General features: G+C 64.4%; 56 protein-coding genes (1 of these 56 cut by a window edge). 30 read left to right on the top strand and 26 right to left on the bottom strand.

Features of this window, described 5'->3' with window-relative positions; genetic code table 11:
- Positions 1-1,318 carry the 3' portion of an ABC transporter ATP-binding protein gene (locus tag HV753_RS09895; RefSeq protein ID WP_175174277.1) on the top strand. The gene continues 326 nt to the left of window position 1, outside the view, so only the last 1,318 of its 1,644 coding nucleotides appear in the window; its start codon lies off the left edge, out of view; the stop codon is at positions 1,316-1,318.
- Entirely contained in the window at positions 1,315-2,289 is a 975-nt protein-coding gene (locus HV753_RS09890) for a 2-hydroxyacid dehydrogenase (protein WP_175174276.1), read from the top strand. Before HV753_RS09895 ends, HV753_RS09890 begins: the two co-directional genes overlap by 4 nt.
- Before the next feature lie 140 nt (positions 2,290-2,429).
- On the opposite strand, the gene clpB is transcribed toward HV753_RS09890, so the two are convergent.
- Complete coding sequence (gene clpB, locus HV753_RS09885; protein ID WP_175174275.1) at positions 2,430-5,036, bottom strand: ATP-dependent chaperone ClpB; 2,607 nt, start codon at positions 5,034-5,036, stop codon at positions 2,430-2,432.
- A gap of 138 nt (positions 5,037-5,174) precedes the next feature.
- Here clpB and HV753_RS09880 point away from each other — a divergent pair, with 138 nt between their 5' ends.
- The 8 genes from HV753_RS09880 (at position 5,175) to HV753_RS09845 (ending at position 11,215) form a co-directional block, all read left to right on the top strand.
- Entirely contained in the window at positions 5,175-5,612 is a 438-nt protein-coding gene (locus tag HV753_RS09880; protein ID WP_175174274.1) for a gamma-glutamylcyclotransferase family protein, read from the top strand.
- Between the two features lie 96 nt (positions 5,613-5,708).
- Positions 5,709-6,437, top strand: coding sequence for a helix-turn-helix domain-containing protein (locus HV753_RS09875; protein WP_175174273.1), 729 nt, complete (start codon positions 5,709-5,711; stop codon positions 6,435-6,437).
- Between the two features lie 14 nt (positions 6,438-6,451).
- Entirely contained in the window at positions 6,452-7,654 is a 1,203-nt protein-coding gene (locus HV753_RS09870; RefSeq protein WP_175174272.1) for a hypothetical protein, read from the top strand.
- Positions 7,655-7,871: 217 nt separating this feature from the next.
- Positions 7,872-9,173 (top strand): MFS transporter, encoded by a 1,302-nt coding sequence (locus HV753_RS09865; RefSeq protein ID WP_175174271.1) that lies wholly within the window; start codon positions 7,872-7,874, stop codon positions 9,171-9,173.
- Between the two features lie 64 nt (positions 9,174-9,237).
- Positions 9,238-9,696: an ArsR/SmtB family transcription factor gene (locus HV753_RS09860; protein WP_175174270.1), complete on the top strand. Its 459-nt coding sequence runs from the start codon at positions 9,238-9,240 to the stop codon at positions 9,694-9,696.
- On the top strand, positions 9,696-10,046 hold the full coding sequence (locus HV753_RS09855) for an SRPBCC family protein (RefSeq protein ID WP_246288215.1): 351 nt from the start codon (positions 9,696-9,698) through the stop codon (positions 10,044-10,046). The genes HV753_RS09860 and HV753_RS09855 overlap by 1 nt, the downstream gene beginning before the upstream one ends.
- Before the next feature lie 55 nt (positions 10,047-10,101).
- On the top strand, positions 10,102-10,800 hold the full coding sequence (locus tag HV753_RS09850) for a DUF899 domain-containing protein (RefSeq protein WP_175174268.1): 699 nt from the start codon (positions 10,102-10,104) through the stop codon (positions 10,798-10,800).
- Between the two features lie 13 nt (positions 10,801-10,813).
- Complete coding sequence (locus HV753_RS09845; protein WP_175174267.1) at positions 10,814-11,215, top strand: hypothetical protein; 402 nt, start codon at positions 10,814-10,816, stop codon at positions 11,213-11,215.
- Here the strand turns inward: HV753_RS09845 and HV753_RS09840 are convergent.
- From HV753_RS09840 to HV753_RS09830, 3 genes are all read right to left on the bottom strand, one after another.
- Positions 11,196-11,531, bottom strand: coding sequence for a 2Fe-2S iron-sulfur cluster-binding protein (locus tag HV753_RS09840; RefSeq protein WP_175174266.1), 336 nt, complete (start codon positions 11,529-11,531; stop codon positions 11,196-11,198). The two genes, HV753_RS09845 and HV753_RS09840, sit on opposite strands and share 20 nt — an antisense overlap.
- Position 11,532: 1 nt before the next feature.
- The gene (locus HV753_RS09835) at positions 11,533-12,120 is read right to left on the bottom strand and encodes an NUDIX domain-containing protein (protein WP_175174265.1); all 588 of its coding nucleotides are present in this window, start codon (positions 12,118-12,120) and stop codon (positions 11,533-11,535) included.
- Positions 12,121-12,224: 104 nt separating this feature from the next.
- Positions 12,225-13,244, bottom strand: a complete 1,020-nt coding sequence (locus HV753_RS09830; protein ID WP_175174264.1) for a zinc-dependent alcohol dehydrogenase family protein — start codon at positions 13,242-13,244, stop codon at positions 12,225-12,227.
- 154 nt (positions 13,245-13,398) lie between these two features.
- Here HV753_RS09830 and HV753_RS09825 point away from each other — a divergent pair, with 154 nt between their 5' ends.
- Positions 13,399-14,319, top strand: coding sequence for a LysR family transcriptional regulator (locus tag HV753_RS09825; RefSeq protein WP_175174263.1), 921 nt, complete (start codon positions 13,399-13,401; stop codon positions 14,317-14,319).
- Positions 14,320-14,339: 20 nt separating this feature from the next.
- On the opposite strand, the gene HV753_RS09820 is transcribed toward HV753_RS09825, so the two are convergent.
- The 11 genes from HV753_RS09820 to HV753_RS09770 all read right to left on the bottom strand — a co-directional run bounded on the left by HV753_RS09820 (position 14,340) and on the right by HV753_RS09770 (position 23,780).
- Positions 14,340-15,593 (bottom strand): Hsp70 family protein, encoded by a 1,254-nt coding sequence (locus HV753_RS09820; RefSeq protein WP_175174262.1) that lies wholly within the window; start codon positions 15,591-15,593, stop codon positions 14,340-14,342.
- Between the two features lie 124 nt (positions 15,594-15,717).
- Positions 15,718-16,902: a RhtX/FptX family siderophore transporter gene (locus HV753_RS09815; RefSeq protein ID WP_175174648.1), complete on the bottom strand. Its 1,185-nt coding sequence runs from the start codon at positions 16,900-16,902 to the stop codon at positions 15,718-15,720.
- A 29-nt stretch (positions 16,903-16,931) separates the two neighbouring features.
- Positions 16,932-17,360: a cupin domain-containing protein gene (locus HV753_RS09810; protein ID WP_175174261.1), complete on the bottom strand. Its 429-nt coding sequence runs from the start codon at positions 17,358-17,360 to the stop codon at positions 16,932-16,934.
- 61 nt (positions 17,361-17,421) lie between these two features.
- Entirely contained in the window at positions 17,422-19,488 is a 2,067-nt protein-coding gene (locus tag HV753_RS09805; RefSeq protein ID WP_175174260.1) for a TonB-dependent siderophore receptor, read from the bottom strand.
- 193 nt (positions 19,489-19,681) lie between these two features.
- Positions 19,682-20,566: a helix-turn-helix transcriptional regulator gene (locus HV753_RS09800; RefSeq protein WP_246288213.1), complete on the bottom strand. Its 885-nt coding sequence runs from the start codon at positions 20,564-20,566 to the stop codon at positions 19,682-19,684.
- Positions 20,567-20,668: 102 nt separating this feature from the next.
- On the bottom strand, positions 20,669-20,998 hold the full coding sequence (locus HV753_RS09795) for a hypothetical protein (RefSeq protein WP_175174259.1): 330 nt from the start codon (positions 20,996-20,998) through the stop codon (positions 20,669-20,671).
- Positions 20,999-21,155: 157 nt separating this feature from the next.
- Entirely contained in the window at positions 21,156-21,380 is a 225-nt protein-coding gene (locus HV753_RS09790; protein WP_175174258.1) for a DUF3820 family protein, read from the bottom strand.
- 22 nt (positions 21,381-21,402) lie between these two features.
- Positions 21,403-21,954 (bottom strand): cysteine hydrolase family protein, encoded by a 552-nt coding sequence (locus HV753_RS09785; protein ID WP_175174257.1) that lies wholly within the window; start codon positions 21,952-21,954, stop codon positions 21,403-21,405.
- Between the two features lie 63 nt (positions 21,955-22,017).
- The gene (locus tag HV753_RS09780; protein WP_175174256.1) at positions 22,018-22,596 is read right to left on the bottom strand and encodes a GNAT family N-acetyltransferase; all 579 of its coding nucleotides are present in this window, start codon (positions 22,594-22,596) and stop codon (positions 22,018-22,020) included.
- Positions 22,597-22,638: 42 nt separating this feature from the next.
- Entirely contained in the window at positions 22,639-23,301 is a 663-nt protein-coding gene (locus tag HV753_RS09775) for a glutathione S-transferase family protein (RefSeq protein WP_175174255.1), read from the bottom strand.
- Entirely contained in the window at positions 23,298-23,780 is a 483-nt protein-coding gene (locus tag HV753_RS09770; RefSeq protein WP_175174254.1) for an OsmC family protein, read from the bottom strand. The genes HV753_RS09775 and HV753_RS09770 overlap by 4 nt, the downstream gene beginning before the upstream one ends.
- Positions 23,781-23,950: 170 nt before the next feature.
- Between HV753_RS09770 and HV753_RS09765 the strand changes: the two genes are divergently transcribed.
- Positions 23,951-24,376 carry a copper resistance protein NlpE gene (locus HV753_RS09765; RefSeq protein WP_175174253.1) on the top strand — a complete coding sequence of 142 codons (426 nt, stop codon included), beginning with the start codon at positions 23,951-23,953 and terminating at the stop codon, positions 24,374-24,376.
- Positions 24,377-24,468: 92 nt separating this feature from the next.
- The gene (locus tag HV753_RS09760; RefSeq protein ID WP_175174252.1) at positions 24,469-25,206 is read left to right on the top strand and encodes an ABC transporter substrate-binding protein; all 738 of its coding nucleotides are present in this window, start codon (positions 24,469-24,471) and stop codon (positions 25,204-25,206) included.
- Between the two features lie 411 nt (positions 25,207-25,617).
- Here HV753_RS09760 and HV753_RS09755 read toward each other — a convergent pair whose 3' ends face one another.
- Complete coding sequence (locus tag HV753_RS09755; protein ID WP_175174251.1) at positions 25,618-25,950, bottom strand: FmdB family zinc ribbon protein; 333 nt, start codon at positions 25,948-25,950, stop codon at positions 25,618-25,620.
- 9 nt (positions 25,951-25,959) lie between these two features.
- Positions 25,960-27,189, bottom strand: coding sequence for a formamidase (fmdA, locus tag HV753_RS09750; protein WP_175174250.1), 1,230 nt, complete (start codon positions 27,187-27,189; stop codon positions 25,960-25,962).
- A gap of 806 nt (positions 27,190-27,995) precedes the next feature.
- Here fmdA and HV753_RS09745 point away from each other — a divergent pair.
- Entirely contained in the window at positions 27,996-29,213 is a 1,218-nt protein-coding gene (locus HV753_RS09745; protein ID WP_175174249.1) for a hypothetical protein, read from the top strand.
- 67 nt (positions 29,214-29,280) lie between these two features.
- Positions 29,281-29,649 (top strand): hypothetical protein, encoded by a 369-nt coding sequence (locus HV753_RS09740; RefSeq protein ID WP_175174248.1) that lies wholly within the window; start codon positions 29,281-29,283, stop codon positions 29,647-29,649.
- 16 nt (positions 29,650-29,665) lie between these two features.
- Here the strand turns inward: HV753_RS09740 and HV753_RS09735 are convergent, their stop codons facing one another.
- Positions 29,666-31,153: an aminotransferase class V-fold PLP-dependent enzyme gene (locus HV753_RS09735; protein ID WP_175174247.1), complete on the bottom strand. Its 1,488-nt coding sequence runs from the start codon at positions 31,151-31,153 to the stop codon at positions 29,666-29,668.
- A gap of 108 nt (positions 31,154-31,261) precedes the next feature.
- Here HV753_RS09735 and HV753_RS09730 point away from each other — a divergent pair, with 108 nt between their 5' ends.
- Together HV753_RS09730 and HV753_RS09725 are read left to right on the top strand one after the other, a co-directional pair.
- The gene (locus tag HV753_RS09730) at positions 31,262-31,735 is read left to right on the top strand and encodes an Lrp/AsnC family transcriptional regulator (RefSeq protein WP_246288212.1); all 474 of its coding nucleotides are present in this window, start codon (positions 31,262-31,264) and stop codon (positions 31,733-31,735) included.
- Between the two features lie 170 nt (positions 31,736-31,905).
- On the top strand, positions 31,906-33,570 hold the full coding sequence (locus HV753_RS09725; protein ID WP_175174245.1) for an ABC-F family ATP-binding cassette domain-containing protein: 1,665 nt from the start codon (positions 31,906-31,908) through the stop codon (positions 33,568-33,570).
- Between the two features lie 53 nt (positions 33,571-33,623).
- Here the strand turns inward: HV753_RS09725 and HV753_RS09720 are convergent, their stop codons facing one another.
- Positions 33,624-34,262, bottom strand: coding sequence for a methyltransferase domain-containing protein (locus HV753_RS09720; RefSeq protein WP_175174244.1), 639 nt, complete (start codon positions 34,260-34,262; stop codon positions 33,624-33,626).
- Positions 34,263-34,481: 219 nt separating this feature from the next.
- Here HV753_RS09720 and HV753_RS09715 point away from each other — a divergent pair, with 219 nt between their 5' ends.
- The 7 genes from HV753_RS09715 to HV753_RS09685 all read left to right on the top strand — a co-directional run bounded on the left by HV753_RS09715 (position 34,482) and on the right by HV753_RS09685 (position 42,708).
- On the top strand, positions 34,482-34,994 hold the full coding sequence (locus tag HV753_RS09715; RefSeq protein WP_175174243.1) for a winged helix DNA-binding protein: 513 nt from the start codon (positions 34,482-34,484) through the stop codon (positions 34,992-34,994).
- A gap of 9 nt (positions 34,995-35,003) precedes the next feature.
- Complete coding sequence (locus HV753_RS09710; protein WP_246288211.1) at positions 35,004-36,857, top strand: ABC transporter ATP-binding protein; 1,854 nt, start codon at positions 35,004-35,006, stop codon at positions 36,855-36,857.
- A gap of 53 nt (positions 36,858-36,910) precedes the next feature.
- On the top strand, positions 36,911-38,443 hold the full coding sequence (locus HV753_RS09705) for an ABC transporter substrate-binding protein (protein ID WP_175174242.1): 1,533 nt from the start codon (positions 36,911-36,913) through the stop codon (positions 38,441-38,443).
- Between the two features lie 154 nt (positions 38,444-38,597).
- Complete coding sequence (locus tag HV753_RS09700) at positions 38,598-39,521, top strand: ABC transporter permease (protein WP_105556445.1); 924 nt, start codon at positions 38,598-38,600, stop codon at positions 39,519-39,521.
- A gap of 5 nt (positions 39,522-39,526) precedes the next feature.
- Positions 39,527-40,396: an ABC transporter permease gene (locus HV753_RS09695; RefSeq protein WP_175174241.1), complete on the top strand. Its 870-nt coding sequence runs from the start codon at positions 39,527-39,529 to the stop codon at positions 40,394-40,396.
- Between the two features lie 71 nt (positions 40,397-40,467).
- Positions 40,468-42,207, top strand: coding sequence for a M14 family metallopeptidase (locus tag HV753_RS09690; protein WP_175174240.1), 1,740 nt, complete (start codon positions 40,468-40,470; stop codon positions 42,205-42,207).
- A gap of 63 nt (positions 42,208-42,270) precedes the next feature.
- The gene (locus tag HV753_RS09685) at positions 42,271-42,708 is read left to right on the top strand and encodes an acetyltransferase (protein ID WP_175174239.1); all 438 of its coding nucleotides are present in this window, start codon (positions 42,271-42,273) and stop codon (positions 42,706-42,708) included.
- A 30-nt stretch (positions 42,709-42,738) separates the two neighbouring features.
- Here the strand turns inward: HV753_RS09685 and HV753_RS09680 are convergent, their stop codons facing one another.
- The 7 genes from HV753_RS09680 to HV753_RS09650 all read right to left on the bottom strand — a co-directional run bounded on the left by HV753_RS09680 (position 42,739) and on the right by HV753_RS09650 (position 48,301).
- Positions 42,739-42,936, bottom strand: a complete 198-nt coding sequence (locus HV753_RS09680; protein WP_175174238.1) for an oxidoreductase-like domain-containing protein — start codon at positions 42,934-42,936, stop codon at positions 42,739-42,741.
- A 23-nt stretch (positions 42,937-42,959) separates the two neighbouring features.
- Positions 42,960-43,523: a GNAT family N-acetyltransferase gene (locus tag HV753_RS09675; RefSeq protein ID WP_175174237.1), complete on the bottom strand. Its 564-nt coding sequence runs from the start codon at positions 43,521-43,523 to the stop codon at positions 42,960-42,962.
- A 58-nt stretch (positions 43,524-43,581) separates the two neighbouring features.
- A complete protein-coding gene (locus HV753_RS09670) occupies positions 43,582-44,190 on the bottom strand; it encodes a class I SAM-dependent methyltransferase (RefSeq protein WP_175174236.1) in 609 nt (202 codons plus the stop codon).
- Positions 44,187-45,716 (bottom strand): lytic murein transglycosylase, encoded by a 1,530-nt coding sequence (locus HV753_RS09665; protein WP_175174235.1) that lies wholly within the window; start codon positions 45,714-45,716, stop codon positions 44,187-44,189. Before HV753_RS09665 ends, HV753_RS09670 begins: the two co-directional genes overlap by 4 nt.
- A gap of 74 nt (positions 45,717-45,790) precedes the next feature.
- The gene (locus tag HV753_RS09660; RefSeq protein ID WP_175174234.1) at positions 45,791-47,155 is read right to left on the bottom strand and encodes an MATE family efflux transporter; all 1,365 of its coding nucleotides are present in this window, start codon (positions 47,153-47,155) and stop codon (positions 45,791-45,793) included.
- A complete protein-coding gene (locus HV753_RS09655; protein ID WP_175174233.1) occupies positions 47,152-47,526 on the bottom strand; it encodes an SEL1-like repeat protein in 375 nt (124 codons plus the stop codon). Before HV753_RS09655 ends, HV753_RS09660 begins: the two co-directional genes overlap by 4 nt.
- A 67-nt stretch (positions 47,527-47,593) precedes the next feature.
- Positions 47,594-48,301: a hypothetical protein gene (locus HV753_RS09650; RefSeq protein ID WP_175174232.1), complete on the bottom strand. Its 708-nt coding sequence runs from the start codon at positions 48,299-48,301 to the stop codon at positions 47,594-47,596.
- A 157-nt stretch (positions 48,302-48,458) separates the two neighbouring features.
- Here HV753_RS09650 and HV753_RS09645 point away from each other — a divergent pair, with 157 nt between their 5' ends.
- From HV753_RS09645 to HV753_RS09620, 6 genes are all read left to right on the top strand, one after another.
- On the top strand, positions 48,459-49,394 hold the full coding sequence (locus HV753_RS09645; protein ID WP_175174231.1) for a LysR family transcriptional regulator: 936 nt from the start codon (positions 48,459-48,461) through the stop codon (positions 49,392-49,394).
- 46 nt (positions 49,395-49,440) lie between these two features.
- Positions 49,441-50,391, top strand: a complete 951-nt coding sequence (locus HV753_RS09640) for an adenosine deaminase (protein ID WP_175174230.1) — start codon at positions 49,441-49,443, stop codon at positions 50,389-50,391.
- Positions 50,392-50,564: 173 nt separating this feature from the next.
- Positions 50,565-51,836 carry a carboxylesterase/lipase family protein gene (locus tag HV753_RS09635; protein WP_175174229.1) on the top strand — a complete coding sequence of 424 codons (1,272 nt, stop codon included), beginning with the start codon at positions 50,565-50,567 and terminating at the stop codon, positions 51,834-51,836.
- 42 nt (positions 51,837-51,878) lie between these two features.
- Positions 51,879-52,829: a Bug family tripartite tricarboxylate transporter substrate binding protein gene (locus tag HV753_RS09630; RefSeq protein WP_175174228.1), complete on the top strand. Its 951-nt coding sequence runs from the start codon at positions 51,879-51,881 to the stop codon at positions 52,827-52,829.
- Between the two features lie 120 nt (positions 52,830-52,949).
- A complete protein-coding gene (locus HV753_RS09625) occupies positions 52,950-54,443 on the top strand; it encodes a DHA2 family efflux MFS transporter permease subunit (protein ID WP_175174227.1) in 1,494 nt (497 codons plus the stop codon).
- Between the two features lie 157 nt (positions 54,444-54,600).
- Positions 54,601-55,989, top strand: coding sequence for an amidohydrolase (locus HV753_RS09620; protein WP_175174226.1), 1,389 nt, complete (start codon positions 54,601-54,603; stop codon positions 55,987-55,989).
- Positions 55,990-56,017 lie beyond the last annotated feature (28 nt).

Raw genomic sequence — 56,017 nt, 5'->3', positions numbered from 1 at the left:
GGTCATGCGCATCGGCGACCAGCTGGAGGAAGCGCTGGACGCACACGTCAAGCTGTCGTCCGCCGACAAGCGCACGCGCATCCTTGCTGCCTTGGACGACGTGCGCCTGCCAGACCCCGCGGGCATCGCCGCCAGCTATCCGGGCCGCCTGTCGGGCGGGCAACGTCAACGTATCATGATTGCCTGCGCGCTGATGCTGGAACCCGCGCTACTGATCGCCGACGAACCGACGACGGCGCTCGACGTGACCACCCAGGCGCAGATCCTGGACCTGATTCGCGACCTGCAAGCCAAGCGTGGCACCGCCGTGCTGTTCATCACGCACGATTTTGGCGTGGTGTCGCAGATCGCTGACCGCGTGGCCGTCATGCAGTTGGGGGAAATCGTAGAGGCCGGCACGGCCGAACAGGTGTTGAGCCATCCCCGCCACGACTACACACGCAAGCTCATCGCCGCCATCCCGCATGGGGAGCCCACCGCCAGCATCGCCGCCGCGCAAGATCCGGTGTTGCTGGACGTGCGCAACCTGAGCAAAACCTACGTGTCCGGCGGCGGACTGTTCCGGCGCGGCCGGGAAACGCCAGCCATGCGCGACATCAGCTTCAGCCTGCGCCGTGGCGAAGTCCTGGGCTTGGTTGGCGAATCCGGTTCCGGCAAATCCACGCTGGGCCGTTGCATTGCGGGCTTGCTGGCGCAGGACGGCGGCCAGATCCTCTTTAACGGCAAGGCGCGCGGCCCCCAAGGCGCTGCGCGGCCCGAGCCCGGCCGCATCCAGATGGTGTTCCAGGATCCGCAGGCATCGCTGAACCCACGGCATACCGTTGGGCGTTCGATCATGGCCGGCCCGCTTGCACAAGGCATGGCGCCCGCCCAGGCAAGAGCGCGTGCCGCCGAATTGCTGCAACGGGTCGGGCTCAGCCCCGACGCCGTCACACGCTACCCGCACGAATTCTCAGGCGGCCAGCGCCAACGCATCGGCATCGCCCGCGCCCTGGCGTCCGACCCCGAGCTCATCGTGGCTGACGAACCCGTTTCCGCCCTGGACGTTTCCGTGCAGGCCCAAGTGCTGGCGCTGTTTGCCAGCGTGCGGGAACAATTCAAACTCAGCATGCTGTTCGTCACCCACGACCTGCGCGTCGCGGCGCAGATGTGCGACCGCATTGCGGTCATGCAACAAGGCCGCATCATCGAATGCGGCCCCGCCGCGCAGATCATCCAGCAGCCCGAACAAGCCTATACGCGCGAACTGGTGCAGGCCGTGCCCGATTTCACCCGCATCGTCTCCGGACGCCACGGGCGCGAGGTAGCCGCCGCATGAACGCCCCGCTCTCACTTGCCGCCACCGGCCGTCCGCCCTGCATCGCCCTGCTTAGCCGCGTCCTGGACATGCGCTACCTCGTTCCCGCCTTCCAGGCGCTGCGCCCCGATATCGCCTGGCGCACCGTGGAGACCCTGGACAAGCCGGAGGACATCGATGCGGCCGTCTGTTGGCTGCCGCCCCCCGGCCTGCTTCGCACGCTGCCCAACCTGCGCCTGATCCAATCGATCGGCGCGGGCGTGGACCACATCTACGCCGACCCCGCCATCCCGCCCGACGTGCCGGTCTGCCGCATCGCCGAAACCGGCATGGCGGACGGCATGACCACCTACGTCACCTGGGCGGTCATCAACCACCACCGCCATTTTCCGGACTATGTTCGCAACCACGCCCAAGGCCTGTGGCGCGAAAGCCCCATCGTGCCGCCATCCGCGCACCGCGTCGCCATCGCGGGCCTGGGCCGGCTAGGCATGAAGGCGGCTGGGGCATTGGCCGCCCTGGGCTACCCCGTATCCGGCTGGAGCCGCACGCCCAAGTCAGACCTGCCTGCCGGGATCACGGGTTACCACGGCGCCGAGGACTTGCCTGCCTTCCTGGCCGGCGCCAATACCCTGGTGTGTCTGCTGCCGTTGACCCACGACACACGCGGATTCCTCAACGCCGCCACCTTTGCCCAGTTGCCCCGGGGCGCCCACGTCATCAACGCGGGCCGTGGCGAACACCTGGACGCCCAGGCGCTGCTGGAGGCACTGAACACGGGGCATCTTTCCTACGCCACGCTGGATGCCACCCCCGAGGAACCGCTACCGGCCGATCACCCGCTGTGGCGTCACCCGCGCGTGCTGGTCACACCGCATATCGCCACCCGCACCCCGGCCGCCGCCATCGCCGCGCAAACCCTGGAGAACCTGCTCCTTATACAGTCCGGCAAACGCCCGGACACCTGTGCCGACGCGACATTGGGGTATTGATTCCCGTACGCCGAACAAGCCTGATGCCTTCCGAGCGACTTGCCCTGCTGGCGGGCGACGGGCCAAGTCCGCGCGAATGCGCGATTATCGACGCACAAAAAAAAGCCCGGCTTGCGCCGGGCTTTTTCTTCCTTGCTGGATTACTGCAAGGTTCGGGTGAAGACGAATTCACCGTCCTGCCAATCCACCGGCACCACATCGCGTGGCCCGAACTTGCCTTCCAGGATCAGGCGTGCCACCGGGTTCTCGATCTGTTGCTGGATCGCGCGCTTCAAGGGGCGCGCGCCAAACACCGGATCGAAACCAGAGCGCGCCAGTTCCGCCAACGCGGCCTCGGTGACTTCCAGCCGCATTTCCTGCTTTTCCAGCCGAGCGCCAAGACGGCGCAACTGGATGCGGGCAATGGACTCGATGTGCTGCGCCTCCAGACCGTGGAACACGACCACTTCGTCGATGCGGTTCAGGAATTCAGGCCGCAGGGTCTGCTTGAGCTCGCCCCACACCACTTCCTTGATCACGTCGTACGGTTGGCCCGCCAGGCTCTGGATGTGATGCGAGCCCAGGTTGGACGTCATCACGATCACCGTGTTGCGGAAGTCCACCGTGCGGCCTTGACCGTCGGTCAGACGGCCATCATCCAGCACTTGCAGCAGCACGTTGAATACATCCGGGTGCGCCTTTTCCACTTCGTCCAGCAGGATCACGCTATACGGCTTGCGGCGCACGGCCTCGGTCAGATAGCCGCCCTCTTCGTAGCCCACGTATCCCGGCGGAGCGCCAATCAGCCGCGCCACCGAATGCTTCTCCATGAATTCGCTCATGTCGATGCGGATCAGGTGCTCTTCGGAGTCGAACATGAACTCGGCCAGCGCGCGCGTCAGCTCGGTCTTGCCCACGCCGGTCGGGCCCAGGAACAGGAACGATCCGTAAGGCCGTGCCGGATCCGCCAGACCTGCGCGTGAACGCCGGATGGCGTCGGACACGAGGCGCACGGCCTCGTCCTGACCCACGACGCGCTTGTGCAGGAATTCCTCCATGTGGAGCAGCTTCTCGCGTTCGCCCTGCATCATCTTCGACACGGGGATGCCCGTGGCGCGCGACACGACTTCAGCGATTTCCTCGGCACCAACCCGGGTGCGCAACAAGCGCGGCCGGCTTTCAGTGCCTTCGGCGTCTTCAGCCGCCTGGGCCGCGCCTACCTCGGCTGCCTTCAGGCGCGATTCCAGATCCGGCAGCTTGCCGTATTGCAGTTCGGCCAACTTGTCGAACTGGCCCTTGCGCTGCAATTCGGCCATTTCGGCGCGCACGCTGTCGATCTCTTCCTTGATCGCCTGCGTGCCTTGCACCGCTGCTTTCTCGGCCTTCCAGATTTCCTCGAAATCGTTGTATTCGCGTTGCAGCTTTTCCAGTTCGTCTTCAATGACGCCCAGGCGGCGCTTGGACGCATCGTCGGTTTCCTTCTTGACGGCCTCGCGCTCGATCTTCAATTGAATGATGCGGCGATCCAGCTTGTCCATCACCTCCGGCTTGGAGTCGATTTCCATGCGGATGCGCGCACCGGCCTCGTCGATCAGGTCAATGGCCTTGTCGGGCAGGAAGCGGTCGGTGATGTAGCGGTGCGACAGCTCGGCCGCGGCCACGATGGCCGGATCGGTGATCTCGACGCCGTGGTGGATCTCATAGCGTTCCTGCAACCCGCGCAGGATCGCGATGGTGGATTCCACATCGGGTTCGTCCACCAGCACCTTCTGGAAGCGCCGTTCCAGCGCCGCGTCTTTTTCGATGTACTTGCGGTATTCGTCCAGCGTGGTTGCGCCGATGCAATGCAGCTCGCCGCGCGCCAGCGCCGGCTTGAGCATGTTGCCCGCGTCCATCGCGCCTTCGGCCTTGCCCGCGCCAACCATGGTGTGCAGCTCGTCGATGAAGACGATATTGCTGCCATCGTCCTGGCCCAGCTCTTTCAGCACGGCCTTCAGGCGTTCCTCGAATTCACCGCGGAACTTGGCGCCTGCCAAGAGCGCGGCCAGGTCCAGCGACAGCACGCGCTTGCCGCGCAGGCTCTCAGGCACTTCGTCGTTGACGATGCGCTGCGCCAGGCCTTCAACGATGGCGGTCTTGCCCACGCCGGGTTCGCCGATCAGAACCGGGTTGTTCTTGGTGCGGCGCTGCAAGATCTGGATGGTGCGGCGGATTTCATCGTCGCGGCCGATCACCGGGTCCAGCTTGCCCTGACGAGCGCGCTCGGTCAGGTCCATGGTGTACTTGGACAAGGCTTCGCGGTTGGACTCACCTTCCGCGCCGGACACGTTTTCGCCGCCGCGCACGGCGTCGATCGCGGCCTCGAGTGCCTTCTTCTGCAAGCCCGCTTCACGCAGGATGCGGCCGGCGTCGCCCTTGTCGTCGGCCAGCGCCAGTAGGAACAGTTCGCTGGCAATATAGGTGTCGCCACGACGGGCGGCTTCCTTGTCGGTGCGCGTCAGCACGGCGTTCAGGTCGCGGCCGACTTGCACGTTGTCGTCGCCTTGCACCTGCGGCAGCGACTTCATCGCGCTATCCAACGCGGATTGCACGCGGTTGACCGCCACACCGGCGCGCGCCAGCAAGCTGCCCGCGCCGCTATCCGGATCAGACAGCAACGCCGACAACACGTGGACGGGTTCGATGTAGGGGTGGTCGTTACGGGCGGCCAGACTTTGGGCGTCGGCCAGGGCTTGCTGGAACTTGGTTGTCAGTTTGTCGAATCGCATAATGGTCGTTTGGCTAGTTAGGGGAGCCTGACCGATACGTGCCGGCTGGCTCGATATCCTGAATATGCGGCCGGATGCGAAAATTTCAACACCTGCCAGCCGCCTGATTTGCTTCGACGTGCAGCAACAATCTGACCTATGAGCATATACGTTTTTGTCTACGGCACCCTACGCGCCGGCGAAATCAATGATCTGGCGCAAGCCTCCGCCAGACGGGGGCTGCCTGCGGCCCGTTTGGTGGGCGCGGCCTCCGTGCCCGGCGTGTTGGTGGACTTCGGCGACTGGCCTGGCCTGATTCCCGTGGCGGACGGCCGCCGCGTGCGCGGCGACGTCTACCAGGTGCAACCGGCCTTGATCGCGTTGATGGACGAGATCGAGGAATACGTGCCCGGACAGCCTTGCTGCTTTGTCCGCCGCGAGATCGCCGCACGCCTGGAAGCGCCAGCGGACGGCCTCACGGAAATCCTCTGCCAGTACTACCCCATCGACCCCGCATTGCGGGGCGCCGCCACCGATATCGCGGGCGAGGATTGGATCGCGCATCGACGGGCGCGATCGACTGGCGGCTTCCCGTAAAACGCCCGTAGTAACAACAGACTACAATAGGCATTGTCATCACGCTTTACACCCGTTTCGCCCCTGGCGCGCAACGGGCACTATAGAGGTCATCGTATGCAAAAACGGGTTCCCGTTGCCCCTGATGCCGCCCACTGTTCCACGTGTATGTTGGGCCACGTGTGTGTGCCTGTGGGCATGGCTGCCGCCGAAGTGGAAAAGCTGGACGAGCTGGTGAAAGAGCGTGTGCGCCTGGAAAAGGGCAAAACGCTGTACTCGCTGGATCACCCGCTTGACGCCGTATATGGCGTGCGCTTTGGCAGCATCAAGACTCAGCTGGAAGACGCCACCGGCCAAATCCAGATCACCGGCTTTCACCTGCCCGGCGAAATCGTCGGCATGGACGGCATGCTGGACGGCAAGCACGTGTCGGCCGCCGTCGCGCTGGAGGATTCCGAAGTCTGCGTCATCCGCCTGAGCGAAGTCGACCGCGTGGCCGCGCACCTGCCGTCGCTGCAACAGCAGTTCCGGCGTCTGATGAGCCGTGAAATCACGCGCTCGCACCAGATGCTGGCGTCGCTGGGCTCGATGCGTTCCGAACAGCGCCTGGCGGCCTTCCTGTTGAATCTGTCGCAGCGTTATGCCTCGCTCGGCTATTCGTCGACCGAGTTCGTGCTGCGCATGAGCCGCGAGGAAATCGGCAGCTATCTGGGCCTGACGCTGGAAACGGTCAGCCGACTGTTCTCGCGCTTCGCCCGCGAAGGCCTGATCAAGATCAATCAGCGAGAAGTCCGCATCCTGGACCTGCCCGCGCTGAAGCAGCTGCTGGGTCACGAGAGCTGCTAACAAGCCACCGCGCCATGCGCCGCGCGCCCGCCTCTTCCGCGCCCCAACTACCGCACGTTCACACGTGCCGGCGTTTCGGGCGCCGACTGAGCGCCGCGCTGACGCTGGCCGCCGTGCTCGCGCCCTGGGCCATTCACGCCCAGACCCCGCTGCCCGATCCCTACGACTACGACGAAACCGCGCCGGCGCCCAAGCGCGTGGCGCCGCTGCGCTGGCAGACCGTGGAACTGGGCAAGGCGGGGCACCGGTACAAGATGCCGGTCTACTCCAACCGCAATCTGGCCAAGGACGACCTGCGCGACATCAAGCAGGTCCTTATCGTCATCCATGGCGTCAAGCGCGACGCCGACCGCTACTACGACACGGCCGCGGACCTGCTGACGCAGAATCCGGAACGCGCGCGGGACACCCTGATCCTGGCGCCTCGCTTTCCCGGGTCCATTGATTCCGGCTTTGCCGGGATGGCCGCGTGGCGAAAATCCAGTTGGGAGGACGGCGAAGACAGCATCCAGGCCGCGGGACGCCCCGCGCCCGTCTCGTCTTTTCAGGTGCTGGACGACCTGCTGCGCAGCCTGGACGACCGCAAGCGCCTGCCTGCCCTGACGAACATGGTGCTGGCCGGCCACTCGGCGGGCGGCCAACTGGTTCAACGCTACGCCGTACTGAACAACACCGACGGCCCGCTGCGCCGCGACGGGCTGGCCTTGCGCTACGTGATTGCCAACCCCTCGTCCTACCTGTACCTGACCAACGAACGCCCACGCGCCAACGGCAAGGGCTACGCGCCCTATGAGCGCGGAATCTGCCCCACCTACAACCAGTACAAGTACGGCACCGACAAGCTGCCGTCGTATGCGCGGGAAACCGACGACACCCGCCTGTTCATCCGCTATGCCGCCCGGGACGTGACCTACCTGCTGGGCGGGGCGGACAACAACCCCGAACACCGCCTGCTGGACAAGACCTGCGGCGCCGAGGCCCAAGGCTCGACACGGCTGGCCCGCGGGACCGCGTACGTGCAGTATGAATATCAACTGGCCGCGCGCGGACCCAAACCCGTGACCCTGCACCACAACAGCTTCGAGGTAGGTGGCGTCGGGCACGACAACAAAGGCATGTTCGGGTCCGTCTGCGGCGCCCAGGCCCTGCTGGGCCCCGATGCCCAGGTGGGCGATCGTGCAGCCGCCTGCGACATCATCAAGCCAAGCCGCAAGTAAGCCCGTCAACCCGGGCCCGCGCGCCCGTGATGCGGCGCGAATCCTGACAAAACCCTGAAATAAAAACAGTGTGCCAGCACGTGCATTTCGGCGTGGGCAGGCGCAACATACGGCGATGCGTGTTCCATTTCGCGGCTGGCCTTGCGATCTTGACGGGCGAGGATAAGGCGCGGTCGCGTGTCCGGCGACTCCCGACAAGCTCACTCCGAGAACAGCCATGACGCAATCGTATCTCGCCATGCCCGACGCAAAACGCCGCATCAAGGCCATCTTCGTCGGCTCCATGGGCAATCTGGTCGAGTGGTACGACTTCTACGCCTATACCGCCTTTGCCCTGTATTTCGCCCCCGCCTTCTTCCCGTCCCACGACCCCGTTGTCCAGCAATTGAATGCCGCCACGCTATTCGCGGCCGGCTTCATCGTGCGCCCGTTGGGCGGCTGGCTGTTCGGCCATCTTGCCGACCGGCACGGGCGGCGCTTATCGCTGATGGTGTCGGTGGGGATGATGTGCGTGGGATCGCTGATCATTGCCTTGACGCCCACCTACGCGACCATCGGACTGGCGGCGCCCGCGCTGCTGGCGCTGGCCCGCGTGATCGAAGGCCTGAGCCTGGGCGGCGAATACGGCGCCAGCGCCACCTACCTGACCGAGATCTCCGATCCGGAGCATCGCGGCTTCTATTCCAGCTTCCAGTACGTCACGCTGATCGGCGGCCAGCTCTGCGCGATCCTGGTGTTGCTGCTGCTGCAAAACGTGTTCCTGACCCATGAGCAACTGGTCGAATGGGGCTGGCGCATCCCCTTCGTGATCGGCGCGATGCTGGCCATCGTGACCGCGCTGATGCGGCGCGACATGCCCGAGACCGACTCGTACAAGGAAGCGCAGAAGACCAAGCCGAAGACCAGTTCGATACGCGGCCTGATGAAGTATCCGCGCGAAGTGGCGATCGTGGTCGGGCTGACGGCCGGCGGCACCGCGGCCTTCTACACCTTCACCACCTACATGCAGACGTTCGTGCGCCAGACCTCGGGGTTCTCGGACATCACCACCACCTACATCATCGCCGCCTCGCTGATCTTCGCGCTGATCCTGCAACCGCTGTATGGCGCGCTGTCGGACAAGATCGGACGCAAGCCGCTGCTGATTTTCTTTGGCGTGGCAGGCGCGGCGCTGACGGTACCCATCCTGATGACGCTGTCGCATACCCGGTCGCCGTTCATTGCCTTCCTGCTGATCTGCGGCGCCTGGGTCTTCACCGCCGGCTACACCTCGATCAATGCGGTGGTGAAGGCTGAACTGTTCCCCACCAATATCCGCGCAACGGGCGTTGCCGTGCCCTACGCCGTCACCGTGTCGATCTTCGGCGGCACCGCCCCGGCCATCGCGCTGTTCTTCAAGCAGCAGGGGCATGAAGAATGGTTCTACTACTACCTGGCCGGCGTGATCTTCCTGTCCCTGCTGGTGTACGCGACCATGCGCGACACCAAACACCAATCGGCCATGCACCGGCACGATTGACCTAGGGAAATTCCTGACACTGCCGGATTGACGCCGGCAGTTTTTTAGGTAGATACTTAACCTTATGGTTAACTTAAACGACAGTGCCAACGCCAACGCGCTGGACCGCATCTTCTCCGCCCTGGCCGACGGCACCCGCAGACGAGTGCTGGCCGACCTGGAACAGGGCACGGCGTCGGTCAGCGAACTGGCCCGGCCCCACGCCATGTCGCTACCCGCCTTCCTGAAGCATCTGCGGGTGCTGGAAGACGCCGGGCTGATCGCCCGCGCCAAGGACGGCCGCGTGGTCAGTTGCACCTTGTCGCCCGAACCCATGCAAGCGGCATCGAACTGGTTGGCACGCTACGAGAAGTTCTGGAACGGCCAACTGGATTCGCTGGCCCGCTACCTGTATCACGATCAGGAGATCCACCCATGTCAACCCGACGCTCCCCCGACCACCCCATCGAACTCCGGCTCTGCCGCCACTTTGCCGCCCCCGTCGAGCGGGTCTGGCAAGCCTGGACGGACCCGCAAGCGCTGATGCGCTGGTTCGGCCCGGCCGGCACGCGGCAAGTGCTGGTGGCGGACACCGACGTGCGGGTGGGCGGCGCCTACCTCGTAGGCTTTGTCACCGAAGACGGGCAGTCGCACTACGCCAGCGGCGAGTACCGCGAAGTAGAGCCCCAGCGCAGGCTGGTCTTCACCTGGGCCTGGCGCGACACCCCCGAAGAAGCGTCCCTGATCACCCTGGACTTCTCCCCCGCGCAGGGCGGCACTGAACTGGCCTTCCTGCAAACCCCGTTCGTCGACCAGGCAACCCGCGACAGCCACGAAAACGGCTGGGCGGGCGCGATGGACCGACTGGCGGACCATCTGGCAAGGCGGGACTGAACCCGCCCTTGCCCGCGCGAGCCTCTCCGGCCCGTGTCCCGCAAAGGAGTACACAATGCAGACCCCTCATCCTGTCGTATCCCGCCCGCAATGGGACGCCGCCCGTGAAGCGCTTCTTGCCCGGGAAAAAGCGATGACCCGAGCCCAGGACGCCCTGGCCCAAGACCGGCTTGGCCTGCCCTGGGTGCAGGTGGACAAGCCCTACCAATTCCAGGACGCAAGCGGTGCCCACGGCCTGGCAGATCTGTTCGGCGGCAAGCGTCAACTCATCCTCTATCACTTCATGTATGGCCCGGACTGGGAGGAAGGCTGCATGGGCTGCTCCTTCCTGGCGGACCACCTGGACAGTGCCTTAATGCACTTGCGCCACCATGACGTGTCGGTGGTGGCGGTGTCGCGTGCGCCGCTGGCCAAGCTGGAGGCATTCAAGCAGCGCATGGGCTGGCGCTTCGACTGGTTCTCGTCGGAGGGCTGCGACTTCAATTTCGACTTTCACGCATCGGTGCCGCTGGCCGATGGAAGCATCGAAGAACGCTCGGGCGCCAGCGCCTTCTTCCACGATCCCGATGGAGAAATCTTCCATACCTATTCGACCTTTGAACGCGGGGTGGAACGCTTGGTGGGCGCCTACAACTATCTGGATCTCGCCCCCTTGGGCCGCAACGAAACGGGGCCGCATTTCAACCTGGGCGACTGGGTACGTCACCATGACCGGTACGACGACACCCCAAAGAGTTGCCACGCTTGCGGATAGCCGGCTACGCGCCATGACGGCGCTGTGGCTGCTCTGTCTGATCGCCATGGCGTTGGGCCTTTGGCTCGACACGCGCCATATGCCTGCGGCGTTGCTGGCCAGCGAATGCGGTGCGCCAGGCGGCCTGCTGGACATGGCAGGGCGCCATGGCACCCTGATGCCTGCCAGCAGCGCGGCCATGGCGCTGGCCGCGCTGGCACCGTGGTCCGCGGGACGCACGCCCGCACCGCCGCTGGCTGAACGCCTGATTTGCGCGCTGTCGATGGGGCTGGGAATGATTCTTGGAGCGCGGTGGGGCGTGCCGCTAGCGCTTGCGCTGGGCATGGCGCCCTTTCCCGGCATGGCGCTGGGCATGGCCGTCGGCATGGCCGCAGGCTTGCTGCCGGTCTACGTGTTCAGCGCCGGGCGCCCGTAAGCGGCCGTGCCACGGCAGGCGGCGCGGCTTCGATCAACGCCGCTTGTGGCGCCTGGATTTCCAGCGCCGATTCGGCTTGGGCCACGCACGGCAGGATCCAGCCCTCTTCCTTCTCGTCGCGCGACAGACCGGGCCATTCGATGCGGTAGGTCACCGCCCCTTCCAGCATCAGGCACATGCAGGCCCGGCAGGTGCCGTTGCGGCAGGAGCTAGGCAGCTTGATGCCTGCGGCCTGCGCCGCCAGCAAGACGGAAGTGCCCGCCTCGGCATCGAAACGCAGACCAGCGGGTTGGACCAGGACCGGGAAGGCAGGCATGTCAGCCAGCGTTGTCCTGCCAATCCAGCTGCCAGGCGCCAGACAGCACGTTCTGCATCCACAGCACGCAGGTCAGCGTCTTGGCGTCCGTGACCTCGCCCTTGCTGCATGCCGCCAGCAATTCAGCCGGACCCGCGCTGATCACATCCAGGAACTCGTCCTGGTCCAACTGGCGCGGGCCAGCTCGCAAGCCGCGAGCGAAGAAGATGTGAATGATCTCGGTGGAATAGGCGATGGCCAGATGCAAGGCGCCGGCATGCGCCCATTGGTCAGCGGTATAGCCGGTTTCTTCCAGCAATTCACGCTTGCCGCACACCAGCGGGTCTTCGCCGGGATCCAGCTTGCCGGCGGGAAACTCCGTCATGACACGGCCGATGGGATAGCGGAACTGACGTTCAAGCAGAACCCGGCCGTCATCCAGCAACGGAATCACCACCACCGCGCCGGGATGCACGACGTATTCGCGCGTGGCCGTGTTGCCGTTGGGCAGGCTGACGGTATCCCGGCGTATTTTCAGAAAGGCGCCTTCATACGGCGCTTCGCTGGTCACCAGCGTTTCAACAAGATGGGTATCGGTTGGGCGGGTCATGAGGCGTCTTGGTCTGTTCGATCAGGCAGGCGCCGGGGCGCCGTCGGCAAGCCATGCAGCTTACCACCGCCGCCCCCGGCCATTGCCCTGCCCGCCCCCTCGACTTACTTGCCGACCCGGATGACGATCTTGCCGAAATGGCCGCCCGAGGCCAGATGCTCAAACGCGGCGCGAGCCTCATCGAATCCATAGACTTGGTCGATGACCGGCTTGATGCCCGCCACCTCCACGAATCGCGCCACGTCCTCCAGCATCTTGCGGCTGCCCACGAAAATGCCTTCAAGGCGCTTGCCGCCCGCGATCAGCGCCAAGGGTGCCACGGGCACGGAGGCGAACCCGCTGACGCCGCCGATCACGGCGACTGCCCCGCCCATGCGCGCCGCTGTCACGGAGCGCGCTAGCGTGCCTTCGCCGCCCACTTCCACCACGACATGCGCGCCCTCACCGCCGGTCAGGCGCAGCACTTCGTCCTGCCATTCCGGCGTCTCGCGGTAGTTGATCAAACCATCGGCGCCCATGGCCTGGGCGCGCGCCAGTTTTTCGGTGCTGGACGATGTGATGACCGCGCGCAGGCCTGCCGCCTTGGCCAATTGCAAACCCCAGATCGACACGCCGCCCGTGCCCAGGAACAGCGCCGTTTGGCCCGCCTTGGCGCGGCCGGCGACAAATAGCGCGTTCCAGGCGGTGACTGCCGCGCAAGGCAGGGTCGACGCTTGTTCGTCGCTCAATGAGGGCGGCGTGGCGGCCAGCGCGGATTCGGCGAAAACCCGTTCCGTGGCCAGCACGCCATCCGTTGCCGCGCCCGGCGCCACGTGCGTGGTCGCGGGCGTGGCCTCTCCGTCGATCCAATCCGGAAAGAATGAGCCCATCACGCGGTCGCCCACGGCAAACCGCGTGACCTCGGCGCCCACGGCGATGACGTCGCCGGCCGCGTCGGATGCCGGAATGACAGGGTCGCTGGAACCCTGGAGGTAGTCGCCCCGCGCCACCATCAGGTCACGGAAGTTAAGCGATACCGCATTGATGCGCACGCGCACCTCCCGCGGTCCCAGCGCCTGCGGTTCGCGCGTGACGCGGGCAAGGGAGGCAAGGTCGCCACCGCTGATGATCGTATAGGCCTGCATGATTTTCTCCTGTTCGGTTCAAGACGGGCCGCGTCCGTTCCATGACAACGCGGCCGAGTACCGATAAGATATGCGGAATTCATATCGCCAATGGCAACATTAATTCGTTTCAATGTCGCCCAAAGGGAACCAATAAGACGCCGGAGACATAGCCATGGCCACACCCATTACCCATGACAGGCTGGGCGGAATCGAAGTCTTCGTCCAGGCCGTGGAAGCCGGCAGCTTTGCGTTGGCGGCCGACCGCCTGAACCTGACGCGATCCGCCGTCGGCAAATCCGTCGCGCGCCTGGAGGCGCGGCTGGGCGTCCGCCTGTTCCATCGCACGACCCGGCAACAAAGCCTGACGGACGACGGCCAGGCCTACTACGACCGGTGCGTCCGCGCGCTGGCGGAGCTGCAACTGGCCGAAGCCGAATTGGACAGCGGCCGCTGCGAACCGCAGGGGCGCCTGCGGGTCAGCGCGCCGCTGGTGTTCGGAAGACATTGCGTGGCGCCCGTGCTGCGTGAATTGGCCATGCGCCATCCGCAGTTGCAAGTGGACATTTCGTTCAACGACCGCGTGGTTGATCTGATCGAAGAAGGCTACGACCTGGGCATCCGCGTTGGCACGCTGCCCGACAGCGCCAGCCTGGCCGCCCGGCGGCTAGGCATGCAGACCATGGGCATCGGGGCCTCTCCCGCCTATATCCGGGCGCATGGGCGTCCGTCCACCATCGACGAATTGAAGCAACATGCCGGGATCGTCTATGCGCACGCCGGGGTGGAATGGGGATGGGCGGTCAAGGATGCGGACGGGCAAGTCATGTCGTTGCGCGTCCAGCCGCGCCTGCGGCTGGATGACTTGCAGGCCATTGCCGACGCCGCGATTGCAGGCGCGGGCATCGCCTGGCTTCCCTGCTGGATGCTGACGCACTACGTGCGCTCTGGCGAATTGGAGGTCCTGATGCATGGCGACCGGCTGGCCGCTCAAGAAGTCCATGCCATCTGGCCTCAAGCGCGCTACCTGCCATCCAAGACGCGCACCGCCATCGATGCGCTGGCGGCGCGGGTGCCTGCAATGCTCGGGGCTTAGAACCCCGGGGCTCTAGCGGGTCAGTCGAACTTGCGACGCGCGTCCAGCGCCAGGCCAGCGCCGATGCTGCCGAACAGATCGCCTTCGACGCTGCGCGCACCCGGCACCAGCGCCGACACGGTTTCACGCAGGCGCGGCACGCGGCTGGAACCGCCGGTGAAGAACACCGTATCCACATCGGTTGTCGCCACGCCGGCATCGCGCAACAGCGCGCCCACCGTGGTTTCGACCTTTTCGATCAAGCGGCCAACGCAGGCGTCGAACGACGGGCGCGTCACATCCACGCCCATGTCCGGGGCAATGCGCGACAGATCGATACGGGCCGACGCCGATTCCGACAGCGCGATCTTGGCCTCTTCCACCTGCACCGCCACCCAATGTCCCGCACGCTGCTTGACCAGATTGAGCAGCAGATCGATCTTCTCGCGGTCGCCGGCTTCGGCACGGATGTAGGCGAAGTGCTCGGCGGCCTTGCGTGTATAGGCCTGGTTGATGGTGTGCCAGCAAGCCAGGTTGCCGTATTGCGTGGACGGCACGTCCTTGCCGCTGCGCAACTGGCTGCCCAGCCCCAACAGGGGCATGACATGCGCCAGGCTCAATTGCTTGTCGAAATCCACCCCGCCAATATGCACGCCGCCGTAGGCCAGGATGTCGTCGCGCCGATCAGCCTTGCCCGCGCGATCCGGTCCCAGGCGAATCAGGGAAAAGTCGGAAGTACCCCCACCGATGTCGATGACCAGCACGAGCTCTTCGCGGTCGATCTGCGATTCATAGTCGAATGCGGCGGCCAGCGGTTCAAACTGGAATTCGATATCGGTAAAGCCGACGCTGCGCGCAATTTCCCCCAACGTGTCCTGGGCAGTCTGGTCAGCGGCGGAGTTGTCGTCCACGAAGAAAACCGGCCGCCCCAGCACGGCGCGCGTGAAGTCACGGCCTGCGGCGGTTTCGGCACGCCGCTTCAGTTCCGCGATAAAGCGGGTCAGCAGCACGCGAAATGGAATCGAACGCCCCTGCACTTCCGTCGACCCATCGATCAGCGAGCTGCCCAACAGGCTTTTCATCGAACGCATCAGGCGCCCATCGTAGCCGGCCAGATAGTCGGAAATAGCCGCGCGGCCATAGCTGACCTCGGCGTCTTCGTCGTGGAAGAAAATGGCGGATGGCAAGGTGGTCTTGCCGTCTTCCAGGGTAAGGAGCGCGCGTTGGTCGGGGCGGCTCCAGCCCACGGTGGAGTTGGATGTGCCGAAGTCAACGCCGCATGCAGTGGAAATCATGAAAATTCTGGGGCTTAGAGCAAAACGGCGGACAAGTGTACTCGCTTCGCCGCCAGCGGGCCGACGCGCGTGTTCGGCCCCACCCGCATCCGGCCCCAGATTCTGCTTGGAAATGGAGCGCCGATCAGGTGGCCAGCACCCGTCGCAACGCCAACCCCGTAAACAGCAAGGTCACGACGGCCACCGTCAGGCCGCTTGCAAAACCACCTGCGTAACCGATATGGGCAGCCAGCCCCGTCATCATCGACGAGGTCAGGATTTCGCCCAGATCGCGCGCGCTCTGCACCACCGTCATATCCGTGCCCGATTGCCTGCCCTGCCGGGCGAAGCGCATCGCCAGCGTCATCAGCGCGACTGACGCCGCCCCCGCGCCGAACGACCCCAGGCCTTGGGCCACGAAGGCAATGCCCGGTTGCACGGGTGTCCAGCCGTGCGCCTGCGCCATCCAGCCCAGCGCGGCAAGACCAGAAGCCGACAGCCCTAGCGCCAGCACGGCCCGCGCACCCAGTTTTCCGATCAGCCAGGCTCCTCCGCCGCATCCCAGCAACACCGTGACCATGCCCCCGGCCATGCCGATACGGCCCACGGCCTCCAGTTCCCAGCCCGCATCCACCAGATACAGCTTGGACAAGCCATAGCCCGCCACGGCGGTCATCGCCGACAGGAAGGCGGCCAGCGCCAGCATCCAGGCGCCTGGGCGGCGGATGAAACCCTTCAACGATGCGCGCTGGCTCGGCGCCGCGGCATCGCGCCCTGCCTGCGGCGTCTCGCGCCACGTCACGGCCATCAACAGGCTGAACGCCACGACGGTGGCCAACACGGCCAGCGCGCCGCCTTGTCCGATATGGCCCGCCATCATCAACGCCCCAGGGCCGCCGAAGAAGAAGCCCACCATCGTCCCGCCCACCTGGACGGCATTGGCGCGCGCCAATGCCTGGCCCTCAAAGCGCTCGGCGGTCAACCCGTCGGTGGCGATGTCCTGCGTGGCGCTGGCCAACGACGCCGCAGCCATCAGGCCGACCACCCACGGTGCGCTGGCGGAGGAAATGCCCAGCATCGCCACCCCCGCCATGCAAACCAGCACGACCGACTGCATGGGCACGATCCAGCTGCGCCTGCGCCCCACGGAAGGCCGCCAACGGTTGTCGACCTGGGGCGCCCATAGAAACTTCAGCACCCATGGCAGGCCGACCAGCGGCAACCAGGCCAGCGCGCCCAGGCCGGCGCCGTCGCGGCGCAACAGCGTGGGCAAGGCTTCCATTGCCACGCCCAACGGGATGCCTTGCGAAAAATACAGGGCGGCGATCATGATGAACAAGCGCCCGTTTGCCGATCGATTCACAGTCTAGGTTTCCTAATGGGGGATGCCGCCACGCGGCGGTGTTCGCTGCCGTGCCCCGGCGTGACGAACAGGATTTTTCCAGGACAGGCCACATGCAGCCGATGCCACACACCGCGCGGCACGACCGTCCCGTGCCGGTGCTCCAGCAACACGTCGGTTTCCGCCCCGCCGTCTTCCATCAGGGTCAGCACCACGCGACCCTCAAGCACGCACAGCATCTCGTCGCCGGCTGGATGGCGTTCCCATACATCGCCATGCACATCGGCATCGTTTTCCACGGCTTTGACGCCAACCAGCCAGCCGTCATGCGGCGACAGGCGGCGCGGCTTGCCAACCTCGCGCAGGCCGCCGCCTTGGCCCAACGCGATGAAATGGTCCAGCCAGTCAAAGACGGCCGGAGGCGAAATGGCTTCCTCGGTCTTCATTGCGAAACTCCCGGAGAGTGAAGCGGGCGGCGCGGCGTTCACGCCAGTCCGAAGCAGATGGTCAGTACTGCGCACGCAGCGTCAGCATCGCGTTGCGCGGTTCGCCGTAGCGGTTATTCCATGACGTCCCCGACAGGCTTTGGTAATAGCCGCGGTCAAAGACGTTGTTCAGGTTCAGCGCCACCGTCAGGTGCTTGTCCAAGCGATACGCCGCGCGCAGGTCCACCAGCGTGACGCCCCCCTGACGCAAGGTCACGGGGCCGTACACCGTTGAGTAGCCGGACTGCATCTGCACGCCGCCGCCCACGCTCAGGCGCCGCTCCAGCACGGGCAACGCATAATTCGTCCAGACGCGGAAGATGTGCTTGGGCGTGAAACTCGCGAACGCTTGCCCGTTGGAGACCGCATCCTTCAGGTATTTGCTGGTATTGAAGGTGTAGCCGCCCGCCACCGACCAATGAGGCGTGATCTGCCCGCTGGCCTCGGCCTCGATGCCCCGGCTACGGACTTCGCCGCCCGAGACGTAATAGCAGTTGTTGCCCACGCAGGGCCAATCCGGGTCCTGCTGCGCTCGGTTCTTCTGCTGGATCTGAAACACCGCCAGCGATACATTCAACGCCCCGTCCGCCAGTTCGCCTTTCACACCGGCCTCGTAGTTCGTGCCGGTGACGGGGTCCAGAGATTTGCCCTCGCGGGTCAACTGGCTTTGCGGCTGGAACACTTGGGCATAGCTGCCGTATAGCGACCATTGCCGGTCCAGGTCCACGATCAGGCCGCCATACGGCGTGAATTCGGGATCGATTTGCTGGCGCGCACCCGGCGCGGTCTGGTTCCACCAGCTCATGCGTCCGCCCAGCACCAGCGTGACCGGATCAGCCAGCGAAAAGCGTCCCATGGCATAGATGCCCTGCTGCTTCAGGCGCGTTTCGCCGGGGGACGTATAGGGGCCAACGCCCGGTTCCGCCACGCTATGCGGATCCCAGTCGAAGACGTTCACCGGCACGTTCAGCGCCGGCGTCAGCATGCCGGTGTATTGCTCGGTCGTGGTGCGTTGCACGTTTCCGCCCAGCAGCAATTCATGGCGCCGGCCAAACCATTGGACGGGACCGCTGACATAAGCGTCCATGCTCGCTTGCGTGTTGTCGAATTTGTAGGCGCCGCCCATCAGGCGGGAGCCCATGCCGGTTTGCCGGTCGATGGCGCCGTACGCGCCGGCATACTTCAAATTGCTATCCGCGGTCAGGTAATTGGCACTGACCTTGGCGGTCCATCCGTCGCCAAATCGGTGTTCCAGATCGGCGAACACCCGGGTCGTGTCCCAATTGAAGCGGTCCCAGGCGGCGTCCAGATACGTGGAACGCCGCAGACCGATATCGCCGCCATCCTTGTAGCGTGGCACGCCGGCCATGTTGGTGGTGGAGCGGATGCGCTGGGTCTGCACACCCGCCGACAGCACGGTTCGTGGCCCCAGGTCCACTTCCCCGATGGCGTAGAGCAAGGCGGATTGCTGATCGGCCACATCATAGAAATAGCCGCGATCCTCAACCGCGCTGACGATGCGCCCGCGCACGCTGCCGCTATCGTTCAAAGGACCGCCCAGATCGGCTTCGGCGCGATAGCGGTCCCAACTGCCAGCACTGACCGAACCGCTGAATGAAAACTCGCGCTGCGGGCGCTTGCGCACCAGATTCACCGTTGCCGCCGGGTTGCCGGCGCCATGCATCAGGCCGTTGGCGCCGCGCAGGATTTCCACCCGTTCATACACCGCCATGTCTTGCGGCGAGGCGGCCATATTGCCCATCAGCACCGGCACGCCGTCCTGCTCGAACGAATCCACCTTGAAGCCGCGTGCGTAGTACGCCGTGGTCAGCAGTTGATAAGGCTGCACGATGATGCCGGGAGCGTGCTGCATGACGTCGTCCAGACTCTGCATGTTTTGCTCACGCATCTGTTCCAGTCCAATCACCGTGACGGATTGCGGGATCTCACGCACCGTCAGCGGCAACTTGGCCATCGTGGGGGTATCGCGCGCCACGCCTTCGCCACTGACCGTGACCGCCGGCAACGACGGCGCCTCCTCCGCCGACGCGGACGCCATGGCCACCGCCAACCATAGCGGCCAATGCATGACGCGCGCCACGCCTCGCTGCGGTCTCGCCGCCTCTGTTTTCACCTGTTTACGCACCGCCATTCCTCTATATTCATTACTGAGAATTATTCTCAAATAATTCTAGAGACGGCCCGATTGGCCCGCTGGCGATTGCGGAAGTTTCACTGGTGATTGCGGAAGTATCCCGTCGGGATCGCGGCGAAACCTGGAATCAGTTGCGCGGCACAAGGCTGCTGGGCAACACGCCGTAGCGGTGTCGAAAGGCCTTGGTGAAGTGTGAATCGGTATAGCCGCAAGCGTAGGCGGCCTCGGAGACGGTCAACGCACCGGCGGCCAACAAGGCGTGCGCCTGCTCCATGCGGCGTTCGCGCACAAAGGCATAGACGCTCAGGCCGAACAGCTTGCGAAACCCCGTGGTCAGCTTGTTCACATTGGTACCCGCCAACCGCGCCAATTCGGGCAGTGAAGGCGGATCCTGCAAATCCGCCAGAAGCAGGTCACGCGCATGGTGCAGTCGGTCGGCATCGCCGCGCGACAAGCCTTCCTGCGCGACACCCGGCCGTGCCGGCTGCAAGCCGTTGAACGCCAACGCAGCCAGTTCCAGCGCCTTGGCCGACAGGTACATGCGCTTGAGCGCTCCTTGCATCGGGCAGGCCAGCATCTGCTGGCCCAGCGACAACAACGCGGGATTCACTCGCAAGTTGGCTTCGGCATAGGGCAATCCACCGCGCGGAGAATGCAACAACAGACCCAATTCGGCGGGCTCCATGGCAAAGGCGCCACGAAGGTGGTCCAGGCTGGTGCGCAGGGATACGAACCGCAAGGCCCGGCCGGCGCCAAACTCATGTTCCATGCCCATCCCGTCTTGGCATAGGCTCATGTGCAGGGAAGGTCCGCTGACATGGGTGGCGGGCGCGTCGCGCACGCGGTAGCGCAGGTCGCCGTCCAGCACCAGGACCAACTTCAGACCGGGATCCAGATGTTCATGCACCCGCTCCGCCTGGCCGAAACGCAACGTGCCGCCTGCCAACGACATCGCGGGCATGGCGGCGGATACGGTCCAGTCAAGTTCAGAGCGGGTCGTGGGCGCGGTCACGGATACGGCCGCTATGTGCGGGCGGGCAGAGTTGATGAGATTGAATATTATTACCGTTTGACCAGAACGGAAAGCCCGCGCGCGTCAGGACCGGGGCCGCCCTTACTGCTGGCGGCGCTGCTCCAGTTCTTTCAGGCATTGCGCGACACCAGCCTGCATCTGGGCATTCGACACGGCCGCACGGTCAGAAACTTCGCGGCAGCGCACATACTCGGCCTGGCTTTCGGCGGAATCGCGGATGACGACGGGCGCATCTCCCGGCGCCGGCGTGACCGTCATGCGCAAGGTGGAAGGCGGCGACTGGCTGCCATCCTTGGAGGGCAAGCTGGGATATTGGTATTCCTGCGTCGCGGGCACGGCGTTTTGGGCCTGCGCAACGCCCGTGGCGCACAAGGCGGCAAACAGGAAGGCGGAAAGGGTGTGTTTCTTCATGGCGACCTCTCTTCAAATAAGCAATCGCCCTGGGGCATGAACGCGGTGGCCCGCCCCGGGCGAGCCGCCTTATGGTAGCGCCAGCCACCAGCGCGTGCCGTGCCAAGACGCTACAGCGGCAACCGGAGTTGTTTCCCGCGGTTTCCCGCCACCCGAATCAGGGTTTCGGCTTTGACTTGCGCAATGGCGTCAGCAAGGACGACAGGCCGTTGTGGTCCAGTTCAAGCATCAAGGCCAGCAGACGGCCAAGTTCGCCCGGCGGAAAACCCTTGCGCGCGAACCAGGCCAGATAGTTTCCGGGCAAGTCCGCGATCAGGCGCCCCTTGAACTTGCCAAAGGGCATCTCGCGCGTGACCAGCAGATTAAGCAGTTCAGGATCCATGGAATTCAATAGGCTGGTGCGTTCAATGCGTTGCGCTGCTGTCAAAAACGATATCGGCGGCAGGCACCGCCCTGATCTTCACGCCGAAGCTGGAGATGGCGGACAACGTAGCGTTGTGATGTACGCGGATCTGTCCTCCGGTGGCATGCGCCTTGTCCTGCGTGGTGTGGGCGTCGGCCACCAACGTGACGGGCAGCCCCAGGCCCGCCGCGCGTCGCACGGTGGTGTCCACGCAAAACTCGGTGGCATAGCCGCACACCATCAATTCCGTCACGCCCATGTCAGTCAACAACTGCCGCAGCGTCGTGCCCAGGAAAGAGTCTGGTGTGGTCTTGCGCACGCGGGCATCGTCTGCGGCCGGGGACAAGCGCGTATCAAGGTCCCAGCCTGGCTGGCCATGCGCCAATGCACCCGTCGGACTTTCGTGCTGCACGTAGACCACGGGAACTCCCGCGGCGCGGGCCTGGTCGGCCAAGAAATTGATGCGGTCCAGAACCTGGATGGCATCGGCGGGCGGCGGCACCGTTTCAAACAGGGCGCGCTGTACATCAATCACGATCAAGGCGGTTGTCATGGAATTCCGGACAAGAAGTCAGGCGGGAAGTCTACCTCACGGCGTCAGCACGAAAACGGGCCGTCAACCGCAGTCCGCCAGGTTTGACGGCAGTGGCCAAACGCGCGCATACATCCAGAAATGGCGCGGCTCTCCGCGCACTGCGCGATAGTTGTGCAACAGACCTTCGCGGTGAAAACGGCTGCGCTCCAGCACGCCCGCCGACACGGTATTGGTGTCCAGGACCGTGGCCTGGATGCGGGCAAAGCCCAAGGTCCGCAGAGCCCAGTCCGCCAGCGCCCCGCATGCCTTGGTCGCCACCCCCTGTCGCCAATGCGTGGGTGCGATGTCGTAGGCGATTTCAGCACGCCGATGCGCCAGCGCGATCTCGTTCAGGCCGATAGTGCCGATCAACCGGTCGTCCTGTCCGGCGATGGCCAGACGCATGCCGCCTGACAGGCCGGGCTGCGCATACCCCCGGATCAACGTCAGCAAATCCTCAGGCCCGTCCAATTGCCAGCTGGTGTGCAGGGTGACCGCTTCTTGCCGCAGGTAGTCGTACCAGTCAGCCGCGTCGGACGCTTGAAGGGCGCGCAAGTGCAAGCCAGGCACGCCCAATTCGGGATAGCTTCGCGGCCAGTCATCCAGGTTGAGAAGAGTCATCGTGGTGTCAATGAAAAAAAGTAGGCATGAGGCCAGACCCGATCAGAAATCCAGCCGCCCCCGCAACTCGCCAAACGGCACCATCACGTGTTCGCGATAGGCCGGGCGCTGTTGCAAGCGTTCGTACCAGGCTTGCACCTGTGTCAAAGGCGGATGCGGGATGTCCAGTTCATGGTAGCGGTACAAGGCCGTGGCGGCTGGCACGTCGGCCAAGCCAAGTGCATCCCCTCCCAGATAGGGCCTATCCGACAGCGCCTTGTCCAATTGGCGCAGGCACTCATGCGTCTCGGCGATGCTGCGTGCAATGGCCGTAGCATCGCGCTGGGCCTCGGGGGTCCGGTAGTAGCCCCAGAAAACGCCGCCCAGGAACGCGGGCTGGAACGCTGTCTGTGCCCAGTCCATCCAGCCATCCGCCTGAGCGCGCGCGGCAGGGGCCTGGGGCCAGAACGCGCTGCCGCCATGGCGTGCCGCCAGATAGCGCAAAATCGCGTGCGATTCCCAAACCGTGGTGTCGCCATCGCGCAGCACCGGCACCCTGCCATGCGGATTCATGCGCAGGAAATCAGGCGTATCCAGCAAACCGAACTGTCCGCCCGCTGGCACATGGTGGTAGTCCAGGCCCAGTTCATCCGCCAGCCACAATACCTTCTGCACATTGAAGGAACTGCGGCGCCCCCAGATCGTGATTGCGGCGTCGGCGGTCATGAGGCGAACACAATGCGCGGTTCGCATCGCACCGGAAAGTTCACCGAATTGGCGATATAGCAAAAATGATGCGCCTTGTCGTGCAGTTCGGCGGCCAGTGCGGCATCGTCGCCCGCGCGAATCGTGACCTGGGGCCGCAGCGTGACCCGGGTGATCGCGCCACCACGCGCCGGGTCTTCGACCATGACGCCCTGCGCCTCGTCGTGGTACGCCACCACCGTCACGCCCTCGACCGCGCAAAGGTGCAGATACCACAGTTTGTGACAGGCAGACAGCGACGCGATAAGCAGGTCCTCGGGGTTCCATCGCGACGGGTCGCCGCGAAAGGCCGGGTCGGACGAACCGGGCACGTCGGGCTTGCCGGCAGCCCGAATCACGTGGTCGCGGGAATAAGACTTGTAATGGGATGTCCCGGTGCCGGTGTTACCCGTCCAGTCCACGGTGACGGTGTAGTGATGCTCGCCTTTTGCTTCGCTCATGATTGCCCAAAGATGCAAGCGCCGATGCGTCGACAAGACGACCCGGCCAGGAAAGACATCAAGCGTAGCGCAAGCCGGAAACGACGCAAAACCCTTGCTGCATTACATCCGGTTTCAGCATCATGCCGTTACTGTCCGTATGGTGGGCGCGTTACCCACAGGAGCTCGCCATGATGAAAACCACCCTGACCTGCACCCTGAGCCTTGCCCTGCTTGCCGGCTGCGCCCCCTCCAAGCCCCATAACGCCCGCGACACCCCGGCCGACAGCCACACCGCGCGCAACTCGCTCGACTGGCCCGGCAGCTATGACGGCACGCTGCCGTGCGCCGACTGCCCCGGCATCAAGACCCGCCTGACCTTGCTGAAGGACGACCGGTACGAACGCCAGACGCAGTATCTGGATCGCGAGCCCCAGCCCGAGATTGTCACGGGCACGTTCAGCTGGGAATCCGACGGCAGCACCATCCGGCTGGATGCGTCCGGCGACAGCCAACGCTACTTCGTCGGTGAAAACCAGGTGACGATGCTGTATCGCGACGGCACCCGTCCGACCGGCCCGCTGGCCCCGCACTACGTGCTGCGCCGCGCCCAATAACGCATCGCGAAAGGGCATCGCGCAAGTCCCCTGCTTCCGGCTATCCTTTGGGGTATTGCGCGCCTTTGGGCGCGGCCCCACCCAAGGAAGCCATGAAGACCGACCACGAGCTGCTCTCCGCCTTCGCCCCCACTGGCACGTTGCGCGCGTCCATCAATCTGGGCAATCCGATCCTGGCCAACGCCGATCCCGCGACGGGCAAGCCCGGCGGCGTGTCGGTGGATCTGGCTACGGAACTGGCGCGGCGCCTGGACGTCAAGCTGGAACTGGTGGTGTTCAAGTCCGCGGGCGAATCCGTCAACGCCGTGGCCGCCGAACAGGCGGACGTCGGCTTCTTTGCCATCGACCCCTTGCGCGGTGAACAGATCGCCTTCACCGCGCCCTACGTGGTGATCGAAGGCGCGTATCTGGTGCGCCAGGACTCCCCCATCACCGCGATGGATCAGGTTGACAGCCAGGGGCTGCGCGTGGTGGTCGGCAAGGGCAGCGCGTATGACCTCTACCTGACGCGCGAACTCAAGCAGGCCGAGATCTTCCGCGCGCCCACGTCCCCCGCCGTGGTCGACACCTTCATCAAGGAAAACCTGGAAGTCGCGGCCGGCGTGAAGCAACAGCTGGAAGCCGACGCGCAGCGCCTGGGCGGACTCCGGCTATTGGATAGCCACTTCATGCTGATCCGCCAGGCGATGGGCGTGCCCAAGAGCCGTGGCAACAAGGCCAGCGCCTATCTGGCCGCTTACGTCGAAGCGATGAAGAAGTCGGGCTTCGTAGCCGAAGCCCTGGCACGCCACAATATCCAAGGCGCAGCCGTCGCACCGTTGGAAGCCTGACGGCGCCTGCACACGGATGCACGGGATGCTCGGGATGCATGGGATGCTCGGATGCTCGCGATGCACGGATGCACGGATGCACGGATGCACGGATGCTCGGGATGCTCGGGATGCTCGGGATGCTCGGGATGCTCGGATGCTCGGGATGCGTAGGATGGGTGAAGCGCGAGAATCACGTCCCAAACACACAGCCCCCAACGCGCGCAACCCATCAAGCAACGCTGAATGTTCAGCCGCCTCAGCCACGGCACCGCAACGCTGAACGTTCAGCTGCATCGCAGCCGCCGCTTGATGGGTTGCGCGCGTTGGGCGTTGGTTTGCTGTTCTGGATTTTCTCGCGCTTCACCCATCCTACGAGATGAAGAAGGGCCGGACAATTGTCCGGCCCTTGCCTCTTCTTCGCACTAGGGGTCAGTGGCTGATCATCCAGGGCCTGGCGCCGGCGAATGACTTTGCGCCATCGGCGGTGGTGCGCGTCTTGCCTGATGTGCGTCCACCCGTGCAACAACCACAATTCATGCCATGGCCCGACCGCGAACTGCGCGGTTCGTTTGCACTGCGCTCGTTCACGGCGCGTGCCCGGTTCACGGCGGATGACAGCGCTGAAATCGCTGGTGCCCCGCCGATGATGCGGCCAGAAGCCTCGCCGCATTGCGGGCAGGCCGCGGGATCGCGCCACTGCGCCAAGGGGCGCAACGCGGCGAACTCACCGCATTCGCCGCAGGCATAGTCGTACATGGGCATCGTGATCTCCTAGCGGTCGCGGGACAGTGGCATGTCCACCCCGCCCTTGATGTGCTTGATGGGTCCGGATGCGGAGGGCTGGATATCGAAGTCGAATATCTCGGTCGGCAGCCAGAGCGTCGCGCAAGAGTTGGGAATGTCGACAACCCCGCTGATATGCCCTTGCACCGGTGCGCAACCCAGCAGCGAATAGGCCTGGGCGCCTGAATAGCCGAATTTCTTCAGGTATTCGATGGCATTCAGGCAGGCTTGCCGGTAGGCCACGTTCACGTCCAGGTAATGCTGCTTACCCGTTTCGTCCACCGAGATGCCTTCAAAGATCAAGTAGTCCTTATAGGCAGGCGTGATCGGGCTAGGCTTGAAGATCGGGTTCTTGATGGCGTACTTCTCCATGCCGCCCTTGATGAGCGTCACCCGCATATGGACCCAGCCCGCCATTTCGATGGCGCCGCAGAAGGTGATTTCGCCATCGCCTTGCGAAAAGTGCAGATCGCCCACGGACAGGCCGCCGCCCTTCACATAGACCGGAAAAAAGACCCGGGCGCCGCGCGACAGGTCTTTGATGTCGCAGTTGCCGCCATGTTCACGCGGCGGCACGGTGCGTGCGCCTTCGCCCGCCGCGCGATCACGATCCGCGCCCTGCATCGCTCCCATGTGCGCCGTCTTCGGCGCGGGCGGGTTGGCTAGCGGCGGCACGCGATTGGGGTTGGTGTCGATCAGCGCCTGTTCGCGCCGGTTCCAGGTGTCCAGCAGCTTCTTGTCGGGCAGGCAGCCGATCAACCCCGGATGGATCAACCCCGCGAAATTCACACCAGGGATATGCCGCGACGAGGTGAACATGCCGTGGAAATCCCAGATGGATTTCTGTGCATGCGGAAAGTGTTCGGTCAGGAAGCCGCCGCCATTGTTGCGGCTGAAAAATCCGTTGAAGCCCCACAGGCTGTCGGATTTGGCGCCGATATCCAACAGATCAACCACCAGCAGATCGCCGGGCTCGGCGCCTTCCACACCCACCGGGCCAGACAGGAAGTGCACCGTGGACAAGTCCACATCGCGCACATCGTCGGCGCTGTCGTCGTTCTTGATTGCGCCGCCTGTCCAATCGTAGGTTTCCAGCACGAAATCATCGCCCGGCTTCACCCATGTGGCCATGGGAATGTCGGGATGCCACCGATTATGAATCTGCTTGTTCTCGTACGGGGACTGGTCCAGATCGACCTTGATGAGGGTATTGGTCATTCTCTTTCATCTCCAACACAGTGTTGATAAAACAGAACTTTCGAATGCTATCTGGCGAATGCAGCGGGCGATTCCGAACGTCGGAAGCCATTGATGTGTCATGCACGGTAGGACAGTTTGGGACAGCTGTAAACCGGGTTTTCGAGGAGCTCCACCCAAGCGCGTGAGCAAGGTCTTGAAGACCATGACCGCGTTCATGCGGCCTGGACGTGCCGCGCACTACGTAAGACGGCCCCGAGGGCTGCCCATACCTGCTTGACGCCCGGCGCAGATTTAGCGCCTACAAACAAAAACGGAAATTAGCAGCATCCCGATGAATGTTCCGCCCATGGCAATCGCTGCGCGTTCCGCACGATCAGAACCGTGGAAATAGAGAACACAGGAGACCCTGGCGGTGAGCTCACACCCCGCACACGGCAAATCTGAGTCTGCTCATGGGCTTTATCGAAAAAACATGGCCGGGACTCAATACTGCCAAACATTCCGCCGGCGGAATAGTCTTTTCCGGATCGAGCACGGATGAGGCACAACGCCGGACGTGCCTCCATTTTTGAATTGTCCACATTCACGTTTCAAAGCCGCTCAATCAATACTTGCTGTTGCGCGAACTCCGAGGCTCACACAGACTGGAGACGCACCACTTTTAAATCAGCGCCGATTTATTCCGTTTGAAACCCACAGCATGAGTGAAACCCGTGACAGCTTTGCGAACATCCGGCGTGGCGCCAAGGATCAACCTTGCAGTGCCACTAGTACTCTCTATATATTGACAACCCCGTCCTCAGACATTCGACGCCCACAAAACGATGCTCCGATCACTCATCCGCAGTCCTCGATCGCTATTTGGCGCGCTGGCGCTGGCCATCTTGTCGCAGACCAGCCCCACGGCCCACGCCGCGGAACGGGTCGTGTATAGCGGAACGCTGCAAGGCGCGGGTGATGTCGTCATGGAACTGGACAGCCAGCCCGGCAAAGACGGCGCCGTGCAAGGCCGCTATTTCCATGCAAAAAATGGCGTCGATATTCCCTTGAGCGGTACGGACAAGGCGCTCGTTGAACCAAAGCCTTTATGGGAATCGCAACAGGCACAGCAAGCAGCCGGCGCGAAGGCGTCCGCCACCGCCGCAACCTGGCAAGGCGTACGTGACGCCGATAGGTTTCGCGGACTATGGATCGATGCCAACACCGGCAAACAGCATCGCTTTGACTTGCGGCGTGTGGCGCAGTATGACGCCCCGCCCGCCAACGGCAACAGCGCCAACGCGGACATCAATGCCCAGCAAGCCCCCTACGACACCTTGAAGCTGGCAGGTCACGCCGCCCCCGTCGGTCAGGACATTGGCAACGCCCAGGTGGCCTACCGCATGTGGCGCGACCCGCGCACCAAATTCTCGTATCCACGCCTGAGCCGCCATCCCGACGCGCAGGTGTTTCAGCGCGTCAACCATTTGCTTGAACAACGTCATTGGAAGAAAAACCTGGGTGCGCTGGCATGCATGGCGGCGGCATACACCCGTGGGGGGCCGGAGACAGGCACGCTGGGCAACTATGACGAAGAAGTGATCACGGTCACCTGGCTGTCGCGCGCGTTGATGACCGTGACCGAAGCGGGCAGCCTGGATTGCGGCGGCGCGCATCCCTACAACCATTTCGAGCCCTATACCTATGATTTGCTGCGCGGGGAAAACCTGAATTGGAATCTGATCTTCGACGCCTACGACGACAGCAAACCGCGCACGCCCAAGGCCAGTCCGATCCTGGCCCAGCTGGCGGAACAGGCGCGCGAACAATTCACGGCGTCCAACGCCGCGGACTCGGGCAAGCGACCGAACCTGGAAGATTGCGCGGACCTCTGGCCCGACTACCTGGTGGTGGGCGCCACGAAGCCGGGCGCATTGAGCCTGTCGGTATCCGGTGTCGGCCACGCCAGCGGCGCATGCCTGGGGACGCACGCGCAAGTGCCCTTCAAGGATTTGGCGCCTTACCTGAAGCCAGGCGGACAGGCGTACCTGGTCAGTGAATAGGCAACAGGCCTGTTTTCGTAGCAGTTATGATGCAGTCCATTGTCACTGCATCACCAAGGTTTTCCGCATGCCGGCTACGCAACGCCTGTCCCTGGCCGCCCTTCTGGCGCTATCCCTTTGCGCCATCGCGCCTGCCTACGCCAATGACGATTGCGTCGCGCGAGTGGACGCCGGGCTTGCCAGTATCCAGCGCGCGCAAAACGTGCAGCGCACTCGCGAAGCGGCCAATGACCTGCAACTGAATCGCGAACTGTGCCAGGGCCGCCTGGACCTGCTGGATGCTCGCTTCGCGCTTAGCGATGACTTTGAATCCTGCCGCCGCAAGGGCGCCACGTTCTCAGACAGCGTCGTGCGCAACCTGACCCAGGCGTCGGAAGAGCTGACGGATATGAAAGCGGCCTGGGTCCGGACCTGCGGCCGGCACATGAAAGACTGACCAATCCCCTTGGCGATCAGACGGCCGTCGCCATTTCCGCGCGTTGCGGATAGAAGATGGCTCGACTGGGATCAAAGCCGTAAAGGCTTTCAAAGTCGGTCGCGTCCGCCGCCAGCGCCAAGACCGATTCCCGAATGAAATCCGCCTTGTCCTCCGACAGCAACGCGCTGAAGTTCAACCTGACAAAACCGGGCTTTTCGATTTCGCGGCCATCAAGAATGGCCTGACGCATTTGCAGCGACTCGGACTCGTCAATGTCCAGCAGCCGATGCACATAGGGGCCAGCGCAGGCGCAACCGCCGCGGGCCTGAATGCCGAAGCGATCGCTCAGCATGCGCGTCACCAACTGTTGATGCACGAAGCCGCCTTTGCCGTTGCGCACACGGAAAGAGAATATCGGCAAGCGGGCGGCGGTCAGCGAACCCAGCAATTCAAGCCGCTCCACGCCCTGCCAGGCGGCAAGCGCTTGCTGCACGAAGTGCGCGTTGCGCCGCTGCATGTAGTCAACGCCCAAGGCTTCCTTCACCAGCAGGACCAACGCGGCGCGAATGTCACCCACCACGTTGGGCGTGCCCGCCTCTTCCCGGGCTTCCAGGCTGCCGCTGTAATCGTGGCCAACAGGCGAAACGAATTTGACGGTGCCACCCCCCGGCCACGAAGGCGTCGTGTCGAGCACGGCGTCGCGGCGCACGATCAGCACGCCGGATGCACCAGGGCCTCCGATGAATTTGTGCGGTGAGAACACGATGGCATCAATCTGCGCATCGGCGGCCGGCGACATCTGGATCGGCAGGTAAGGCGCACCACCCGCGTAGTCCCACAGCATCTTCGCGCCGGCTTGCTTGACCTGCCGGGTGATCCCGGCGATGTCCGCCACGATGCCGGTCACGTTGGACGCGGCCGACAGCGAGCAGATCACCAGCGCGCCGTCCCCGGCTTGCAGGGCAGCGGCCAACTGGACCGGATCGGGTCCGCCATCCGGGTCTTCTGCCAATTCAACGATCTCGGCGCCGCATTCGCGCCAAGGCAAAATGTTTGAATGATGTTCGTAAGGCCCAATGATCACGCGGACTTTTCTGCCGGTGGCAATCGCCGCCCGCACGCCGAAGAGATGCACCAGGCGGTTGATGCCCGCGGTGGCGCCCGAACCGGCAAAAATCACGGCGTGCGCGTCGCTGGCGCCGCAGCACCGGGCGATGGTGGCACGCGCCTCACGGCGCAAGCGCGTAATGAAACCGCCGCAGTAAGAGGCTTCGGTATGCGAGTTTGCGTAGTACGGCAGCACTTGCTCAAGGACAAAGCGCTCCACTTGCATGAGGGCGCGGCCCGACGCGACATAGTCGGCGTAGACCAGCGGCTTGATGCCGAACGGACCTTCGATAAAGGCATCCTTGCCGATGAGCCCATCGGCAAGTGCCGCGGCGACGTCGCCTGCTTTCAGGCTGTCTTGAAATTTCTGCAACGGTCCTGTCGTGGCGGGCGCCGTCGCGGTGAGCGTATTCATGTGGGGCTGGTTCCGAGATATCTGGAAATATCATACGATGGAAGCCAAGATGAAACATCACCGATATTTTGCCAAAAACCGGCAAAAACAGATCAAATGATCGAATCCATGGAAAAAATAGACAAACTTGATCTAAGCATCATCTCTTGCCTGCAAAAGGATGGCGCGCTGTCGCAACGGGAACTGGCCGATCGCGTCGGTTTGTCTCAGAACGCATGCTGGCGCAGGCTACAGCGCTTGAACGCCTGCGGCATTATCCGAGGCACGCGCGCCGAGGTCAGCCTGGCCGCGCTGGGGCTCGATCTGACGGTCTTTGTGATGATCCGGACCAGCCATCATGCCAAGGCCTGGGCCGATGGATTCCGCCAGCACGTTGAACGCCTGCCGGAGGTGACGGAGTTCTATCGTATTGGCGGCGACTGGGATTATCTGATCAAGGTGGTCTGCCGTGGCATGGTGGGCTACGACCGCTTCTATCAAAAACTGATCACGGATTTTGAACTGTCGACGGTGACCGGATTCTTCAGCATGGAAGCCATCATTGAAAACCGGCCGCCGGATCTTCGGATATTGGAAGGCTGATATTCTTCGCCGTATCGGCGCCGCGCGGCAGGAACTTTTCCGCGCCGTCCCCTTCCAACGATGCATGCCCCCATCGCGGAGATCCGCAAGACCATGATTCTCTAAGCCCTCCCCCTGATCCTCCTTGCCGCATTGCGGGCAAGGTGTCTCATCGATCCGGAGCGCTATTCATGGCCCAGTCTTCGCACGCGCCGTCTCAGGCACACCCTCATCCATCCGTAGTTCCCCCCTTCATCAGCATGCATCACGTCAGCCACGCGCTGCCCAGTGGCCGCGTTCTGCTGGACGCCGTGAGCCATGACTTCACCGCAGCCTGCCACGGCTTGATCGGCCGCAACGGCGCGGGAAAATCCTTGTTGTTGCGCATATTGCATGGCAGCTTGCCCCCACAATCGGGCCGCGTCACGCGCCATGGCCGGATCGCCTACGTACCGCAGGCGCTGATCCACGCGCCCAGCGCCACGCTGGCCGATGTGGCGGGCATCGGCGCCATCCTGCGCGCCCTGGCCAACATCGAGGCAGGCAGCGCCGAGCCAGCCGACTTTGATCTCGCCGACGGCCGCTGGCTGATCCTAGACGATTGGACACGGATGCTTGCCGACGCGGGCCTGCCCGCCTGGTCGCCCAGCCACCCAGCAGGCGCCCTCAGCGGCGGCGAACTGACCCGCGTCGCGCTGGTGGGCGCCCTGCTGCTGCAAGAGGCGGATGGCCTGCTGCTGGACGAACCCAGCAACCACCTGGACGCCCGTGCACGCGATTGGCTGATCGACAAGATCCGCGCGTGGCGAGGCGGCCTGATCGTCGTCAGCCACGACCGCAGCTTGCTGAGCGCCATGTCCCATATCGTCGAACTGGACGGCGGCACGCTCACCGGCCATGCCGGCAACTACGCCGCTTATCGCGCTCAGCGCGACCTGCAAAGCGCCGCCGCCGACGCCGCGCTGGCCCAAGCCCGCCACGAACGCGACGCGGGCTTGCGCGTTCTGCGGCAGCAGCACGACGCACAGCAGCAACGCGCCGCCCGCAATGCCCGTCAAGCGCGCGACACGAACCAGGCGCCCATCTTGCTAGGCATGAAGAAGGCCAACGCTCAAGCGCATGCCGGTCGCGAACGGCTACGCCGCCAGCAGGCCGGCGCGGCGCTGGACGACGCCGTCAGGCAAGCCGCCGCCCGCGTGATCGCATCGCCCGGCGTGGCCCTGGCCTTGCCGGAAACCGTCGTGCCCGCGGGCCGGCGCGTCTTGCATCTGGAACACGCCACGCCCCCTCATCCGGCAGGAGCGCGGGCGTTGACGCTAAGCCTGAACGGCCCCTTCCGTCTGGCGATCCAAGGACCAAACGGCTGCGGCAAAAGCACCTTGCTATCGATGCTGGGCGGCGAGCTTCGTGCCGCGCAAGGGATTTGCGACGTGCGCGTGCCTACCGCCATGCTGGATCAGCGGGCGGCGGGCCTGCCGCCGGATCGGTCGTTATTGCAGGCGCTGGATGCGTTGGGCGCGTCGTTGCCACAGGGAGATCTGCGCAGTCGCCTGGCGTTGCTGGGCCTGGGGCCAGCCCAGGTCGACGCGCCAACTGCAACGCTAAGCGGGGGTGAACGCATCAAAGCCGCGCTGGCCTGCGCGCTGTGGCGCAAGCAACCGGCGCAATTGCTGCTGCTGGACGAACCCACGAATCACCTGGATATCGCATCCGCGGAGGCCTTGGAACAAGCGCTGAGGGAGTATCCCGGCGCAATGGCCGTGGTGTCGCACGATGGGGATTTCTTGGCGTCCCTCGCACCAACGCATCGCTTGATCTGGGACGAGGACGCGGGATGGAACCTGCGCGAAGAATAAGGCTGGCGAGGAGGCTGAATGCTGATTGATGGACTGGCCTGGAATATTCCCCTTCACCCGTTTGGGAGATTCCCGAGATGACCGGTCTTTCTGGAAAACACGTAAACGTGCCGATGCTCGTCATCCATGTGATGCCGCGCGCCCCGCACGCCCACGATGTCAGGCACGAACTCGTCGAAGCCCCCATTGCCATCCACGTCGACCGGAAACGGCGCGCGTTCCAGCCTGTCGTTGTAGCCCAGCACCAGCAAGCCACCCGGCTTGAGCACCCAATGGCATTGCGCAATCAGCCGATGAAAGTCCGCCTGCGTGTCCACGCCGAAGCCGATCAAGCCATTGGCCACCACCACGTCGAACGCATTTTCCGCGTATAGCTCGGCCATCTGCATCGCGTTGCCAACCTTGTGGCGGCCACGGCGCCCGTACACCGCGTTTTTCTTCTTGAGGTCCAGCGAATGGAAATCCACCGACAACAGCCGGGGGTAGTGCCAGTTGTGCTTGTCGAGACCCACGAACAGGAAATCCAAGCCCGCATCCGATTCAGCGGCAAGGCGGTTCACATAGGTGAAGATTTCGTTTTCGAGAAAGGCCCTGTTCGGTGCATGCAGCCTGAAATCAATATTGCAGTGCGCCGCAACCCCAGGCGACAGCCGGAACAGCGCTCGCTTGAGCACGTATTTGAGTTTTCGCACCGTGTTTCCCCCGCCTCTGGCTTATTGATCCCGCAGCGCGGATTTCACGCCCATAGGTGGGATACGCGGGCAAGGTAGCTTGGGACGCTCCGGCGGGACCATCAGAAGAATCTTGAAAACACCCATCCCCTCGGGTTATCCCGAATGCCTCCATAGCAACAAATCGTCAATAATTCGCCAACGTTTTGTCATCAATCCGTCCCATACCGCCCCCCTTTCATGCCTGTATCCGTCCGGGACGCCATTGTTTCCTCTGCCCATCTCGCCTCTTCCGCCCCGGAATTATCCGAGGTGGAATTCGGCCTGATCATCGCGTCCCACGCCTTCAACCGCTGGATGGTGCGTTGCATGGCCTGCGCAGGCCTGCCCGAACTGACCTCGCTGGACATCCTGGTGCTGAACCATGTGTTTCACCGTGGCCGTGGCAAGAAACTGGCGGATATCTGCTTCACGCTGAACGTCGAAGACACCCACCTGGTGAACTATTCGCTGAAGAAGCTTGAGCGGCTGGGCGTGGTGCAAAGCGCCAAGACGGGCAAGGAAGTGATCTACACGACCACCGAGGCAGGCGCCGCCGCGATCCAGCGCTACGCCGAAGTGCGCGAGCAATGCCTCGTCAAATCGTTCATCGACTCCCCCGCCGCGGACGACGCCAACCACCAGTTGGCCAATACCCTGCGCACCCTGTCGGGCCTGTACGACCAGGCTGCCCGCGCCGCCACCTCGCTGTGAGAATCCACGTTGTCTAGCACTACTGCATCTTCATCCGCCCCGCTGCTGTCCGTGCGCGGCGTATCGGTTGATTTCAATACCGAGAATGGCGTGTTCCGCGCTGTCGACGGACTGGACTTTGATGTCCGGCCCGGCAGGACGCTGGCCATCGTCGGCGAATCGGGCTCCGGGAAATCCGTCACGTCCATGGCAATCATGCGGCTGACCGACTACACCAGCGGCCGCATCGCCACGGGTCAGATCCTGTTCCGCGACAACGACGGCCGCGAAACCGACCTGACGACCGCCACCGATGAGCAGATGCGCGCCATTCGCGGCAATGACATCGCGATGATCTTCCAGGAGCCGATGACGTCGTTGAACCCGGTGTTCACGATCGGCGACCAGATCGTCGAGGCCATCATGCTGCACCAGCAGCTGTCGCGCTCGGCGGCCCGCCAATCGGCCCGCAAGCTGCTTGAAAAGGTGCGCCTGCCGGACGCGGAGCAATTGCTGGACCGCTACCCGCATCAACTGTCGGGTGGCATGCGCCAGCGCGTGATGATCGCCATGGCGCTGTCGTGCCAGCCGCGCCTGTTGATCGCCGACGAGCCCACCACGGCGCTGGACGTGACGATCCAGGCGCAGATCCTGAACACCATCCGCGAATTGCAGCGCGACCTGGGCACCGCCGTCATCTTCATCACGCACGACATGGGCGTGGTGGCCGAGATGGCCGACGACGTGGTGGTGATGCTGCGCGGCAAGAAGGTCGAACAAGGCACCGTCGACGAGATCTTCAACGCGCCCAAGCATCCCTACACGCGCGCGCTGCTGGCCGCCGTCCCACGGCTGGGCAGCCTGACCGGCAGCGATCTGCCGCTGCGCACGCCGCAGACCGTACTGGATGGCGACACCCTGCGCGAAGTGGGCGAAACGCGCGAGCAGGACACGGCAAGCTATGACGAGCCCGTGCTGCGCGTGGAAAAGCTGACCACCCGCTTCGACGTGGGCCACAACCTGTTTGGCCGCGTCACGCATCGCGTGCATGCCGTTGAAGAAGTGAGCTTTGACGTCTACCCTGGCGAAACGCTGGCGTTGGTGGGCGAGTCCGGCAGCGGCAAGTCCACCATCGGCAAGACCTTGCAGCAACTGGTGGCGCCCACGTCCGGCGCCGTGCGCTATAACGGCCAGGACATCTTTTCGATGGACAGCGCTGGCCGCCAACGACTGCGCCAGGAAATCCAGTACATCTTCCAAGATCCCTATGCGTCGCTTGATCCGCGCAAGACGGTGGCGTTCAGCATCGCCGAACCCATCCGCACGCACGGCCTGCTGAGTGGCGAGGACGCCATCGCCCGCCGCGTGGGCGAACTGCTTGAGCAAGTGGGCCTGAAGCCTGAACACGCCCGCCGCTATCCGCATGAATTCTCGGGCGGCCAGCGCCAGCGCGTGTGCATCGCGCGCGCGCTGGCCAGCAACCCCAAGCTGATCATCGCCGACGAATCCGTGTCGGCGCTGGACGTGTCCATCCAGGCGCAGATCCTGAACTTGCTGATGGACCTGCAAAAAGACCGTGGCCTGTCCTATCTGTTCATCACCCACGACATGGCGGTGGTGGAAAAGGTCAGCCACCGCGTCGCCGTGCTGTATCTGGGCCAGATCGTGGAACTGGGCACGCGCCGGCAGATCTTTGAATCGCCGCAACACGCCTACACCCGCAAACTGCTGGCCGCGGTGCCGGTGGCCGAACCTGGCCGCCACATCGACACATCGTTGATTGAAGGCGAGATCCCCAGCCCGGTGCGCCGCGTGGGCGACGAACCCGCCATCATCCCCCTGATCGAATTCGCGCCCGGCCATCAAGTGGCCCGCGCGGCTTGAAGCCCCCCTTTTTTCATCTCGGCCCAATCCGAGTTCCCGTCCCTGGAGCGAACATGCAATTCCTACGCACCACCTTCACCGCCACCGCCCTGACTCTGGCGCTGGGCGGCGCGCTGCCCGCCGTCTTCTCGACCGCGCATGCCGCAGGCACGCTTAGCGTCGCCATCAACCAGGACCCGGGCAGCTGGGATCCGATCGACACCTTCGTGACCTTCTGGGGTTCGGTGGGTGGCAACCTGTACGACGGCCTGACGATGCGCGGCGCCGACCTGAAGCTGCAACCGGGCTTGGCCACCAGCTGGGAATACCTGGACGACAACAAGCGCCTGCGCTTCAAGCTGCGCGAAGGCGTGAAGTTCCACAATGGCGAACCCTTCAACGCCGAAGCGGTGAAGTTCACGTTCGAGCGCCTGCTGGGCGCCGAAGGCGCCAAGGGCCCGCAAAAGTCCAACTATGACTCGATCGGCGAAATCAAGGTCGTGGACGAATTCACGGTGGACTTCATCTTGAAGCAGCCCGATCCTGTCCTGCTGACCAAGCTGGCGGGCTACGGCGCGATGATCGTCCCGCCGAAGTACATCAAGGAAAAGGGAGAGGACTTCTTCAACACGAACCCGGTCGGCACGGGCCCGTTCAAGTTTGAGAGCTACCAGCCCAAGGTCAACGTGACCCTGGCGCGCAATGACGAGTATTGGGGCGGCAAGCCCAAGCTGGACAAGGTCGTCTACCGCTTCATCGGCGAACCCGGCACCCAGGTCGCTGAGCTGCAAGCCGGCCGCATCGACATCGCCACGCTGATCCCCCTGGGCCTGATCGAGACGGTGAAGAAGTCCGGCAACGCCGACGTCATCTCGACTGGCGGCCCGGTGGCCTTCGCCCTGCGCTACAACACCAAGGGCGGCATCACCCAGAACCGTGACGTGCGCCGCGCACTGATCATGGCCGTCGACCGCGAAGCCATCGTCAAGCAGCTGCTGCTGGGCCAGGCCAAGGTCATCGCCAGCTTCCAGGGTCCGCAGTCGTTTGGCTACAACCCCGAACAAAAGCCCCTGCCCTTCAACCCCGCCGAAGCCAAGAAGTTGCTGGCCGCGGCCGGTGTGAAGCCAGGCGCCACCGTGCAGATCGACGTGCGCGGCAGCGATTCCAACTTCCGCGAAGTGGCGCAGGCCGTGTCGGGCTATCTGCAAGCCGTGGGCGTGCGGGCCACCATCAAGCCGTATGAAACCGGTGTGCTGCTCAATGACATCATCCCGGGTGGCAAGACGGGTGAAATGTGGCAGAACCAATGGGGCGGCTGGACGTACGACTACGACAACACCGCATACCTGATGTATCACACGGGCCAGAAGTGGAACCCGTATGACAACGACGCCAAGCTCAACGGCATGCTGGAAGCGCAACGCACCGTCTACGACGTGAAGAAGCGCGAAGCCATGTTGCAGGAAATCGCCGGCTATGTCGCTGACCAGGCATTGGAACTGCCGCTCTACAGCCTGAACACGATCGTGGGTGTGAACAAGCGCGTGAAGAACCTGGAAGTCCCGGGCGACATCCGCTTCCGCTTCCTTGAAGCCAGCGTGGAGTAAGTAAGCCCACCCCCGAAGCGCTACCGCGCTTCCCCCTCAAGGGGGCATGCCTGCGGACCGGCAAAGCCGGCTCCGCGGCATCTCACTGGCACTGTGCCCCTTGTGTAGCATTAACTCCACCGATCCGCTCCGGCGCAAGCCGGGGCGGCGCCTTATGACCGGATTTCTCATTAAACGTGTGTTGCAGGCCGTCTTCGTGATCGTTGCCGTGACACTGCTTGTCTCTTATGCCGTGCGCCTGACCGGCGACCCCGCGCTGATGCTCAGCCAGGGCTCGGGCAGCGTCACCGAGCAGGACCTGGCGAACATCCGCCAGGCGCTGGGCCTGAACCGCCCCTTCCACGAGCAATACCTGTCTTACATGCAGGGGCTGCTGCACGGAGATTTCGGCCGCAGCTTCATGGGCGGCACGTCTGTCGCCAAGCTGATCGGCGATGCCCTGCCCGCGACCCTGATGCTGGCCTTCACCTCGTTGATCTTCTCGATCCTGATCTCGCTGCCGCTGGGTATTCAGGCAGCGATCAAGCGCGGCAAGGCAACCGACCAGGCCATCCGCATCCTGTCGTTGGTGGGCCTGTCGTTCCCCAACTTCTGGCTGGCGCTGATGCTGGTGCTGTTGCTGTCGATCACATTCCCGCTGCTGCCGCCTTCGGGCTGGAGCGGCCCGGCCAGCCTGATACTGCCGTCCCTGACGATGGCCATCATCCTCAGCGCGACCAATATCCGCCTGGTGCGGACCACCATGCTTGAAACCCTGTCGGCGCAGTACATCATGGTGGCGCGCAGCAAGGGGCTGAAAGAGCGCGTCGTGCTGTACAAGCATGCGCTGCGCAACTGCGCCATTCCGCTGATCACCTATCTGGGCCTACAGTTCGGCGGCCTGATCGGCGGCATCGTCGTCATCGAAATGGTATTTAACTGGCCTGGCCTGGGCACGCTGGCGTTTGACGCCATTTCGGGCCGCGATTACCCGGTATTGCAGGGCACGGTCACCGTGCTGGCCACCGTCATCGTCCTGGTCAACCTGATCGTCGACATCGCCTATGGCATCGTCGACCCCCGTATCCGCACGCGGTAAGCCTTATGCAGACAACTACCCCCACCGCCGCCGCCCCCAAGACCGTCAAGCCGCGCAGCCGCTATCGCTCGCTGGAATTCGTGCTGGGCGCCTCGCTGACCGGCGTCATGATCTTGCTGGTGCTGACCTCTGGCTGGCTATTCCCCGATGGCGGCGAGTCCATGGACCTGGCCGCCCGCCTGATGGCGCCTTTCTCGTCGGCCGCCCACCCGTTCGGCACCGATCCGTTGGGCCGCGACGTCTTGGCCCGCGTGATCGTCGGCGGCAAGATTTCGCTGATGGTGGGCTTTGCGTCCGTCATTGGCGGCGCGTTTCTGGGCATCATCATGGGCCTGATCGCCGGCTACTACCGCGGCTTCTGGGACATGATCGTCATGCGCTTTGCCGATGTGCAGCTGGCGCTGCCGTTCATCCTGGTGGCGATTACGTTCATTGCCATCCTGGGCGGCGGACTGTTCAACGTGATCTTCTTCATGATCGTGTCGCAATGGGTGCAGTATGCGCGCCTGGTGCGGGCGCAAGTGCTCGCGCTGCGTGAACGGGAATTCGTGCTGGCCGCCCGCGCCTTCGGCGTGCGCGACCTGGCCATGATCCGCCATCACATCGTGCCCAATCTGCTGGGCCCGCTGGTGATCCTGATGACCTTGAACGTGGCCAACAACATCTTGCTGGAAAGCAGCCTGACCTTCCTGGGCCTGGGCGTGGATCCGATGATCCCCAGCTGGGGCGGCATGCTGGCCGATGGCCGCACCTACATGCAAACGGCATGGTGGGTCAGCGTCTTCCCGGGACTGGCGATTATGCTGACGGTACTGGGCCTGAACCTGCTGGGCGACTGGCTGCGCGACCGCTTGGACCCCACCGGAAAGGTGTAGGCCGCAAATGCCCCGAAAGGGGCATTTTTCCCATTGCCGGATGACGCAAGAACTCCGAAGGAACACAAAGCATGTCTTTGCTTGAAAAAACATTCGACCGGACGCTGGACGCCTGGACACATGCGTACATGGCGCCGGCCTGGCGCGGCGCGGTGGTGGAAGGCTGGCTGTTCGAAGGCGTGGATGCGCGCCGCGCGGCAGAGGCCCGATTGGCGCAGGCAGGCGTCACGGCGCGCTTTCGCAGCGCCTACAAGCCGCTGGTGCATTTCTTCCTGGAAGACGTGGATCGCGACGGCCTGACGTCCGTCCTGGTGCGTTACCCGCTGCATGAACATGCGCAAGCCAAGCGCTTCACGCTGGAAGCCTACCCGCTGGTCGCGCTGCTGGATGGCGTGCGCGTCGTCATGCAGGCAGGCGCATCCGACCTGCACTACGACGTCACCTTGACCTACGCCGACGGCAGCCAACGCGAGACGCGCGTCTTCGCCCCCAATCAGCTGGGCCAATCGCAGGATGGCAAGCCTGAATTGTCGCCCACCGGCTGGCTGCGGGTGCGCGACGCGGAAGGCGTGATCCAGACCGATGCCGCGCAGGCCACGGAGTACCAGCAGGTATTCCGCAGCATCGTGGACACCGTGCGCAGCCATCCCTGGGGTACGCACGAGCCCTACTTCGACCGTCTGGAAATTCGCGTCGATCTGCCCGGCATGGATTTCTCGCTGCCGGTGGACGAAGAGATCGTCAGCACGTTTGAAGCCCTGCACGAAGACGTGTATTTCTCGTTGCTGGAGCACTTCCAGCACCACTCGGGCCGCCCCTCGGGCGACCGCGGCTTGCAGCCCGGCCAGATCATTCCCGACATTCGCCGCCATGACGGCGCGGCACGGGTACAGATCTCGTTGGAACCGTTTGAAGCTCCGGCGCCCATCGTTGCCGCATCGCTTGACGGCCCGCTGGCCCAACGCCGAGATCCCTTGTCCGCCGGCCAGATCGCCGGCTGCATGGCGGCGTTCGGCGGCGATGCATTCCAGGCCGTTTCGCGCCAGGGCCGCCCCGTGCTGGGCACTTATGTGCGCGGCCCTGGCCCGGCCGTCTTCATCTCGGGCGCGCAGCACGCCAATGAGACGTCTGGCGTCGTGGGCGCGCTGCGTGCCGCGCAAACGCTGGCCGCTGGCGGCAACGCACACTTTGCACTGATCGCGGCTGAAAACCCAGACGGCTACGCGCTGTTCAACCGTCTGCGCGAACACCATCCGCGCCACATGCTGCACGCCTCGCGCTACAGCGCCCTGGGCGACGATATCGCCTATCGCGAACACGCTCCCTTCTTCGAGCGCGACGGCCGCCACCAGGCGCATGCCATCAGCGGCGCGCAGTTGCACATCAACCTGCACGGCTACCCGGCGCATGAATGGACGCGCCCGCTGTCGGGCTATCTGCCCCGCAACTTTGAGTTGTGGACGGTGCCCAAGGGGTTCTTTCTGGTGCTGCGCCATCATCCGGGCTGGGGCGAACGTGCCCGACGCCTGATCGAAGGCGTCACGGCCCGCTTGGCCCGCAATGTACCGGGGCTGGTGGAATTCAATGCGCGCCAGCTGGAACTCTTTCATGCGCACGCGCTCGAATCTGGGTTCGACGTGCTGAACGGCATCCCGGTCCAGGTAACGGAAAGTGATCGCGAAGAACTGCCGCTGGCGCTGATTTCGGAGTTTCCGGATGAAACCGTCTACGGCGACCGCTTTGTTTTCGCGCATACTGTGCAGATGGAAACCGTCCTGGCGGCTACCGAGCTCTATCGTTCAGGACTGTAAGCGCCATCAAGGCGCGGCGGCCAAGGACCGCGGCGCCTTTCGATAAACAGAATCAATAAGAAAATGAATATTCGAGAACGCAATCACGGCGACGATCTGGCCCTGGTGGACATCTGGCTCCGTTCAGTGCGCGCGACGCACTCTTTCCTGACCGAAAAAGAAATCCAGGCCATGTACCCGCAGGTGCTCAATACCTACCTGCCATCCGTGCGCGTGTGGGTCTGTGAGGACGATGCCGGTGAAGTCGCCGGCTTCATTGGCCTGTCCGACAACAAAGTCGAAATGCTGTTCGTGGACGCGAACAAACGCGGCAAAGGCGCCGGCCGCCGACTGCTGAACTTCGCGCGTTCTTTGCACGGCACCTTGCTGGTGGATGTGAACGAACAGAACCCGCAGGCCCATGGCTTCTACAAGCACTACGGATTCGAGGATGTGGGCCGTTCGGCGCAAGACGACGCCGGCCGCCCGTTCCCGATCATCCACATGAAGCTGGCGGGCTGAGCCTGCTGCCGGCGGGATGACGGTTCGCCGTCAGCCTCCGGGTTTGACGGCGTCGTGCTCGGGATGCCGTGCGCGCCAGGCCTTGAGCGCCTGGCGGTAGCGGTCCATGGCCTCGTCGTACATGTCATAGACGCAAGGAATGCATCCACTGTTGCAGCATTCCTCGGGCGCGGGGCGTTCGGGGGGAACAGGCTGCGGGTCGTCTTCGGGAATCGTCGTCGTGCTCATGCCGCAATGTTAGCGCTGATCGGCTACCCAACTGCCTGCGCATGCCGTGCCCGCCAGTCGGCGCGATGGATCTCATAACGGACCTTGGGGTTGGCATCGTCACGCCCGCCCGCCGATTCGCCGACATACCGCAAGCCCGTCTTTTCCATGACGCGGCGTGAAGCCGTATTGGACCGCACCGCCACGGCCGACAGTACCTCTACCGGCAACAGTTTGAACCCCAGTTCGATCAGCGACGCCGCGATTTCCGCCGCATAGCCCTGCCCCCAGCAATCCGGCTGAAAGGCATAGGCCAGTTCAACGGCGGCATGGGCGTCGGATACGGTGTACTTCAAGCCGGCCCGGCCCGCCATTGCCCCCGTGCGCCGTTCGTCCAGCACATACATGCCATAACCGTACTCGGCCCAATGGGAGACGTTCTGCGCCAGGTAAAGACGGCTGGCGGCAGCGTCTCGCGTGCCGCCCATTGTTTCCATCAGATCGGGATTGGCATTCATCCGCGTGACGAACGGCAAGTGCGCCTGCCGCATGCGCTGCGCGCGCAAGCGCTGAGTCAGGAACACGTCGGGGAACATGGCATGCGGCATGACAATCGTGAAAATCCAAAGACGTTCTCATCATAGCGGCAGCCGCCCACGGGCGACACTACGCGCGCTGCAATCCCAGAAAACTCCAACGTACATCCGCGCGGTCCAGCATGTCCTCGCGCGAGTTCTGGTGCAGGGTGGCAAGACCGTGCCGCGCCGCAAGCGCCAGGGTTTCTTCGGCCGAGACGTCGAACATGCGACGGCCCGCCGGCACTGGCCCATGACGCAGCGACATCAGGATCCGGCCTTGCGGCGCTAGCAACGCGGCCAGGCTGGCCATGCCCCGGGCACGTTCGTCAGCGTCCAGGTGCATCCACACGGCCGTCAGCATGATCACGTCGAATTCCCGGCCACGCGCGCGCAAGCCATCCAGGTCCGGCAGCGCGTCGTCCACCCATTCCAGATTAGCCAGCGTGTGTCGACGCTGCCCTTCCCGGCGTAGTTCAGGCGTGGGCTCCGCGGCCACCACCAGGTGCCCCATGCGAACCAGGGCGGCGGCATCCCGCCCCGAGCCCGCGCCAATGTCCGCGATGCGCGCGGGCGCGGGCGGGATCAGGTGCATCACATCGCGATGCACGTCGGCGAACGCGATGCTCTCGTACTGATCCGCCAGCGCCGCCGCGTTTTCACCGTACCCTTCGGTACCGGAGGTCTGCGCCAGACTCATTTCGGCGGAAGCGCGCGCGCCGCAGCCGGAGGATCGGCTTTCAGGACATCCAGGATGCGCTTGCCAACGCGGCCGTCCTGCGGCAAGTTGCGGCGCTCTTGTTCGGCGCGCACCGCGTCGCGGGTCTTGGCGCCGGGAATGCCATCTGCCACGCCGATGTCATAGCCACGGCCGTAGAGATCTTCCTGCAATTGCTTGATCTCGGCGCGCGACAGGCCGGGGTCATCGGTGGGCCAGGCGGCGACGATGCCGGGGCCGCCCTGCAAGCGATTCAGCAGCAGGGAGACGGCAAGGCCGTATCGGCGCGACTGGTTGTAGTGCAGGATGGCGTCGAAATTCACCGTGGCCAGGAAGACTGGGCCCTTGGCGCCCGTGGGCGCGAACAGATAGGCCTGTTCGTCGTTGCCTGACGGCAGCTTCAGCACCGAGCCGTCGCCTTGTTTCAGCCCTGCCTGGGACCATTGCGCAATGGTGCGGCGGTCTTGCGAACCCACGTATTCCGCATCGGGTTCCGGCGGGATCGCGGCTGCCACGTCAGCCGGCACACGCACTTCCACCACCGCAGGCAGGCCATGCGTCCATTTGGCGCGGCGCTTGCGCAAGTGGTTGGCGGTGGAGGCCAGCGCGTCGGGCAAGGAGTTGTAGAGATCGATGCGGCCATCGCCGTCGCCGTCCGCCGCCAGTTCGTAGAACGAGGTCGGGATGAACTGCGTCATGCCGAACGCGCCGCTCCACGACCCCACGAAGCTGTCCGCGGGGACCGTGCCGTCACGCAGCAAGCGTACGGAGGCGTAGGCGTTCTTTTCCCACAGCGTCTTGTTCTCGGTGCAGGCGCGGGTCAGCCAGGCGTCCAGCACGTTGGTCTTGCCGATCTGGCGGCCGTAGTTGGTCTCGATGCCGAAGATGGCGACGAGCGTGGCCGGATCCACCTGGTACTGCTGGCCGATCGCGGCCAGCTGCGGCCCCACCTTCTTCATCACGGCGCGACCGTCGTTGACGCGCTCGTCATCCACGGTCTTGGCAATGTAGTCCCACCAGCTTTCGCGCCCTTCCGGTTGGCCCTTGGCGGATGCCACGGTCGTGGGCAGCAGTTTGGCGTTGGCGGTGTACTTGTCCCAATCAGCGACGGTCAGGCCGTTCGCGGTAGCCCCCTTGCGCAGCTTGGCGATACACGCCTTGGTGTCCAATTCGGTCGGGATGATGACCGTGGGCGGCGTTGCGGCTGGCTCGGCGGACGCCGCAGCCGGCGCGGCCTTCGGCGCAGTGGGAACAATGACATCAGGAGCTTGCACCGGCGTTTCAGGAGGCGCCTTCCCCGCCTCTTGCGCGGAGGTCACATCGTCGAACGTGCGCTTGGGCGTCAAGGTCGGCTGCACCGGCGTCGGCGCGGGCGATTGGGTACGTGATCCGGTCGCGGATGAGGGCGATTGGGCCTGTACGGCGCTGGTGGCGGCCGCCATCACGGCGGCGGCCAGCAAGGCGCGGGAAAGGGTATCGATTCGAGGGCCTGAGAAACGCTGACGCATGGTAATCCTGAAAAATCGAAGTCAGCCAGGATCGTACCGCGACCAGCCGCCGAAATCGAACCGCGGGCAGGCGCCTAGGCGGCCTGCCTGACGGCCAGCATGGCGGGCGGTGCGCGCAACACGCGCAGGCAGAAGACCATGGCGATCACGCTGAACAAGGCGAAGCCCAGCGTCTGGCCCAGCATCACGCCCTCGGGGCCGCCATAATGCGCGCCCAGCCAGACGAACGGCAAGGTGCCCAGCGTGGAACGCAGCCAGCCGATGACCGTGGAATAGGCGGCGTAGCCCAGGTTGTTGAACACGGCGATCGAGACGAAGAACAGGCTGTTCAACGCCCAGGCGAAGCTGCCGTAGCGGCAGAAGGCAATGATCAGGTCGCGGCCCGGCCCGGTCACCTGGAACACATCCGGCACCCAAGGGGCCACCAGCGCCAGCAAGGTGGCCGCGGCAAAACCGTAAGACAGTGCCCACCGCGAGGTGAGCCTTACCGTCTGTTTCACGCGGTCCCATTGGCCTGAACCCAGGTTCTGCCCAAGAATGGGGCCAATGGCGCCGGGCAATACGAAAAACAGCGAATAGGCCAATTGCAACACGCGGTCCACCACCGTGGCGCCCGCCATCACGCTAGGGCCGAAGCTGGCATAGGTAGACACCGTGAAGATCACCGCCGCGGGCGTGGCCAGCGTCGTCAGCGCGGCGGGCAGCGCAATCTTTCCGATCGCGGCCAGGTTGGCGCGCAGTTCACGCAGCGGCGGCCATGTCACCAGGCGATGCTTGCGAAACACCAGCCAGCCGCCCAGCGCCACCGTCGCCAGGCGCCCCACCCCACCGGCCCACGCAATGCCCTCCATGCCGCCATCCAGCATGAAGATGACGATGGGGTCCAGCGCCGCCACCGTGGCGGTGCCCGCCAGCAGCACCCACATGGACTGACGCCCATGCCCCGCTGAGCGCAACAGATTCGACAGCATCATGCCGATGCCCATCACCACCGCGAACGGCGTGGTGATCAGCACATAGGACAGCAGATGGCCGCGCACGTCCTCGGCCAAGCCAATGGCGGCAGTGAACGGCCCGATTGCCGCCAAGAACAGGATGCCCGCGGCCACTGCCGATACCGCCATCAGAATCAACGACGTCCCGGCCAGCGTGCGGGCGCGCGGCGCGTTTCCCGCCCCCAATGCGCGCGACACCAGCGCTGCGCCGCCCACGGTGACGCCTATGCATACCGACGTGATCGTGAACTGCGTCATCGACCCAAAGCCCACGGCGCCCAGCACGGCTTCATCCTTCAGCGTGCCCAGATACAACAACGACAGAAACTCCACCGCGAAGACCGCCAGCATGCTGGCCCAGCCGGTCAGGATCATTTCAAGCACATGCGGGCCCAAGGGCCCGGACACGAAACGGGCGCGCGGGTCGGCGGTGGTGGCGCTCAAGGCGTGGCCGGCCGTTGTGCAGCCTGCTCGCGCAACTGCTGCAAACGCTCGATGGCGCCCTCATACCCCTGCGCCGCGGCGGCTTCGTACCAGCGCAGCGCCTCTTTCATGTCAACAGATTCAAGCATCATGGCCTGCATGAATTGCGCACTGGGATTGCCCCGCTGCGCGTCGGCCAGCAAGGCGCGCTGGGCGATGGCATCCTGACGCGGCGACTCCCCGTAGACATGCGTGTCTCCGCTTGATTCGCCGCTCACCTGGTTGCGCAAGGACGGCGGCGTGTTCGCGAATTGGTGGCGCCAGAACAGCGCGGTCAACACCACGGACAAGAGCAGCAGCACGATCGAAAGGGACAGGCTTTTGACGGTCATTGAAAGATCAGGTTGACGGCGACCTCAGCCGCCGGAAAGTGAAAAGAAACCTCTCCGAAAACCACGCCTACTGGCTGGCCGGCGCGAACCAATACTGGAACGTGCTGCCTTCGTTGAAGTACCAGGGCAACAAGCCGATCCAATCGGACTCATGCTGCACGGTCACCAGCAGGCCGCCGGCCTCGGGGCGCAGCAGCGCCACGTTACGCCGCACGCCCATGGATTCGTGCTGACGCCAGTCGTGCCGCACGCTGATCCACAGCCTGCCCTGTATGCAGCCCGCATGGCGCTGGATCCCGTTGGGAAAGGGGAATCCGGCGTCGTTGGGCAAACTGGCCGGATCTTGCGCACCATTCAACAGCGCCAGATGCGCGACTGAACGCGCCCCGCGTCCATCCAGGGCCTGCACGTCCCATCCGCCAGCGGTGGACGTGAAGGCCACGGTGGCCTCGGGCGTGGACTGCCATTCGGGCAAGGGGTCATCGCGCATGCCCGGCAGATCCAGCGGGTAGTACAGGAATTTGCGCAGGTCTTTCAAGGCAGCCGAGTCACGGTCGCCCGAGCGGAACTCGCCTTGCGCCCGGTACAGGCCGGTCAGGTCCGGGCATTGCGCCGGATCCGACGGCAACACCACGGGCGTGCCCTCCCGGAAGGGGGGCCAGGTGACGGACACCCCGTCCACCTTGGACACGCCGCATGCGCTCAGGGCCAGCATCACCAGCCCCGCCCCGGCAAGCCGGACGGTGCGCCACACGCCAGATTTCGCTGTATTCATGACCGTTTCCTCCCTGGCCGGCTACCGGGCAATCGCCCCTGACGTCTGTCGCGTTCCCATGGCGCCGCCTGGCGCGAACTATATCTGAATCCCGCGCGAGCGTTGCCAAGCGCCCAGTGCGGGAGAATAATCGGCACATTCCCCCCGATCCCGCGCCATGACACCCTTTCGAGGCAAGCTCCGTATTCGGCACCTGGAGATCGTGCTGACCGTCTCCGAATTGGGCAACTTGTCCAAGGCGGCGGCGCAACTGCACAGCACGCAATCCGGCCTGTCGCGCGCCATCGCCGAAATTGAAGAACTGGTGGGTGCACGCCTGTTTGAACGGACGGCCAAAGGCACCACCTGCACACCCCTGGGCGAAGCCATGTGCCGCCATGCCCGTTTGCTGCTGACGGACTTTCGCAAAGCCGAGATCGATCTGGCGGCCGTCTCTCGCGGCGACGAAGGCAGCCTGAGCGTCGGGTGCTTTTCGATGTTCGCTGGCTGGCCCGTGGCGCAAGCCGCGCGCAGCTTCCGGCAGGCCTATCCCCGCATCACCCTGACCATCGAGATCGGCACCCACGAACGCCTGATCGAAGACCTGGACGCTGGCGGGCTGGATGTGCTGATCAGCCGTTTTTCATCCACCGTCAATCCGCAGATCTACCGGTCCACCACCTTGCTGGAAGACCCCGTGGTGCTGGCTTGCGCCACCGGCCATCCGCTGGCCGGGCGGGCGGACACTTCCCTGGCCGACTACGTGGCCTATCCGTGGATCACCGCGCTGCCAGGCAGCCGCATCCGCGGCGAACTGGAGATGTCGCTGCGACAGGCCGGTTTGGCGATTCCGGATATGATCGGCGCCCTATCCCTGGAATTCGGCCGTGAAATGCTGCTGGATGGGCAGTATTTATGGATGTTGCCGGGTAGCGTGGCCGCCGTCCGCCAAGCGCGCGGCGAACTCTTCGTGCTGCCGGCGCTGCCCAAGCTGGGAAAATCGCCCTTGGCTGCGATCTGGCGCCGCGACCGTCCCAGCACGCGCCAGGCACGCGCCTTTGCCGCGCATCTGGAGCAGGCCATCCAGGCAGACCGCATCGCGCTGGCAGCCTAGATGGCGCCACCCCGAATTGGCATCACCCATTTTTATCGGAGCACCCATGTACGACTGGCTCAACGCATTGCCCAAGGCGGAACTGCACTTGCATCTGGAGGGCTCGCTGGAACCCGAGCTGCTGTTCCGGCTGGCGCAGCGCAACGGCGTCGCGCTGCCCTGGCCCGACATCGATGCGCTGCGCGGCGCCTATAACTACGGCAATCTTCAGGAATTCCTGGACTTGTACTACCTGGGCGCGGACGTGCTGCGCACCGAGCAAGACTTCTACGACCTGACCTGGGCCTACCTGTTGAAGTGCCGCGAACAGAATGTGGTGCATACCGAGCCCTTCTTCGATCCCCAGACCCACACCGACCGTGACGTGCCGTTTGCCGTCGTGCTCAACGGCATCAGCCAGGCGCTGGAAGACGGCCGCAAGCAGCTGGGCGTGAGCAGCGGCCTGATCCTGAGCTTTCTGCGTCATCTGCCCGAAGAGCAGGCCATGCGCACACTTGAGGACGCACTGCCCTTTCGCGACGCCTTCATCGCGGTGGGGCTGGACAGCAGTGAAAAGGGCTTCCCGCCGCGCCTGTTCCAGCGCGTGTTCGACCGCGCCCGCGCCGAAGGCCTGCCGGCCGTCGCCCATGCGGGCGAGGAAGGCCCGCCCGAGTACATCTGGGAAGCGCTGGACCTGCTGAAAGTGCTGCGCGTGGACCACGGCGTGCGCGCCGCTGAAGACCCCAATCTGATCGCGCGCCTGATCGACGAGCAAATCCCCCTGACGGTCTGCCCCTTGTCGAACACCCGCCTGCGCGTCTTTGAACACATGCGCGACCACAACATCCTGTCACTGCTGGATGCTGGCGTGAAGGTCACCGTCAACTCCGATGACCCGGCCTACTTCGGCGGTTACGTCAATGAGAACTTCCACGCGCTGTACGAACACCTGGGCATGTCGCAAGCGCAGGCGCAAGCCCTGGCCGACAACAGCCTGGATGCGCGCATCGCCAAATAGGTAGCCGCGTCAATATCAGCGGCGCACCCCGCCGCTGCGCCCCGGCCATGCGAGTTCCGCATGGCCTTGTTCAAAACCGGCATGACTGCCCTGCCCCGTTCGTCCCTACCATGGTCCCACGGTAGCGGCGCCCTTCGGCGCCGTCCGCACGACAATGATGCAAGGGGCAGGATATGAGTCATTCCGTCCAGGCGGTGCTGAAAGCCGGCACGCTGACTGGGGCACGCGATGCGCGCGGCATCAGCCGCTACAGCGCCATTCCCTATGCGCAAGCGCCGGTGGGCCGCCTGCGCTTCGCGCCACCGCAACCGCCGACATGGCGCGGTGAACGCGACGCCACCCAAAACGGCGCCGTGTCGCCGCAACTGCCTTCGCGGCTGCGCGCCGCCATGGGCGACTTCGACGCGCCGCAATCCGAAGACTGCCTGCATCTGACCGTGTGGACCCCCGGCGCGGACCAGGCTCGACGACCCGTGGTGGTGTGGTTGCATGGCGGCGCCTGGCAAAGTGGCGGCGGCGCACTGGATTGGTACGACGGTTCGTCGCTCGCGGCCCGGGGCGACCTGGTGGTGGTGGCGGTCAACTATCGCCTGGCCGCGCTGGGCTGGTTGTTCGTGCCAGGGCAAACCGCCAACGTGGGGTTGCTGGACCAGGAAGCGGCGATCGACTGGGTGCGCGACAACATCCACGATCTGGGCGGCGATCCAGACCGCATCACGCTCATGGGCCAGTCCGCGGGCGCCTCGTCCATCTGCGCGATGCTGGCCCGCCAGCCGCGCTTTTCGCGCGCCATCTTGCAAAGCGCCGCGCTGGGCCGCGGCTTTCGCACCGCCGCGCAGGCCAACGTGCTGGGGCAGGCCTTCCTGCACGCCGCCGGCGCCGACTCCCTTGAAGCCGCGCGTGAATTGCCGGTGTCCGCCCTGCTGGCGGCGCAGCAGGCGCCCGTTGTCCAGGAAGCGCTACAGGCCGAAGGCAGTAGCCGCAGCCAATTCTGCCCCGTGCTGGACGGCCAGGTGCTGCCGCACGATATCGCGCCTGCGTTGAAGCAGGCCGCGTCCCGCGCGGACGTGCTGATCAGCTATACCCGGCACGAAATGGCCGCCTTTCCCGGCCATGGCACGGATGCCGTCGACCAGCAGATTGGCGATGCGGTCTTCTGCACCCCTTCCCGACAATGGGCGGCCGACGCCGTGGCGCAGGGCCGTCAGGCGTGGCTTGCGCGCTTTGACGTGGCGCCGACAGATCGTTTCGGCGCCTGCCATTGCATTGAACTGCCCTTCGTATTCGACACCTTGAAGGCATTTTCCGCCGCGCCCATGCTGGCGGGCTTGCCCGCCGATCAAGCCACGCAATTGGTACACCGCACGCAACAGGCCTGGATCGCCTTCATACGCGGCGACGCGCCCGACTGGCCGATGGCGCCGCACCAGCAAATCCTGGCCTGAGACCAGACCATTGCCAATACCAACAATCACAAGGGGAATTTCATGTTCAAGCAAACCGCGCTGGCGCTGGCGCTGCTGACGCCATTGGCCGCCATGGCCGCCTATCCCGACAAACCCGTGAAGATCATCGTGTCCAATCCGCCCGGCGGACCCGTCGATGTGATGCTGCGCGTGCTGGCCAGCAAGCTGGGAGCCGCCTGGGGCCAGCCCGTTGTGGTGGAAAACCGGCCTGGCGCCTCCGGCATCATCAGTACCGGCGCCCTGGTCAAGTCCGCGCCCGACGGCTATACGCTGGGCATGGTGGTGGCGTCGTCCGTCACCATCCTGCCATTCGCGGTGGATTCGCTGCCCTTCGACACGCAGAAGGACCTGGAACCGATTTCTCTGGTGGCGCGCACGCCGTTCCTTTTCATCGTGCCCAGTGACAGCCCGCTCAAGACCTGGGAAGACTTCGTTCGCGAAAGCAAGACGCGCAACCTGAGCGTGGGCTCGTTCTCCATTGGCACTGCCTTCCACCTGGTCTGGGAGCAGACCGCCCGGCGCGCTGGCATCAAGGCGCTGTATGTGCCGTCGTCCTCATCCGGCAAAACCCAGAATGACTTGATCGGCGGCCAGTTGGATGTGGGCCTGGACGCGCCCTCCAGTTCCAAAGGCTTGATCGATAGCGGCCGCCTGCGCGCGCTGGCCATCACCAGCCCGGAACGCTTCGGTGGCCTGCCCAACACGCCCACGCTGAAGGAATCCGGTTTGAAGGACTATGCGCCGCAACCGTGGATCGGCCTGATGGCTCCTGCGGGGGTTCCGAAGGACCGCGTGGCGTTGATCCAGAAATCCGTGTCCGACATTTTGAAGGAACCCGCGATGCGCGCGCAGATGGAAACGCTGGGCATGATCCCGATCGGCAGCTCGCCGGAAGAACTCGCCGCCACCATCGAGGCGGATCGCGCCGACATGGCGCCCTTGATCAAGGAACTGGGCATCAAGCTGCAATGACTTGTCGGCCCGGCAAGGGCAGCCGCCCTTGCCGGAACGATATCGAGAATGCGTTCTTTTAAATTGACCGACGGTCAGTCAATTAATAGAATGGGGTTTGTCCATTCGATTCCCCTCCCCATGCAAGCCTCTCGCCGCCGCGTCCTGGTCCTGGCCGTCAACCTGGGCAGCTTCATCACCATCCTGGATATCAGCATCGTCAATGTCGCCTTGCCGACCATGCAAGCCGCGCTGCGGATCGACATGGCCGGCCTGCAATGGGTGGTCGACGCCTACGCCCTGTTCCTGTCCGCCTTCATGTTGTCCGCCGGGCCGCTGGGCGACCGCTATGGCCGCAAGCGTTCGTGGCTGGCGGGTGTGCTGCTGTTCACGGTGGGTTCCGCGCTGTGCGGTTGGGCAGGCAATCTGCCCGTGCTTCTGATCGGACGCGCCGTGCAAGGCTTGGCGGGCGCGCTGCTGATCCCCGGCGCGCTGTCCCTGCTGACCCAGGCCTTCCCTGCCCCGAAGGAACGCGCGCAAGCCATCGGCGTGTGGGCCTCCTGCAATGCGATCTCCTTGATCGTCGGGCCGATGTTGGGCGGCGTGCTGGTCGCGCATCTAAGCTGGCAAAGCATCTTCCTGATCAACCTGCCGGTGGGCGCGCTGGCCATCGCGCTGGGTGCATGGAGCATTCAGGAAAGCGCGAATCCCGAACACGCCGCATTCGATCCGGCAGGCCAGGCGCTAAGCGTGATCTGGCTGGGCGCGCTGACCTATGGCCTGATCACCGCGGGCGAACGGGGCTGGACCGATGCGCACGCGCTGGCGTCTCTGGGCATCGCGGCGACAGCGCTGGCCGCCTTCCTGATGGTTGAGTCGCGCGTGGCACGCCCCCTTCTGCCGCTGGGCCTGTTCCGCGACGCGGGCTTCGCCGCCACCAACTTCGCGTCCTTCGTGCTGGGCTTTTCCGGCTACAGCAGTTTGTTCTTCTTCTCGCTCTACCTGCAACATGTGCAGGGCCTGTCGCCCCTATCTGCCGGGTGGCGGATGGCGCCGCAATTCGTCGCGGCCGGGCTGATGTCCACGGTGTTCGGCCGCCTGAATCTGCGCTTCGGACTACCCTGGCTGATGATTGCCGGTTACGGCCTGATCGGCGCAGCCATGCTGGGCATGATGCAGTTCGAGGCGCAGACCCCCTGGCTGCTTTCCGGATCGTTGATGGTGGTGCTGGGCGTGGGCATGGGGTTGGCCGTGCCGTCGACCAGCATGGCCGTCATGGCCACGGTGCCGCGCGAACGTTCAGGCATGGCGTCCGCCACGATGAATGCGTTGCGCCAGACCGGCATGACGATAGGCATCGCGCTGCTGGGCGCGCTGATGAGCGGGCAAGCGGTCCACGCGCTGGCACGAACGCTGGCCCAAGCGGGCGTGGCCGACGCATGGAACATGGCGCGCGCCGCGATCACGCAGCATGTGATGCCCGCGCAGCCCGCAGGCGCTGCCGCCTGGTTTGCCGATGCGCTGGCAAGGGGCTTTCACACCGCAATGCTGATCTCGGGCGCCGCATCGATCGTGGCGGCAATGCTGCTGCTTGTCGTGGCGCGCGGCGCCAGGCCCGCGCTGCACACGGCTTGAACGCCTGCTGATCGCACCTCTGATTTCGGACGCCGGAATTCCATCTCCCGGAATCAAACCGCGCTGATTTTAAGCATCCGTAACAAACGTGCCGGCCATGCGGAGCTTGGGTAAGATCCTCATCCAATAACAGGTTAACAACCACGAGGAGAAGACAATGCAGTCCCGCAAAACGTTGTTCCGGCTGGCACCGTTGGCGCTTGCCGCCCATTTGCTGATGGCCGGCCCCGCTGCCGCACAAAGCGCGCCCGGCACGCAAGGCCCCTTGCCCCCCGCCCCCAATGCAGCCCTGTCTGAACAGATCGACCAGCGCGCAAAAGCGATCGAAGACAAGCTCATCGCCTGGCGCCGCGACATCCATCAGCACCCCGAACTGGGCAACCAGGAAACGCGCACCGCCAAGCTTGTGGCCGACCACCTGCGCGCGCTCGGCATGGAAGTGAAGACGGGTGTGGCGGGCACGGGCGTCGTGGCCCTGCTGAAGGGCGGCAAGCCCGGCCCGGTCGTGGCGTTGCGCGCCGACATGGACGCCCTGCCCGTCAAAGAGCAGGTGGACGTGCCCTTTGCCTCGAAGGCCAAAGGCACCTACCTGGGCAAGGAAGTTGACGTGATGCACGCCTGCGGCCATGACACCCACACCGCCATCCTGATGGCCACCGCCGAAGTCCTGGCCGGCATGAAAGACCAGTTGCCCGGCAGCGTGAAATTCATTTTCCAGCCCGCCGAGGAAAGCCCGGCGGACTTCGAGCCGGACGGCAAGAAGATCTGGGGCGCGAAGATGATGGTGCAAGAAGGCGTGCTGGAAAATCCCAAGGTGGACGCCATCTTCGGCCTGCACGTGTCCAGCGCCTATCCGACCGGCTGGTTGTCCTGGCGCAGCGGCCCGGCCATGGCCGCCGCCGACCAGTTCTGGATCGACGTCACCGGCAAGCAGACCCATGGTGCGCGCCCCTGGTCTGGCATCGACCCCATCGTGGTCAGCTCCCAGATCATCCTGGGTTTGCAGACGATTCCCAGCCGCCAGATCAACACCATGCTGGAGCCGGCCGTCATTACCGTGGGCGCCATCCACGGCGGCAACCGCATGAACATCGTGCCGGAAAACGTCGCCATGACGGGCACCATCCGCACGTATGACGAAGGCATGAAGAAAGACATCCACCAGCGCATCACCCGCACGGCCGAGATGATTGCGCAAAGCGCGGGCGCCAAGGCGGATGTGCGCGTGGTCGAACTCTATAACGCCACCATCAACAACCCCGCGCTGACCGAGCAGATGGGTTCCACGTTGCGCCGCGTGGCGGGCGAAGGCAACTATGGCCTGCAACCCAAGTCCTCGGCATCGGAGGACTTTTCCTTCTACCAGGAAAAGGTGCCCGGCATGTTCTTCTACCTGGGCGTGACACCCAAGGGTACGGACGTGGAGAAGGCCGCACCCAACCATTCGCCGCGCTTCTACGTGGATGAATCGGGCCTGATCAACGGTGTGCGCGCCTTGTCGAACTTGACCATCGACTACATGGCCCGCGCGCAGAAAGGCAGCTGACCGGCGCACCATGCGCCCTTGAAGTACA

The organism is Achromobacter pestifer, assembly GCF_902859625.1.
Taxonomy (GTDB): Bacteria; Pseudomonadota; Gammaproteobacteria; order Burkholderiales; family Burkholderiaceae_B; genus Achromobacter; species Achromobacter pestifer.
The sequence above is the reverse complement of the archived record's forward strand: the minus strand, read 5'-3'. Positions and strand labels throughout refer to the sequence as shown.

What these genes read in the sequence shown, in the direction of transcription:
- HV753_RS09890 (WP_175174276.1), top strand. Translation starts at nt 1,315, where the DNA reads ATGAACGCCCCGCTCTCACTTGCCGCCACCGGCCGTCCGCCCTGCATC.
- clpB (WP_175174275.1), bottom strand. Translation starts at nt 5,036, where the DNA reads ATGCGATTCGACAAACTGACAACCAAGTTCCAGCAAGCCCTGGCCGAC.
- HV753_RS09880 (WP_175174274.1), top strand. Translation starts at nt 5,175, where the DNA reads ATGAGCATATACGTTTTTGTCTACGGCACCCTACGCGCCGGCGAAATC.
- HV753_RS09875 (WP_175174273.1), top strand. Translation starts at nt 5,709, where the DNA reads ATGCAAAAACGGGTTCCCGTTGCCCCTGATGCCGCCCACTGTTCCACG.
- HV753_RS09870 (WP_175174272.1), top strand. Translation starts at nt 6,452, where the DNA reads ATGCGCCGCGCGCCCGCCTCTTCCGCGCCCCAACTACCGCACGTTCAC.
- HV753_RS09865 (WP_175174271.1), top strand. Translation starts at nt 7,872, where the DNA reads ATGACGCAATCGTATCTCGCCATGCCCGACGCAAAACGCCGCATCAAG.
- HV753_RS09860 (WP_175174270.1), top strand. Translation starts at nt 9,238, where the DNA reads ATGGTTAACTTAAACGACAGTGCCAACGCCAACGCGCTGGACCGCATC.
- HV753_RS09855 (WP_246288215.1), top strand. Translation starts at nt 9,696, where the DNA reads ATGCGCTGGTTCGGCCCGGCCGGCACGCGGCAAGTGCTGGTGGCGGAC.
- HV753_RS09850 (WP_175174268.1), top strand. Translation starts at nt 10,102, where the DNA reads ATGCAGACCCCTCATCCTGTCGTATCCCGCCCGCAATGGGACGCCGCC.
- HV753_RS09845 (WP_175174267.1), top strand. Translation starts at nt 10,814, where the DNA reads ATGACGGCGCTGTGGCTGCTCTGTCTGATCGCCATGGCGTTGGGCCTT.
- HV753_RS09840 (WP_175174266.1), bottom strand. Translation starts at nt 11,531, where the DNA reads ATGCCTGCCTTCCCGGTCCTGGTCCAACCCGCTGGTCTGCGTTTCGAT.
- HV753_RS09835 (WP_175174265.1), bottom strand. Translation starts at nt 12,120, where the DNA reads ATGACCCGCCCAACCGATACCCATCTTGTTGAAACGCTGGTGACCAGC.
- HV753_RS09830 (WP_175174264.1), bottom strand. Translation starts at nt 13,244, where the DNA reads ATGCAGGCCTATACGATCATCAGCGGTGGCGACCTTGCCTCCCTTGCC.
- HV753_RS09825 (WP_175174263.1), top strand. Translation starts at nt 13,399, where the DNA reads ATGGCCACACCCATTACCCATGACAGGCTGGGCGGAATCGAAGTCTTC.
- HV753_RS09820 (WP_175174262.1), bottom strand. Translation starts at nt 15,593, where the DNA reads ATGATTTCCACTGCATGCGGCGTTGACTTCGGCACATCCAACTCCACC.
- HV753_RS09815 (WP_175174648.1), bottom strand. Translation starts at nt 16,902, where the DNA reads ATGATCGCCGCCCTGTATTTTTCGCAAGGCATCCCGTTGGGCGTGGCA.
- HV753_RS09810 (WP_175174261.1), bottom strand. Translation starts at nt 17,360, where the DNA reads ATGAAGACCGAGGAAGCCATTTCGCCTCCGGCCGTCTTTGACTGGCTG.
- HV753_RS09805 (WP_175174260.1), bottom strand. Translation starts at nt 19,488, where the DNA reads ATGCATTGGCCGCTATGGTTGGCGGTGGCCATGGCGTCCGCGTCGGCG.
- HV753_RS09795 (WP_175174259.1), bottom strand. Translation starts at nt 20,998, where the DNA reads ATGAAGAAACACACCCTTTCCGCCTTCCTGTTTGCCGCCTTGTGCGCC.
- HV753_RS09790 (WP_175174258.1), bottom strand. Translation starts at nt 21,380, where the DNA reads ATGGATCCTGAACTGCTTAATCTGCTGGTCACGCGCGAGATGCCCTTT.
- HV753_RS09785 (WP_175174257.1), bottom strand. Translation starts at nt 21,954, where the DNA reads ATGACAACCGCCTTGATCGTGATTGATGTACAGCGCGCCCTGTTTGAA.
- HV753_RS09780 (WP_175174256.1), bottom strand. Translation starts at nt 22,596, where the DNA reads ATGACTCTTCTCAACCTGGATGACTGGCCGCGAAGCTATCCCGAATTG.
- HV753_RS09775 (WP_175174255.1), bottom strand. Translation starts at nt 23,301, where the DNA reads ATGACCGCCGACGCCGCAATCACGATCTGGGGGCGCCGCAGTTCCTTC.
- HV753_RS09770 (WP_175174254.1), bottom strand. Translation starts at nt 23,780, where the DNA reads ATGAGCGAAGCAAAAGGCGAGCATCACTACACCGTCACCGTGGACTGG.
- HV753_RS09765 (WP_175174253.1), top strand. Translation starts at nt 23,951, where the DNA reads ATGATGAAAACCACCCTGACCTGCACCCTGAGCCTTGCCCTGCTTGCC.
- HV753_RS09760 (WP_175174252.1), top strand. Translation starts at nt 24,469, where the DNA reads ATGAAGACCGACCACGAGCTGCTCTCCGCCTTCGCCCCCACTGGCACG.
- HV753_RS09755 (WP_175174251.1), bottom strand. Translation starts at nt 25,950, where the DNA reads ATGCCCATGTACGACTATGCCTGCGGCGAATGCGGTGAGTTCGCCGCG.
- fmdA (WP_175174250.1), bottom strand. Translation starts at nt 27,189, where the DNA reads ATGACCAATACCCTCATCAAGGTCGATCTGGACCAGTCCCCGTACGAG.
- HV753_RS09745 (WP_175174249.1), top strand. Translation starts at nt 27,996, where the DNA reads ATGCTCCGATCACTCATCCGCAGTCCTCGATCGCTATTTGGCGCGCTG.
- HV753_RS09740 (WP_175174248.1), top strand. Translation starts at nt 29,281, where the DNA reads ATGCCGGCTACGCAACGCCTGTCCCTGGCCGCCCTTCTGGCGCTATCC.
- HV753_RS09735 (WP_175174247.1), bottom strand. Translation starts at nt 31,153, where the DNA reads ATGAATACGCTCACCGCGACGGCGCCCGCCACGACAGGACCGTTGCAG.
- HV753_RS09730 (WP_246288212.1), top strand. Translation starts at nt 31,262, where the DNA reads ATGGAAAAAATAGACAAACTTGATCTAAGCATCATCTCTTGCCTGCAA.
- HV753_RS09725 (WP_175174245.1), top strand. Translation starts at nt 31,906, where the DNA reads ATGGCCCAGTCTTCGCACGCGCCGTCTCAGGCACACCCTCATCCATCC.
- HV753_RS09715 (WP_175174243.1), top strand. Translation starts at nt 34,482, where the DNA reads ATGCCTGTATCCGTCCGGGACGCCATTGTTTCCTCTGCCCATCTCGCC.
- HV753_RS09705 (WP_175174242.1), top strand. Translation starts at nt 36,911, where the DNA reads ATGCAATTCCTACGCACCACCTTCACCGCCACCGCCCTGACTCTGGCG.
- HV753_RS09700 (WP_105556445.1), top strand. Translation starts at nt 38,598, where the DNA reads ATGACCGGATTTCTCATTAAACGTGTGTTGCAGGCCGTCTTCGTGATC.
- HV753_RS09695 (WP_175174241.1), top strand. Translation starts at nt 39,527, where the DNA reads ATGCAGACAACTACCCCCACCGCCGCCGCCCCCAAGACCGTCAAGCCG.
- HV753_RS09690 (WP_175174240.1), top strand. Translation starts at nt 40,468, where the DNA reads ATGTCTTTGCTTGAAAAAACATTCGACCGGACGCTGGACGCCTGGACA.
- HV753_RS09685 (WP_175174239.1), top strand. Translation starts at nt 42,271, where the DNA reads ATGAATATTCGAGAACGCAATCACGGCGACGATCTGGCCCTGGTGGAC.
- HV753_RS09680 (WP_175174238.1), bottom strand. Translation starts at nt 42,936, where the DNA reads ATGAGCACGACGACGATTCCCGAAGACGACCCGCAGCCTGTTCCCCCC.
- HV753_RS09675 (WP_175174237.1), bottom strand. Translation starts at nt 43,523, where the DNA reads ATGCCGCATGCCATGTTCCCCGACGTGTTCCTGACTCAGCGCTTGCGC.
- HV753_RS09670 (WP_175174236.1), bottom strand. Translation starts at nt 44,190, where the DNA reads ATGAGTCTGGCGCAGACCTCCGGTACCGAAGGGTACGGTGAAAACGCG.
- HV753_RS09665 (WP_175174235.1), bottom strand. Translation starts at nt 45,716, where the DNA reads ATGCGTCAGCGTTTCTCAGGCCCTCGAATCGATACCCTTTCCCGCGCC.
- HV753_RS09655 (WP_175174233.1), bottom strand. Translation starts at nt 47,526, where the DNA reads ATGACCGTCAAAAGCCTGTCCCTTTCGATCGTGCTGCTGCTCTTGTCC.
- HV753_RS09650 (WP_175174232.1), bottom strand. Translation starts at nt 48,301, where the DNA reads ATGAATACAGCGAAATCTGGCGTGTGGCGCACCGTCCGGCTTGCCGGG.
- HV753_RS09645 (WP_175174231.1), top strand. Translation starts at nt 48,459, where the DNA reads ATGACACCCTTTCGAGGCAAGCTCCGTATTCGGCACCTGGAGATCGTG.
- HV753_RS09640 (WP_175174230.1), top strand. Translation starts at nt 49,441, where the DNA reads ATGTACGACTGGCTCAACGCATTGCCCAAGGCGGAACTGCACTTGCAT.
- HV753_RS09635 (WP_175174229.1), top strand. Translation starts at nt 50,565, where the DNA reads ATGAGTCATTCCGTCCAGGCGGTGCTGAAAGCCGGCACGCTGACTGGG.
- HV753_RS09630 (WP_175174228.1), top strand. Translation starts at nt 51,879, where the DNA reads ATGTTCAAGCAAACCGCGCTGGCGCTGGCGCTGCTGACGCCATTGGCC.
- HV753_RS09625 (WP_175174227.1), top strand. Translation starts at nt 52,950, where the DNA reads ATGCAAGCCTCTCGCCGCCGCGTCCTGGTCCTGGCCGTCAACCTGGGC.
- HV753_RS09620 (WP_175174226.1), top strand. Translation starts at nt 54,601, where the DNA reads ATGCAGTCCCGCAAAACGTTGTTCCGGCTGGCACCGTTGGCGCTTGCC.